Source organism: Nonomuraea sp. NPDC003804, from assembly GCF_040610675.1.
GTDB lineage: Bacteria > Actinomycetota > Actinomycetes > Streptosporangiales > Streptosporangiaceae > Nonomuraea.
Genome location: NZ_JBEXMT010000016.1, coordinates 166749 through 212748 on the forward strand (window position 1 = coordinate 166749; position 46000 = coordinate 212748).

Annotated in this window: 35 protein-coding genes, 3 tRNA genes and 3 pseudogenes (1 of these 41 running past the window's edge); 24 read left to right on the forward strand and 17 right to left on the reverse strand. The window is 72.9% G+C overall.

The annotated features are described in order from the left end of the window. On the reverse strand, positions 1-1610 hold the 5' portion of the coding sequence (locus ABZX22_RS22965) for a TRAP transporter fused permease subunit (protein WP_354912431.1). The gene continues 277 nt to the left of window position 1, outside the view; 1610 of the gene's 1887 nt are visible here — the first part of the coding sequence; the start codon lies at positions 1608-1610; the stop codon falls past the left edge of the window. Positions 1611-1677: 67 nt separating this feature from the next. Further along, complete coding sequence (dusB, locus tag ABZX22_RS22970) at positions 1678-2787, reverse strand: tRNA dihydrouridine synthase DusB (protein WP_354912433.1); 1110 nt, start codon at positions 2785-2787, stop codon at positions 1678-1680. 134 nt (positions 2788-2921) lie between these two features. Between dusB and ABZX22_RS22975 the strand changes: the two genes are divergently transcribed. From ABZX22_RS22975 to ABZX22_RS23000, 6 genes and pseudogenes are all read left to right on the forward strand, one after another. Further along, positions 2922-3575, forward strand: coding sequence for an ACT domain-containing protein (locus tag ABZX22_RS22975; RefSeq protein ID WP_354912435.1), 654 nt, complete (start codon positions 2922-2924; stop codon positions 3573-3575). A 56-nt stretch (positions 3576-3631) separates the two neighbouring features. After that, positions 3632-3703, forward strand: a tRNA-Gly gene (locus tag ABZX22_RS22980). Between the two features lie 29 nt (positions 3704-3732). Beyond that, positions 3733-3803: transfer RNA gene (locus ABZX22_RS22985), tRNA-Cys, on the forward strand. A 1-nt stretch (position 3804) separates the two neighbouring features. Then, positions 3805-3879 (forward strand) — tRNA-Val (locus tag ABZX22_RS22990). A 248-nt stretch (positions 3880-4127) separates the two neighbouring features. Beyond that, positions 4128-5531 carry an NAD(P)/FAD-dependent oxidoreductase gene (locus ABZX22_RS22995; RefSeq protein ID WP_354912437.1) on the forward strand — a complete coding sequence of 468 codons (1404 nt, stop codon included), beginning with the start codon at positions 4128-4130 and terminating at the stop codon, positions 5529-5531. Between the two features lie 30 nt (positions 5532-5561). After that, positions 5562-6068 (forward strand): annotated as a pseudogene (locus ABZX22_RS23000) (O-acetyl-ADP-ribose deacetylase); the annotation flags it as partial. 311 nt (positions 6069-6379) lie between these two features. Here the strand turns inward: ABZX22_RS23000 and ABZX22_RS23005 are convergent. Next, entirely contained in the window at positions 6380-6628 is a 249-nt protein-coding gene (locus ABZX22_RS23005; protein ID WP_354912439.1) for a hypothetical protein, read from the reverse strand. Positions 6629-6766: 138 nt separating this feature from the next. Between ABZX22_RS23005 and ABZX22_RS23010 the strand changes: the two genes are divergently transcribed. Together ABZX22_RS23010 and ABZX22_RS23015 are read left to right on the forward strand one after the other, a co-directional pair. Continuing rightward, complete coding sequence (locus tag ABZX22_RS23010; RefSeq protein WP_354912441.1) at positions 6767-7531, forward strand: VOC family protein; 765 nt, start codon at positions 6767-6769, stop codon at positions 7529-7531. A 251-nt stretch (positions 7532-7782) separates the two neighbouring features. Beyond that, positions 7783-8754, forward strand: coding sequence for an alpha/beta hydrolase (locus ABZX22_RS23015; protein ID WP_354912443.1), 972 nt, complete (start codon positions 7783-7785; stop codon positions 8752-8754). A gap of 8 nt (positions 8755-8762) precedes the next feature. Here the strand turns inward: ABZX22_RS23015 and ABZX22_RS23020 are convergent, their stop codons facing one another. Further along, a complete protein-coding gene (locus ABZX22_RS23020; RefSeq protein ID WP_354912445.1) occupies positions 8763-10196 on the reverse strand; it encodes a helix-turn-helix domain-containing protein in 1434 nt (477 codons plus the stop codon). 86 nt (positions 10197-10282) lie between these two features. On the opposite strand from ABZX22_RS23020, the gene ABZX22_RS23025 reads away from it, so the two are divergent. Together ABZX22_RS23025 and ABZX22_RS23030 are read left to right on the forward strand one after the other, a co-directional pair. Next, positions 10283-10774: a hypothetical protein gene (locus ABZX22_RS23025; RefSeq protein WP_354912447.1), complete on the forward strand. Its 492-nt coding sequence runs from the start codon at positions 10283-10285 to the stop codon at positions 10772-10774. A 74-nt stretch (positions 10775-10848) separates the two neighbouring features. Then, a pseudogene (locus ABZX22_RS23030) lies at positions 10849-11310 on the forward strand (MFS transporter); the annotation flags it as partial. Here the strand turns inward: ABZX22_RS23030 and ABZX22_RS23035 are convergent. Next, positions 11205-11462, reverse strand: a complete 258-nt coding sequence (locus ABZX22_RS23035; RefSeq protein ID WP_354912448.1) for a hypothetical protein — start codon at positions 11460-11462, stop codon at positions 11205-11207. The pseudogene ABZX22_RS23030 and the gene ABZX22_RS23035 overlap by 106 nt on opposite strands. Positions 11463-11500: 38 nt before the next feature. On the opposite strand from ABZX22_RS23035, the pseudogene ABZX22_RS23040 reads away from it, so the two are divergent. Further along, positions 11501-12157, forward strand: a pseudogene (locus tag ABZX22_RS23040) (MFS transporter); the annotation flags it as partial. A gap of 102 nt (positions 12158-12259) precedes the next feature. Here the strand turns inward: ABZX22_RS23040 and ABZX22_RS23045 are convergent. Together ABZX22_RS23045 and ABZX22_RS23050 are read right to left on the reverse strand one after the other, a co-directional pair. Next, a complete protein-coding gene (locus ABZX22_RS23045; protein ID WP_354912450.1) occupies positions 12260-13633 on the reverse strand; it encodes a hypothetical protein in 1374 nt (457 codons plus the stop codon). A 272-nt stretch (positions 13634-13905) separates the two neighbouring features. Then, complete coding sequence (locus tag ABZX22_RS23050; RefSeq protein ID WP_354912452.1) at positions 13906-14535, reverse strand: TetR/AcrR family transcriptional regulator; 630 nt, start codon at positions 14533-14535, stop codon at positions 13906-13908. A 266-nt stretch (positions 14536-14801) separates the two neighbouring features. On the opposite strand from ABZX22_RS23050, the gene ABZX22_RS23055 reads away from it, so the two are divergent. From ABZX22_RS23055 to ABZX22_RS23085, 7 genes are all read left to right on the forward strand, one after another. Further along, positions 14802-16139 (forward strand): extracellular solute-binding protein, encoded by a 1338-nt coding sequence (locus tag ABZX22_RS23055; RefSeq protein WP_354912454.1) that lies wholly within the window; start codon positions 14802-14804, stop codon positions 16137-16139. Between the two features lie 86 nt (positions 16140-16225). Then, entirely contained in the window at positions 16226-17182 is a 957-nt protein-coding gene (locus tag ABZX22_RS23060) for a sugar ABC transporter permease (RefSeq protein WP_354912456.1), read from the forward strand. Then, on the forward strand, positions 17179-18021 hold the full coding sequence (locus ABZX22_RS23065; protein WP_354912458.1) for a carbohydrate ABC transporter permease: 843 nt from the start codon (positions 17179-17181) through the stop codon (positions 18019-18021). Before ABZX22_RS23060 ends, ABZX22_RS23065 begins: the two co-directional genes overlap by 4 nt. Next, a complete protein-coding gene (locus tag ABZX22_RS23070; RefSeq protein ID WP_354912460.1) occupies positions 18018-19418 on the forward strand; it encodes a GH1 family beta-glucosidase in 1401 nt (466 codons plus the stop codon). The genes ABZX22_RS23065 and ABZX22_RS23070 overlap by 4 nt, the downstream gene beginning before the upstream one ends. A 6-nt stretch (positions 19419-19424) precedes the next feature. Beyond that, positions 19425-20423 (forward strand): LacI family DNA-binding transcriptional regulator, encoded by a 999-nt coding sequence (locus tag ABZX22_RS23075; protein ID WP_354912504.1) that lies wholly within the window; start codon positions 19425-19427, stop codon positions 20421-20423. Between the two features lie 47 nt (positions 20424-20470). Then, positions 20471-21298 (forward strand): aldose 1-epimerase family protein, encoded by an 828-nt coding sequence (locus tag ABZX22_RS23080; protein WP_354912462.1) that lies wholly within the window; start codon positions 20471-20473, stop codon positions 21296-21298. Then, positions 21298-22275 (forward strand): aminoglycoside phosphotransferase family protein, encoded by a 978-nt coding sequence (locus tag ABZX22_RS23085; RefSeq protein WP_354912464.1) that lies wholly within the window; start codon positions 21298-21300, stop codon positions 22273-22275. The genes ABZX22_RS23080 and ABZX22_RS23085 overlap by 1 nt, the downstream gene beginning before the upstream one ends. Here ABZX22_RS23085 and ABZX22_RS23090 read toward each other — a convergent pair. Then, positions 22272-24536 carry a M64 family metallopeptidase gene (locus ABZX22_RS23090; RefSeq protein ID WP_354912465.1) on the reverse strand — a complete coding sequence of 755 codons (2265 nt, stop codon included), beginning with the start codon at positions 24534-24536 and terminating at the stop codon, positions 22272-22274. The two genes, ABZX22_RS23085 and ABZX22_RS23090, sit on opposite strands and share 4 nt — an antisense overlap. A 75-nt stretch (positions 24537-24611) precedes the next feature. Between ABZX22_RS23090 and ABZX22_RS23095 the strand changes: the two genes are divergently transcribed. From ABZX22_RS23095 to ABZX22_RS23110, 4 genes are all read left to right on the forward strand, one after another. Then, positions 24612-25559 (forward strand): LysR family transcriptional regulator, encoded by a 948-nt coding sequence (locus tag ABZX22_RS23095; protein ID WP_354912467.1) that lies wholly within the window; start codon positions 24612-24614, stop codon positions 25557-25559. 45 nt (positions 25560-25604) lie between these two features. Beyond that, complete coding sequence (locus ABZX22_RS23100; RefSeq protein ID WP_354912469.1) at positions 25605-26771, forward strand: FAD-dependent oxidoreductase; 1167 nt, start codon at positions 25605-25607, stop codon at positions 26769-26771. 138 nt (positions 26772-26909) lie between these two features. Beyond that, positions 26910-28238 (forward strand): class II 3-deoxy-7-phosphoheptulonate synthase, encoded by a 1329-nt coding sequence (locus ABZX22_RS23105; RefSeq protein ID WP_354912471.1) that lies wholly within the window; start codon positions 26910-26912, stop codon positions 28236-28238. Between the two features lie 218 nt (positions 28239-28456). Continuing rightward, positions 28457-29233, forward strand: coding sequence for an SAM-dependent methyltransferase (locus tag ABZX22_RS23110; protein WP_354912472.1), 777 nt, complete (start codon positions 28457-28459; stop codon positions 29231-29233). A gap of 47 nt (positions 29234-29280) precedes the next feature. Here the strand turns inward: ABZX22_RS23110 and ABZX22_RS23115 are convergent, their stop codons facing one another. The 7 genes from ABZX22_RS23115 to ABZX22_RS23145 all read right to left on the reverse strand — a co-directional run bounded on the left by ABZX22_RS23115 (position 29281) and on the right by ABZX22_RS23145 (position 41248). Then, a complete protein-coding gene (locus ABZX22_RS23115; protein ID WP_354912474.1) occupies positions 29281-29658 on the reverse strand; it encodes a thioredoxin domain-containing protein in 378 nt (125 codons plus the stop codon). A gap of 59 nt (positions 29659-29717) precedes the next feature. Then, positions 29718-32447 carry an FtsX-like permease family protein gene (locus ABZX22_RS23120; protein WP_354912476.1) on the reverse strand — a complete coding sequence of 910 codons (2730 nt, stop codon included), beginning with the start codon at positions 32445-32447 and terminating at the stop codon, positions 29718-29720. Beyond that, entirely contained in the window at positions 32444-35620 is a 3177-nt protein-coding gene (locus ABZX22_RS23125; RefSeq protein ID WP_354912478.1) for an FtsX-like permease family protein, read from the reverse strand. The genes ABZX22_RS23120 and ABZX22_RS23125 overlap by 4 nt, the downstream gene beginning before the upstream one ends. Positions 35621-35711: 91 nt before the next feature. Next, entirely contained in the window at positions 35712-37517 is a 1806-nt protein-coding gene (gene cydC / locus ABZX22_RS23130; RefSeq protein ID WP_354912480.1) for a thiol reductant ABC exporter subunit CydC, read from the reverse strand. Next, entirely contained in the window at positions 37514-39313 is a 1800-nt protein-coding gene (cydD, locus tag ABZX22_RS23135; protein WP_354912482.1) for a thiol reductant ABC exporter subunit CydD, read from the reverse strand. Before cydD ends, cydC begins: the two co-directional genes overlap by 4 nt. Before the next feature lie 32 nt (positions 39314-39345). Continuing rightward, complete coding sequence (locus ABZX22_RS23140; protein ID WP_354912484.1) at positions 39346-40074, reverse strand: cytochrome d ubiquinol oxidase subunit II; 729 nt, start codon at positions 40072-40074, stop codon at positions 39346-39348. Position 40075: 1 nt separating this feature from the next. Next, the gene (locus ABZX22_RS23145; protein ID WP_354912486.1) at positions 40076-41248 is read right to left on the reverse strand and encodes a cytochrome ubiquinol oxidase subunit I; all 1173 of its coding nucleotides are present in this window, start codon (positions 41246-41248) and stop codon (positions 40076-40078) included. A 90-nt stretch (positions 41249-41338) separates the two neighbouring features. On the opposite strand from ABZX22_RS23145, the gene ABZX22_RS23150 reads away from it, so the two are divergent. Next, entirely contained in the window at positions 41339-41683 is a 345-nt protein-coding gene (locus tag ABZX22_RS23150) for a helix-turn-helix transcriptional regulator (RefSeq protein ID WP_354912488.1), read from the forward strand. Between the two features lie 7 nt (positions 41684-41690). On the opposite strand, the gene ABZX22_RS23155 is transcribed toward ABZX22_RS23150, so the two are convergent. Together ABZX22_RS23155 and ABZX22_RS23160 are read right to left on the reverse strand one after the other, a co-directional pair. After that, positions 41691-42359, reverse strand: coding sequence for a permease prefix domain 1-containing protein (locus ABZX22_RS23155; RefSeq protein ID WP_354912490.1), 669 nt, complete (start codon positions 42357-42359; stop codon positions 41691-41693). A 68-nt stretch (positions 42360-42427) separates the two neighbouring features. After that, complete coding sequence (locus ABZX22_RS23160; RefSeq protein ID WP_354912492.1) at positions 42428-43813, reverse strand: pentapeptide repeat-containing protein; 1386 nt, start codon at positions 43811-43813, stop codon at positions 42428-42430. Between the two features lie 124 nt (positions 43814-43937). Between ABZX22_RS23160 and ABZX22_RS23165 the strand changes: the two genes are divergently transcribed. Continuing rightward, on the forward strand, positions 43938-46000 hold a 2063-nt coding region (locus ABZX22_RS23165; RefSeq protein WP_354912494.1), incomplete at its 3' end, for an ExeM/NucH family extracellular endonuclease.

Consider the following 46000-nt stretch of genomic DNA (forward strand, 5'->3'; position numbering starts at 1 on the left):
GGCAGGGAGTACTTCCACGTGGCGAGCATGGTGTGGTAGGCGTTGCCGCCGGTCAGGGCGGAGGCGGCGAAGGCCGACAACGCGGTCGGCGGGCTCACCTCCGACAGCACCGCGTAGTAGAAGATGAACATGTACGCCTCGGGGAAGCTCACCCCGAGCTTGGTCAGCGCGGGCCCGATGATGACGGCGGCGATCACGAACGACGCCGTCACGGGCACGGCCAGGCCGAGCAGCAGCACCGCCACCGCGCACAGCACGGCGGTGGCGACCAGGTTGCCGCCCGACAGCCCGACGATGAGCGAGCTGACCTTCAGCCCGAGCCCGGTCAGCGTGACGACCGCGACGATCGTGCCGGCCGCGGCGCAGGTGGCCGCCACCGGCAGCACGCCCTTGACGCCCGCGGCCAGCGCCTCGGCGGCCCTGCGCGGCGTGAGCCGGTGCTCGGGGTCGAGGAACGACAGCGCGAAGGCCAGCAGCGTCGCGTAGACGACCGCGCGGAAGGGCGACTGGCCGGCCGCCATCAGGATGATGATCACGAAGAGCGAGCTGAAGTGGTAGCCGTACCGCTTGATCAGGTGTCCCGCCCCGGGGGCGTCGACGGCGACCGCGTGCGTGCCGTACCTCCTGGCGTCCATCTCGATCGCCAGGAAGATGCCCAGGTAGTAGAGCACCGTCGGGATGGTGGCGTAGAGCAGCACCTGCAGGTAGCTGACCCTGAGGTACTCGGCGATGATGAACGCCGCGGCGCCCAGCGTGGGCGGCGACAGGATCGCGCCGATGCCGGAGGCGGCCAGCACGCCGCCGGCCTGCTCTCGCGGATACCCGGCGCGCCTGAGGACCGGCCAGGCCACGCTGCCGACGCTGACGGTGGTGGCCACGCCCGAGCCGCTGACCGTGCCGAGCAGGAAGCCCGCCATGGCCACCGTACGGCCGGGCGCCGAGCGTGACCGGCGGAAGGCGGCCAGCGAGACGTCGACGAAGAACTTGCCGGCGCCGGAGTGGTCGAGGACCGCGCCGTAGATCGTGAACAGGATGATGTAGGTGGCCGCCACGTCGAGCGGGACGCCGTAGATGCCCTCGGTGCCCATCGTGAAGGCGACGACGATGCGGTCGACGTCGTAGCCGCGATGGCCGATCGCCCAGCCGATCGGGATCCAGCCGCCCCAGTAGGCGTAGGCGATGAAGACCAGGCAGACGGCCGGCAGGATCCAGCCGACGGTCCTGCGCGCCGCCTCGAGCACCAGCGTGGTGATCGCCAGGCCCGTGACGACGTCGAGCGTGGCCGGGTCGAAGGCGCGCCTGATGAACTCGTCGAAGGTCACCAGCGGGTAGAGGCAGGCCACCAGCGACAGGCCCGCCAGGGTCCAGTCGAGGAGCGAGGGGCGTTCCTTGTCGCGGCCGTAGCAGATGAACACCAGCGGCAGCACGACCGCCAGGAACCCGATCCGGTACGGCTGGAGCGCGCCGGGGAAGAAGGTCCACCACAGCACGTAGAGCGCCAGCCCGAGCGAGACGATCGTCACCAGGGCCGCGGGGCGCCCGCTGAGCCTGCGGACGGGCCGCTCGGCGTCGTAGGCGGCGATCAGGTCCTCGGTGGAAGAGGCGCTCACGCTGGGCACGTTACCCAGGTGCACCGACAGATAGTCAAGAGATCATGTGGTGCCGGTCAAGAGCCGGTCAGCCACCCGAGACGTCCGACTCCGCCTCTTCGGGGACGACGCTGTCGTAGGGGTCGTCGAGCCAGCCGTCGGGCAGGTGCACCCGGTCGCGCTCGCCCGACTTGCCGCGCGGGGTGTCGGTGTTGGGCGGCCACGGCTGGTCGCGGTCGAGCTTGGCCAGGCCCGCCCTGAGCCCGTCGAGCGACTCGGCGGTGGCCAGCTCGCGCCGCAGGTCGGCGCCGACGGAGAAGCCCTTGAGGTACCAGCCGACGTGCTTGCGGAAGTCGGCGACGGCGTAGCGCTCGATGTCGAAGCACGCGGTGAGCCCCTCGGCGTGCCTGGCCATGGTGTCGGCGACCTCGCCGAGGGTCGGCCTGGCCCGCTCCGCGCCGCCGTTGAAGGCGTTGTCCAGGTCCTTGAACAGCCAGGGCCGCCCGAGGCAGCCGCGCCCCACGACCACGCCGTCGCAGCCGGTCTCGGCCACCATGCGCAGGGCGTCGTCGGCGCTCCAGATGTCGCCGTTGCCGAGGACGGGGATCTCGGTGACGGCCTCCTTCAGCCGCCTGATCGCGCTCCAGTCGGCGACGCCGCCGTAGTGCTGCCTGGCCGTACGGCCGTGCAGGGCGATGGCGGCCACGCCCTCCTCGACCGCGATCCGGCCGGCGTCGAGGTAGGTGAGGTGGTCGTCGTCGATGCCTTTGCGCATCTTCATCGTCACGGGGAGGGCGCCGGCGTTGCTCACCGCGGCGCGCAGGATCCGCCGCAGCAGGTTCCTCTTGTACGGCAGTGCCGACCCGCCGCCCCTGCGGGTGACCTTGGGCACGGGACAGCCGAAGTTGAGGTCGATGTGGTCGGCCAGGTCCTCCTCGGCGATCATCTTGGCCGCCCTGCCGACGATCTCGGGGTCGACGCCGTAGAGCTGGATGCTCCTGGGCCGCTCCGTGTCGGCGAACCTGATCATCCGCAGGGTCTTGGCGTTGCGCTCGACCAGGGCCCTGGTGGTGATCATCTCGCACACGAACAACCCGGCGCCCTGCTCGCGGCAGAGCACCCTGAAGGGCGCGTTGGTGATGCCCGCCATGGGCGCGAGCACCACCGGTGGCCACACCTCGAGGGGCCCGATCTTCATGGCGGAACGCCGCCCTCGCTTCCTGTGACTGCTTCGGCTTGCGGTTCGTTAAGTTCTAGCGCACCAGCGGCCGTGAGCGTTATTCGCGGATAGGGTGTGACCTGGGATCGATCTGCGACCTCGGGAGGCCATGGATGCTTCTGCGACTGCGCGTCGCGTTGCCCGACCGGCCCGGCGCCCTTGGCCGGATCACCCACGTCCTCGGTACGGCGGGAGCCGACATCACCCAGGTCACCGTACTTGAGCGGGGCGCGGGCAGGGCGCTCGACGACCTCACGATCTTCTGTCCCGACGGCGTCTCGAAGGAGGCCCTGGCCAAGAGCCTGGCCGGGGTGCCGGGCGTCACGGTGGAAGGCTTCTGGACCACGCGCGAGGCCCCCGGCACCTATCCCGAGCTGGAGATCCTCAAGTACATCGCCACCGCGGGCGACAGGGGGCTGTCCACGCTGATCGACTCGATGCCGGTGCTGTTCAGCGCCGACTGGGCGGCGGCGGCCAGCGACGGCGATCCGCGCATCCCCGTCTACTCCAGCTGGCGCGCCCCGCGGGAGGTGCCCATGCTCGACCTCACCCCGCCACGGCCGCTGGCCGCCAGCCTGGAGTCTGGTCTGCACGTCATCGCCGCTCCGCTGCCCCCGCTGGCGCTTGTGCTGATGCTGGCGCGTTCGGAGGGTCCCGCCTTCCATCGCATCGAGGTCCACCGGCTGACCAGGATCCTGGAGATCTTCCTGAGCCTGCCGTCGACGGAGCGGAGTGTCGCCAGGCAGCTACGCAGGAGCGATGGATGACGCATGTGCTCGGAAACTCCGCTAGAGTTTCCTTGTCGCCGCGAACGAGCGGCAACGCGGAAGTGGCTCAGTGGTAGAGCATCACCTTGCCAAGGTGAGGGTCGCGGGTTCGAATCCCGTCTTCCGCTCGGAGAGGCCATAGCTGAAGGCCTCCCTCGGTGGAGTGGCCGAGAGGCGAGGCAGCGGCCTGCAAAGCCGTCCACACGGGTTCAAATCCCGTCTCCACCTCGGACGATTAGCTCAGCGGGAGAGCGCTTCCCTGACACGGAAGAGGTCACTGGTTCAATCCCAGTATCGTCCACCACTGCCCCAGGCCCTCGGGCCTGGGGCTTCGTGTTTCTCCGGCCATGACCCACACGGTCCGATCTTGTCCGGAGATCGTGCGCCCGCGACGACGAGCGGGTGACCGCGGAGACCTTCTCCCGCGACCCGTGCCCCGTCTGCGCCGAGGCCCGCCGGCGGCGTGGGGCCGGCCTACCTGCCACCGCTCCCCCGAGGCGGTTCGCCTGACCTGGTGACGGTCTTCCGTCCCGCAGGCCGTACCGTCGGAACATGACGATGCAGAGCACCGACGTGGACGTGGTCGTGATCGGCGCGGGTCCCGCAGGAGAGAACGTGGCAGGGCGGGTGGTGCGCGGCGGCCTGTCCTGCGCCGTGGTCGAGGATCACCTCACCGGAGGCGAGTGCTCCTTCTACGCGTGCGTTCCCAGCAAGGCGCTGCTGCGGCCGATGGAGCTGGCGGCCGAGGTGGCCATGGTCCCCGGCCTGACGCTGGACGGGCCCATCGACGTGGCGGCAGTGCTCAACTCCAGGGACAAGGCGGTCGGCAACCTCGACGACAGCGGCCAGGCGGAGTGGGTCACCTCGCTGCCCGCGACGCTCCTGCGCGGCAGGGGGCGCCTGGCGGGCGAGCGTCTGGTGGAGGTGACGGGCAAGGACGGCACGGTCACCACCCTCCGCGCCCGGCACGCGGTGGTGCTGGCCACCGGCAGCGTCCCCGTCGTCCCGCCGGTGCCGGGGCTGGCCGAGGCCAGGCCGTGGTTCAGCAGGGACGCCACCACGGTCCGCGACGTGCCCGGTCGCCTGATCGTCCTCGGCGGCGGGGTGGTGGCCTGCGAGATGGCGCAGGCGCTGCACTCCCTGGGCGCCGCCGAGACGACGGTGCTGGTGCGCGGCGGCGGCCTGCTCGGGCGGATGGAGCCGTACGCCGGGCGGATGCTGGTCGACGCGATGCGCGAGGCGGGGATCGACGTACGGCTCGGCGCCAAGGTGACCCGCGTCGAGCGGGACGGCGACGGCGGCCCCGTCACCGTCCACCTGGAGGGCGGCGACAGCGTGGTGGCCGACGAACTGCTGGTGGCCACCGGCCGCCGGCCCGCCACCGACGGGATCGGGCTCGATCTGAACGGCCCCGTCGAGGTGGACGACAGCATGCGGGTACCCGGATCGGACTGGCTGTACGCGGTGGGCGACGTCAACGGCCGCAACCTGCTCACCCACATGGCCAAGTACCAGGCCAGGGTGTGCGGCGACGTCATCGCCGCCCGCGCCGACGGCAGGTCCGACGACGCCCCCTCGCTGCGCGACAGCGCCGACGGCCGGGGCGCCCCCCAGGTGGTGTTCACCCACCCGCAGGTCTGCTCGGTCGGCCGTACCGAGCGGGCGGCCCGCGACGAGGGCTTCGACGTGCGCGTGGTCGAGTACGACATGGGCAGCGTCGCGGGCGCGTCGCTGCTCGGCGAGGGATACACCGGGCGGGTCAAGGCGGTCGTCGACGAGCGGCGCAGGGTGCTGCTGGGCGTCACGTTCGTGGGGCCCGCCGTGGCCGAGATGCTGCACGCCGCCACGGTCGCGGTCACGGCCGAGGTGCCGCTCGAGACGCTGTGGCACGCCGTACCGGCGTTTCCGACGGTCAGCGAGGTGTGGCTGCGGCTGCTGGAGGAGTACGGGCTCTGACAGCCGCGCATCCGGGGGTAGGACCTTCACATGAGGCTCACGCTGGTTCAGGGCGACATCACCGAGCAGCAGGTCGACGCCGTCGTCAACGCCGCCAACTCCTCTCTCATGGGCGGCGGCGGGGTGGACGGCGCCATCCACCGGCGCGGCGGTCCGGCGATCCTGGAGGAGTGCCGGAAACTGCGCGCCTCTCGGTACGGCCGCGGCCTGCCGACCGGCCAGGCCGCCGCCACCACGGCGGGCCGGCTCCCGGCCCGCTGGGTGATCCACACGGTCGGCCCCGTCCACTCCGCCGAGCAGGACCGCGCCGCGCTGCTGGCCTCCTGTTACCGCGAGTCGCTGAAGGTCGCCGACTCGCTGGGCGCGGCCAGCGTGGCCTTCCCCGCCGTCTCCGCCGGCATCTACGGCTGGCCGCTCGACGACGCCGCCCGCATCGCCGTGTGCGCCGTCACCGCCGCGCACACCGACGTGGAGGACGTGCGGTTCGTGCTGTTCGGGCCCGACGCCTACGCCGCCTTCGAGCAGGCGGCGGCCGGCGCCGGGCCGACCGACGACGAGATCATGGCCGTGCTGGCGGCACAGGCGGGCGACCACTGGCGCGCGGCGTTCGAGACCGGCGACGTGGGGGTGCTCCACGAGCTCGGCGCGGCCGTGGACCTCGACTGGCCGCTCTGGCGGCGCATCACGACCGTCGACGTGGCCGAGGCCCACGTCAGCGACGCCGTACGGCTGGCCGCCTCGATCGCCGGCGACGCCCGGTCCGGCGGACCCGCGGCCGACCCGGACGCGCTGCGGGCGGTCCTCGACCGGCTGCGCCGCTGGTACGAGAACGAGTGGTGACCCCGCCCCTACGAGCCCAGGTCGCGGACCACGTTGTCGAGCCGGTGCGCGAGCGTCTCCAGCTGCTGCTCGGTGGCGTGCTCGCCGGCGACGAACTCCCTCAGGTCGGCACGCCTGGCGATGACCAGGCCGCGGTGCGCCTCGTCGATCTGGTCACCCGGCATCACCACGCAGTCGCCCCGCACGTACACCAGGGTCGCGTCGGGGTCGCCTGACTCCAGCAGCTTCCGAACGCATTCGGTGTCGATGAGCGGCATCGTCGGCCTCCCCGCTCGCTGGGACATGACGGCGATCAGCTACCCGGTTTCGGAGGGAAAACGCGCCCCCGCACGCGCGACCCGCTGCGCCCGTCGGCGTTCCCGGTTTTCGCCGGTGGCGGGTGTCAAGCTGGCTGCATGCTGACCACCCAGTTCCTTCCAGGCGCGCCCGACTGGATCGACCTCGGCGTTCCCGACGTCGAGGCGGCCGCCGCCTTCTACCGTGGCGTCTTCGGCTGGGCCTTCCAGTCGGCGGGGCCCGACGCCGGCGGTTACGGCTTCTTCCAGCAGGACGGCAGGACCGTCGCGGCTCTCGGGCCGCTCATGGAAGAGGGGGCCACCGCGGCGTGGACCACCTACTTCGCCACCCCCGACGCCGACGCGACGGCCAAGCTGGTCGTGCAGCACGGCGGCCGTGTCCGCGCCGAGCCGTTCGACGTCTTCACCGCGGGGCGCATGGCGCACTTCACCGATCCGGCCGGCGCCCGCTTCGCCGTCTGGCAGGGCGGCGACACCAAGGGCCTCGACCTCGTCACCGAACAGGGCTCGCTGGCCTGGGCCGAGCTCCACGTGTCCGATCCCGCCGCCGTCCAGCCGTTCTACCAGGCCGTCTTCGGATGGAGGGTCGAGACGGTGCCGATGGGCCCCGTGGACTACATCGTGATCTCGACCGCCGAGGGCGACGACGCGAGTTTCGGCGGCCTCGCGCCGCTCGGGGAGGGTGACGCGCCGCACTGGCTGCCCTACTTCGAGGTCGCCGACTGCGACGCCACGCTCGCCCGCGCGCAGGAGCTCGGCGCCACCGTCGTCATGCCGGCGGAGTCGGTGGAGGGAGTGGGCCGTTTCGCGGCCGTCGACGACCCGTTCGGCGCACGCTGCGCGATCATCACCAGCTCCTCCTGAGCACGCACTGCCCGCCGGCCGCCGGCGCCAGATGACAGCTCACCGCGGGCCGGTCACCGGCGCCTGAACACCGCCCACCGCGGGCCGGTCACCGGCGCCTGAACACCGCCCGATGCGGGCCGCTCGCCGGTGCCGCCGGGGACCGCCATCCGGCGGTGGGATCGGCGCGCATGCCCGCCGCCTTGCGGTTGTGCGGGGCGCGCACCGCCACGCACCATCGAGATGCACGCCCGTCGACCGGAAGGTTCCGCATGATGCCCCACCACCCGCACCTCGCACGCGAACTCGCCGCCGCGCTCGACCTGCTCGACATGTCCTTCCCCGACATCTCGACGCTGACGTTCGACGACCTGCCCGCGCTGCGGGCGCAGGCGGCCGCCATGCGCGCGGCGACCGTGGTCGAGGACCCGCTCGTCTCGGTCGAGGAGCGGTGGGTGCAGGGCCCGGAGGGCGCTCCCGACGTACGGCTGCGCATCAGCCGTCCCGCGCGGCCCGCGCCCGGCCCGCTGCCGTGCCTCTACTGGGTGCACGGCGGCGGCATGGTGGTCGGCTCGGCCGACGGCGACGACGCGTTGGCCGCGCGGTTCGTCAAGGAGGTCGGGTGCGTGGTCGTCGCCGTCGACTACCGCCTGGCGCCCGAGCACCCCGACCCCGCGCCGGTCGAAGACTGCTACGCGGGCCTGCTGTGGACCGCGAAGAACGCCGCCGAGCTGGGCGTCGACCCCGCACGCCTGGCGGTGGGCGGGGCGAGCGCCGGTGGCGGGCTCGCGGCGGGCACGGTGCTGCTGGCCAGGGACAGGGGTGGTCCCGCCGTCGCCTACCAGCTGCTGATCTGCCCGATGCTCGACGACCGCGACGCCACGCCGTCCACGCTGGAGTTCGAGGAGGCGGTGGTCTGGAACCGCGCGGCCAATGTCTTCGGCTGGAGCGCGCTGCTCGGCGACCGCAGGGGCACCGCCGACGTCTCGCCGTACGCGGCTCCGGCCAGGGCGGACGACCTGACGGGGCTGCCGCCCGCGTTCATCGACGTGGGCGCTCTGGAGGTGTTCCGCGACGAGTGCCTCACCTACGCGCAGCGGCTCGCGCAGGCGGGGGTGTCCACCGAGTTCCACCTCTACGCGGGGACCTTCCACGGCTTCGACATGATCATCCCGGACGTGGAGGTGAGCCGCCAGGCGGGGGCGGCGCGCATCAGCGCCCTGCGACGGGCCCTCCTGCCCTGACAGCGAGGTCAGGTGACCAGGCGGGCCAGTGACAGTGCGAGGTGAGCTCGCAGCCGGCCCGCCGGCGCGGCCAGCGGGAAGCCCAGCGCCACCTCCGCCCTGGCGATACGGGCGGCCATCGAACTGTGGTGGAGGTGCGCGGCCGCGGCGGCCCGCCGTACCGAGCCCTCCTCGCACAGCGCCCGCACCGCGGCGGCCACCTCGGGCGGCAGCGAGCGCACCGCCCGCACGTCGGGCAGCGCGGCGACGGCCGCGTCGGGCACGTGAGCGGCCAGCAGCGCGAGCGCGCCCAGATCGGCCCAGCGCACCACCCGGTCCCGTGCCCCGTCGCCGGTGAAGCGCAGCGCCAGGCGGGCCGCCTCCCACGACTCGACGAGTTTGGCCGGGCTCACCGGCGGTCCCACCCCGGCCCGTACGGCCGGCGGCAGGTCGGCGACCTCGGCCGTCACGATCACCACGGCCAGCTCGCCGACCGCGGCGCTCCTGGCGTGCAGGCCGTCCGCGCGCAGACCCGCCATGAGCGCGGACCGGCAGGCGGCGGGCGCGGCGAGCACCTGCAGCGGAACGCCCGCGTCGAAGCCGAGCAGGCGCAGGGCCCTGGCGTTTTCAGGTTCGCCGGTGTCGGCCGACAGGGCCAGCTCGACCAGGGCGGGATCGGCCGCCGGGGCAGCGCGTTCGAGCGTCACCTCGGCCGCGACGGCCAACCTCTCGAGCACGATCTCGTCGAGGCCGTGCGGGTCGCCTTCACGTTCCATCCAGACCGTGCCGAGCCCCGCGCCGAGCTCCCTGGTGAGCGGCCCGGCGCCGGTCTGCCTTCCGGGTTCGGGCCCGCCGCGGAACGTGGGCGCGAGGTCCGGTCCCCGACCGCTGCCGGTCCCTGGTGAGGAACCGGACTCCGGCGCGTCAACGGGTCCTGGCGAGCGTCCGGCCCCTTCGACCTCGACGAGCCCCTTCGGGGGGACGTCGACGGCTCCTCTCGAGTGCCCGGCACCCTCGACCTCGACGAGCCCTTTCGAAGGACCGGCACCCTCGACCTCGACGAGCCCTTTCGAAGGACCGGCCGCCTGGACGTCGACGGGTCCTCGCGAATGGCCGGCATCCCGGACCTCGACGAGCCCCTTCGAAGGACCGGCACCCTGGATGTCGACGGCCCCTGGCGAAGGGCTGGAGACCTGCGCGTGGGCGGATCCGCGCGCGGCGGCGGGCCCCTGGGCGGCGGACTCGCGCTCGGCGGTGGCCCGCCGCCCGGGAATGGCGCGCCATCGCCGTCCGGTCGAGGCGTCGAACAGCCCCACCGGGCACTGCGCCAGCGTCGCCGTCGCCTGCAGCAGGGTCGCCACCCCGACGTGGTCACGCACCAGCGAGTCGAAGTACGCGATCACCCGCACCGCGCTCTCGGCGCCCGTGTCGAGCGCGGACAGGCGCAGCAACAGTCCCTGCACACGGTCAGGGTAGCCAGGATTCCTGCTGCGCCGACGGTGCCCGGCATAGGGTTGTGGGACGAACCCGTCTCGTCCCTGGGGGCGTTTTGTCCGACCAGCAGCCATATTATTCGTACGGCTCGTCCGACCCGTACGGCCCGCAGTATTCGTCAGGCTCCTACGACGTGCCGTCGACCGCGCCGACTTCGTACAGCCCGCGGTACCCGTCAGGCTCCTACGACGTGCCGTCGACCGCGCCGATCCCGTACGGCCAGCAGATCCCGGGACCTTTCGGCCACCCCGCCGTGCCGTACAGGCAGGGCCCGCCCGTCCCCCGGCCGCCGCGCAAGGAGCCGGCGATCTCGCTGCTGCTGTCGTTCCTCCTGCCGGGGGTGGGGTCGATCGTCAACGGCGACACCGGCAAGGGGGTCGGCATTCTCCTCGGGTCGTACATGACGATGTTCCTCGGGTTCATCCTGGCGTTCGTCGTCGTCGGCCTGCTGATCCTGCCGGTCTCCTTCGGCCTGTGGGTGTGGGGCCTGATCGACGCCTACCAGGGCGCCGTACGAGCCAACCAGCGCAACGGCTACGCGGGGTAGAGCGGCTCTTGTAGCGTTCGCGAGCGATGAGACGTTACCTGGCCGCCGTGGTGGCCGCCCGGACCGGTGACGAGATGTCCGCGCCCGCGCTCCTGCTGCTGGGGCTGGCGGCCACAGGCTCTCCTTCGTTGGCGTCATGGCTGCTGGCGGGGCTGACGGTCGCCGCCGCCGGGGGCGGCCCGGTGCTCGGCGCCGCGCTCGACCGAACCCGCAGGCCGGGACGGCTCCTCGCCGCCCTTCTGGCCGGGTACGCGGCAGGTCTGGTCATCATCCTCGCGCTGGTCGGCAGGACGCCCGATCCGGTGGTGATCGGGGTGGCCGTGCTGGCAGGGCTGCTCGGCCCGGCCCTGTCCGGCGGATGGACCGCGCAGCTTCCCCTCCTGGTCCCGCCCGACCGGCTGCCGCGCGCCAACGCCCTCGACTCCATCGCCTACAACCTCGCCGGGCTGGCGGGCCCGGCCCTCGCGGGGCTGGTCGCCGCCGCCGGGGGTGCCTGGTCCGCCGTCGTCGCCTCGGCCGCGCTGATCGCCGCCGCCCTGCCCGCCGCCTGGTTCCTGCCCGCCCGGCCCGCAGCCGCCGTACCGGCACCCACGGCCTCGCCCTCACCGGAGGCCGGCACCCGCCCCCGCCGTACCGGCACCGAAGGCCGGCACCGCACCCGCACCGGCACCAGCCGCCACGGACCCACCCGAATCGCACCCGTCGCAGGCCGCCTCCCACCCCGCCCCGGCGGCGGGGGAGCCGCAGCCCGGTATGCGCCGCGAGCTGATCGACGGGTTCGCCGCTCTCGCGCGGAACGGAAGCCTCCGGCGCGCCACCCTGGCCTCGATGATCTCCTACGCGGGTCTCGCGATGCTGGTGGTCTCCGCCCCGCTGCTCGGCGCGAACCTGCTCGGCGATCCCGGGTACGGCGCGCTGCTGCTGTCCGTGCTGGCCGCCGCCGCCCTGGTGGCGAACGCGGTGCTCGCCAGGTTCCCCGCCACCCGTCCCGACATCGTCGTACCGGTGAGCGCCCTGGTCATCGGAGCGGGCCTGGCGCTGGCCGCCTTCGCGGGGACGTTCGCGTGGGCGGTGCTGGCCGTGGCGCTCGTGGGGGTGGGCGAGGGGCCGCAACTCACCGCCCTCTTCGCGGTACGGCACCGCGAGGCACCGTCCCGCCTGCGCACCCAGGTGTTCACCACCGGGGCCAGCCTGAAGATCACCTCGTTCGCGCTCGGTTCGGCGGCGGCGGGACCGCTGGCCGGCCACTCCCCCACGGCCGCGCTCCTGGTGGGCGCCGCCGTCCAGCTCACCGCCGCCGCGGCCTTCGTCCTCTCGTACCGCCCGGCCAGGCGGGTGGACGGCCCAGGCTCGCCGTCCGCTGTCGTGAGACAGTCGTCCTAGGGCACGACGCCCAGGTCACCGTACGGGCCGAGCAGCAGCGCACCGCGGCGGAGGGGAGCTCACCGTGATGCCGTCATCTCGTGGCGGGGCCAGGTCGCGGGGTCACGGCGTGGTCAGCGGGATGACCCTGCGGAACTTGCCGCCGGGCGACCGCTCGGGCGGCTCCTCAGAGCGTTCGAGCGTGACGTGGCCGGCCTTGTGCGCGGTCAGCAGCTGAGTGATCTCGTCGTGCACCGTCCGCCACACACGCTCCGGGTCGGCGCCGTCCGCGGATCTCAGGCGCACACGCAGCGCGGTGGGCGCGGTCTGGACGAGCTGGAACTGCTGGATGCCGGGAACCCGGTCCAGCAGGGTGCCGAAGGCCATGGGAGAGATGCCGACGGGCTCGCCCCGTTCGGTGGGGAAGGCGAGCATCTCAGCCGCGCGGCCCCGCACCTGGACGGCGGGTAGCGGGCTGCCGCACGGGCAGGCGTCGGGACGCACCAGGACGTTGTCGCCCAGGTTGTAGCGCAGGATGGGCTGGACCTGATTGGCGAGGTTGCTCAGCAGGACGGTCTGCGACGGCTGACCTGGCGGGACGGGCCGAAGGTCGGCGTCGACCGGCTCCAGCAGGGCCCAGTCGCTGTTGACGTGCAGCCAGTTGTGCGCGCAGCCGTACGCGAGGAAGCCGCACTCGGTGGCGGCGTAGGCGGAGCGGACCTGGGCGTGGAAGGCGCCGGCGATGCGGGCGCGGTTCTCCGCCGTCAGCGCCTCACCGCCGGCGATGACCATCCCTGGGTGGATGCGCAGGCGGCCGGCTTCCTGTTCTCCGGCCAGCAGTCCGAGCATGCTCGAGAAGCCGGTGAGGGAGCTCGGGTTGTACCGGTTGAGCTGCGCGGCCAGTTCAGGCAGCGGCTGGTGGATCGAGAACTCCCGCACCAGCCAGCTGAGCCGTGGGTGGTCCCGGCGGAACCGTGCCGCTCCGGCGACGGTGGCGAAGTGCCCGCCGGGCGCGGAGACGATCGCGGTACGGCCGGCGCCGCGCAGGAGGCGGATGACGTCGCCGATTCCCAGCCCGGTGCGGGCGCGCTGTCCGACGGCGTTGCCCACGGCCAGGCTCCGCTCGTCCTGGAGGAAGATGCCGCGCAGGCCGCTGGTGCCGGACGTGGTGGCCACGAGATAGCGCCCCTCGAACCGCTCGCCCACGAGCGTGGGGTCGGCCACGAACGCCTGGGCCTTCTCTAGGGTCACCGTGCGGTCGGTGACCCAGTCGTCGAAGCGGTCCATCAGCGTCTTCTTGTCGGTGACCGGGAGCAACGCCGGGTCGTCCACCTCCTCCGGCAGGTCCCGGTACACCTCGCGGAAGTAGGGTGAGTGAGCGCGAGCGTAGGTCACGATCTCGGCCAACCGGGCGCGTTGCCGCCGGGCGATGGCCGCTGGGCCTTCCCGCAGGGCACGGCGTGCGTCGCGGGTGAAGTGCCGCTGGTTTTCCGTCATGCCGGGCTGTTCCTTCCTCCGATGGGCGGACGCCGGCCAGCCTCAGGGCTGGGTCGCGCCCCCGTCGATGACTCGATCGATGGGTCGCCGAACGCGCTCGTGAGAACACGCTCGTAACAGCGGGCTCGCCGAACGCGCCCGCGAGCACGCTCGTGACAACGCGCTCGCCGGACGCGCCCGCGAGCACGCTCGTGACAACGCGCTTGCCACAGACGCACCTGACAGCGGGCGTCGCCGGACGCGCTCGTCATGAGCGCGTGTGGCCGCGCGCGTCACGCGCCGCCGGGGTCCGGCCGTACCGACAGCAGGCCGCGCATGGCGATGTCGAGGCCGTGCCGCGCGGCCTCCCACAGCTCGCCCTGCGACCGGCCGAGCTCGACGCTCGCCAGACTCGCCTGCTGGATGGCGCCGATCAGGGATCCGGTCATCGCCGCAGCGGTGATCGGATCCAACCGGCCGGGAAACGCCTTCAACAGCTCGCCGGCGATGCGCCGCTGCAGATCCACCATCAGGTACAGCCCCTTGGCCTGCAGCGCCGGCGTCGTCATCAGCAGGCGGGAGGCCGCCGACAGCTCCTCCGGTTCCTTGTGCGGCACGACGGGCCGGCGGAGGGCGGCGTACTCCTGGACCATCCTGGCCAGCAGTTCGCCGGGCCCCTCCTGCGGGCGCCGTTCCGCGAGCACCCCGAGCAGCAGGTCGGCGATGTGCTCCGTGTCGGCGAAGACCACCTCGTCCTTGCTGCGGAAGTAGTTGAAGAACGTCTTGGGGTCGACATCCGCCGCCAGGGCGATCTGCGCCACCGTGGTCTGCTCGTACCCCTGCTCGGCGAACAGTCTCATGGCCGCGGTGACGATCCGCTGCCTGGTCAGCCGCTTCTTGCGGTCGCGACGCGACTCCTCCATGGATCGAACATACACCCTCTAGAATTTTCCACAAACTGGAAATTTATGCTCGGTGCGATGGGAGCGCTCCCAAAGATCTCTATGGACCTTTCATAGCCGATCATCCGGTTTCACCAGGCCACATCCCCATGCCGGTAACGGTTCTGTTTCGCCGTATTGACGTTCCAGCCCCGCTCGGCCACCCTTCGTGGGAGCGCTCCCACAGATGCCCGTCGCGGTTCCACCGGTCGGGGACGAGGCCGCGACCACCCGAGAAGGGGTCCAGAATGATGACCATCCAGCGCCGCGCCAGCCTGGCCGCCGCCCTGACCGCGACCGCCCTGGCGCTCGCCGCCTGCGGCTCGGGCGCGACCGACACCCCGGCCTCCGGCGCCCCCGCCGCCTCAGGAGCGGCCGCTCCCGTCACCGTCAGGGTCCAGGTGTTCGGCGGCGGCGAGAACTTCGGCTACAAGAACGCCGTCGCCGCGTGGAACGCCGAGCACAAGGACGTCCAGATCAAGCTGGAGGTCCTCACCGACCAGTTCGAGCAGGTCTACTGGCCGCAGATGATCCAGTGGCTGCAGGCAGGCAAGGGCGCGGGCGACGTCGTCGGCATCGACGAGGGCGGCATGGGCCTGGCCAAGGCGCACCCCGAGTGGTGGGCCGACCTGGGCGAGCAGGGCCTGTCGGGCCGCCAGGCCGACTACCCGGCGTGGAAGTGGCAGAACGGTGTCACCGCCGACGGCAAGGTGTTCGCTCTCGGCACCGACATCGGCGGCATGAGCATCTGCTACAACAGGACGCTGTTCGAGAAGGCGGGCCTGCCCACCGAGCGCGACAAGGTGAGCGCCCTGTGGCCGACGTGGGACGACTTCCTCAAGGTCGGCCAGCGGTTCCAGGCCAAGGTGAAGGACGCCAGGTTCACCGACGGCACCAACACCCTCTACAACGTGGTGCTGGTCCAGGAGGCGGCCAAGAACGGCAACGTCTCCTACTTCGACACCTCCAACGCGCTCGTCGTCGACAAGAACCCCGCGGTGAAGACCGCCTTCGAGTTCGCCCAGAAGATGACCGCCCTCGGCCTGACCGCCAAGCTGCGCAACTTCACCGAGGAGTGGGCGACCGGCACCAAGAAGAACGCCTTCGCCACCGTCGGCTGCCCGTCGTGGATGCTGGGCGTCGTCAGCGGCAACGCCGGCGAGCAGGCCAAGGGCCAGTGGGACGTCGCGGCCGTGCCGGGCGGTGGCGGCAACTGGGGCGGCTCGTGGCTGGCCGTACCGAAGCAGTCGGCGCATCCGAAGGAGGCGGCGCGGGTCGCCGACTACCTGACCAGCGCCAAGGTGCAGGCGAGCGTCTTCGCCGACTTCGGCAACATGCCGAGCAACACCAAGGCCCAGCAGGACCCGGCGGTGACCGGCGCCAGGAACGCCTTCTTCAGCGACGCCCCGATCGGCGACATCTTCGCCAAGTCGGCGGCCTCGCTGCAGCCGGTGTTCCTCGGGGTGAAGCACACGCAGGTGAAGAACGCCATCGAGTCGGTGGTGCAGGGCATGGACGACGGCTCGGTCGCCCGGGACAAGGCCTGGCAGCAGCTCGTGGACGACGCGGTGAAGGCCGCGGGCTGAGCCCCCAGCACCCCCCACAGCGCCGGCCCGCCGCCGCGCGATGTCGCCGGCGGGCCGGCCGCCCGTCCCCGACGCGAGAGGTCTCCATGAGCCTTCACCTGGAAAAGGCGCCCCTGGTGGTCGCCGCGCCACCGCCGCCGCGGGGCGGCCGGCGGTGGCGCTCGGTCCTGGACATCAGGGCCATGCCGTACGTCCTGATCTCCCCCTACTTCGTGCTCTTCGCGGTCTTCGGACTGTTCCCGCTGGCGTTCACGCTGTGGTACTCGCTCTACGACTACGACCTGGCGGGCACCACCGCGTGGGCGGGCCTGGGCAACTACGCCCAGCTGCTGGCCGACGAGGACTTCTGGAACGCGGTCGGCAACACCGTCGGGATCTTCCTGCTGGCCACGATCCCGCAGCTGCTGCTCGCGCTGCTGCTGGCCAACGCGCTCAACAAGCGGCTGCGGCTGCGGCTGGCGATCAGGATGAGCGTGCTGCTGCCGCTGGTCACCTCGGTGGTGGCGGTCGCCGTGGTGTTCACCCAGCTGTACGCCAGGGACTGGGGCCTGGTGAACTGGGCGCTGAGCTGGTTCGGCGTCGAGCCGGTCAACTGGCGCGCCGAGCGGCTGCCGTCCTGGCTGGCGATCGCCACCATGGTCGACTGGCGCTGGACCGGCTACAACGCGATCATCTTCCTGGCCGGCATGCAGACCATCCCGCGCGATCTGTACGAGGCGGCGGCGATCGACGGGGCCTCGCGACGCAGGCAGTTCTGGCAGATCACGCTGCCGATGCTGCGCCCGACGCTGATCTTCGTCGTGCTGAACTCGACGATCGGCGGTCTCACCCTGTTCGCCGAGCCCACCACCTTCTACAACGGAAACGTGGACGGCGGCTCGCAGGGGCAGTTCCAGACGGTGGCGATGTTCATCGTCAAGCAGGGCTTCAGGGAGTTCGACTACGGCTACGCCGCCGCGGCGGCCTGGCTGCTGTTCCTGCTCATCCTGCTCGGCGCCCTGGTCAACTTCCTGTTCGTCCGCCGGATCGGAGGGACCGGATGACCGGCTCGGCGACGATGTGGAAGGCCACCGTCATGACCAGGGTCATGCTGGCCGTGGCGATCACGCTGTCGGCCTTCCCGCTCTACTGGATGCTCGTCATCGCCTCGCGGACCAACGACGACGCCGTGGACGTCCCGCCGCCGTTCCTGCCAGGCGGCAACCTGGGCGAGAACATCGCGGCGGTGCTGGCCAACGAGGACGCCCACTTCCTGACGGGGTTGGCCAACTCCTTCGTCGTGGCCTCGGTCGTGACGGTGTCGGTGGTGCTGATCTCGACGCTGGCCGGCTTCTCGTTCTCGCGGCTGCGTTTCCGCGGCAGGCGGCTGCTGCTGCTGACGATCCTGCTGACGATGATGGTGCCGCTGCAGCAGATGGGCGTCGTGCCGCTCTACCGGCTCATGGTGGAGCTGGAGTGGACGGGCACGCTGACGGCGGTGATCCTGCCGTACCTGCTCAACGGCTTCGGCGTGTTCCTGATGACGCAGTACACCGAGCAGGCGGTGCCCCACGAGCTGGTCGAGGCGGCCAGGGTGGACGGCGCCTCGACGATGCGGATCTGGTGGAACGTCGTGCTGCCCGCCGTACGGCCGGGCATGGCCGTGCTCGGCATCAACACCTTCATGCTGCTGTGGAACGACTACATGTGGCCGATGATCGTGCTGACGCCGGACAACCCGACCGTGCAGATCGCCATCCAGGCGCTCAACGAGCGGTTCTCGACGAACTATGTGCTGATCTTCGCGGGTACCGCGCTGTCCGTCATTCCGCTCATCATCGTGTTCATCGCGTTCGGCCGGCAGATCGTCGGCGGCATCATGGAAGGTGCGGTCAAGGCGTGACAACCCGACAGGACCGGCTCGACGACCGGCTGCTGTTCCCCACCGGCTTCGCGTGGGGCGCGGCGACCTCGGCGTACCAGATCGAGGGGGCGGTCGGCGAGGACGGGCGCGGCCAGTCCATCTGGGACGTGTTCACCAGGAAGCCCGGCCGGGTGCTCGGCGGCGACGACGCCGACGTGGCCGTCGACCACTACCACCGCTACCGCGGCGACGTGGCGCTGATGGCGGAGCTGGGGCTGCGCGCCTACCGCTTCTCGGTCTCGTGGCCGCGGGTGCGGCCCGACGGGACGGGCCCGATCAACCAGCGGGGGCTCGACTTCTACCGGCGCCTGGTGGACGAGTTGCTCGGCCACGGCATCGACCCGTGGGTGACGCTCTACCACTGGGACCTGCCGCAGCCGCTGGAGGACAGGGGCGGCTGGCCGCAGCGGGACACCGCCTACCGTTTCGCCGAGTACGCCGCGGCCGTCCACGAGGCGCTGGGCGACCGTGTGCGCCACTGGGCGACGGTCAACGAGCCGTGGTGCGCGGCCTTCCTCGGGTACGCCTCGGGCGAGCACGCGCCCGGACGGCGTGAGCCGGTCAGCGCGGTCCGGGCCGCGCACCACCTGAACCTGGCGCACGGCCTGGCGGCGCGGCTGCTCAGGACCGCGGGCAACAGGGTGGGCGGGTGCGTGAACCTGTACGCGGTCTCGCCCGCCACCGACAGCGCGGCCGACCTCGACGCGGCGCGCCGCGTCGACGGGCTGCAGAACAGGTTCTTCCTCGACGCGCTGCTGAAGGGCGGCTACCCGGCCGACGTGCTGGCGGACCTGGAGCCCGTCACCGACATGGCCTTCGTGCAGGACGGCGACGCGCGGACCGTCGCCGCCCCGATCGACATGCTGCTGGTCAACTACTACAGCCGCTTCACCGTCTCCGGCGCCCCCGGTGGTCCCGCCTCGGCCGCGGCGGCGCCGACCGGGACGGCCTCCCCCTGGGTGGGGAGCGAGCACGTCTCGTTCGTCAGCGGGGGCCGCCCCGTCACGGCGATGGGCTGGGAGATCGACGACGGCGGCCTGAGGGAGGTCCTGGCGCGGGTGGCGGCCGACTACCCCCGCCTGCCGCTGGTCGTCTCGGAGAACGGCGCGGCCTTCGACGACGTGCTGTCGGGCGGCCGGGTCCGCGACGGCGACCGGGTCGCCTTCCTCGAGGCCCACCTGCGCGCCTGCAGGGCGGCGATCGACGAGGGGGTGCCGCTGGAGGGCTACTTCGCCTGGTCGCTGATGGACAACTTCGAGTGGGCCTGGGGGTACGGCAAGCGCTTCGGGCTGCTGCACGTCGACTTCGCCACCCAGCGCAGAACCCCCAAGGACAGCGCGCTGTGGTACGCCGAGACCATCCGGCACAATAGCTGAATGGCCATGAACCGACCGACGCTCGAAGCGGTCGCCGCGCGCGCCGGGGTCGGCAGGGGCACCGTGTCCCGCGTCGTCAACGGTTCACCGAAGGTGAGCACGAAGGCCAGGGACGCGGTGCTGAAGGCCATCGAGGAGCTCGGTTACGTGCCCAACAGGGCGGCCAGGGCGCTGGTCACGCGGCGCACCGACACGGTGGCGCTGGTGGTGTCGGAGTCCGAGCAGCGGATCTTCGACGAGCCGTACTTCGCGGGCATCATCCGCGGCATCGGCTCGGCGCTGGCCGAGACGGGGCTGCAGCTCATCCTGGCGATGGCGCAGTCGCCGGAGGAGCACGAGCGTCTGGAGCACTACCTGACGGGGCAGCACGTCGACGGCGTGCTGCTGCTGTCGCTGCACGGCGAGGACCCGCTGCCGGGCAGGCTGGAGGCGATGGGAGTGCCGACCGTCCTCGGCGGGCGGCCGGTCGGGCTGGACGCCTTCAGCTACGTCGACGTCGACAACAGGGCGGGGGCGCGGCAGGCGGTCAAGCACCTGCTGGCCGCCGGCCGGTCCAGGGTCGCCACGATCGCGGGCCCGCAGGACATGGGCGTGGGCGTCGACCGGCTCGCCGGCTACCGCGACGCCCTGCTGGCCTCGGGCATGGGCGAGCTGGTCGCCTTCGGCGACTTCTCCGAGGAGAGCGGCGAGCAGGCGATGCGCGAGCTGCTGGCCGCCCATCCCGGGCTCGACGCGGTGTTCGCCGCCTCCGACCTGATGGCGACGGGCGCGATGCGGGCGCTGAAGGCCGCGGGCCGCTCGATCCCCGGCGACGTGGCCGTGGTCGGGTTCGAGGACTCCAAGGTGGCGCTGCACACCGACCCGCCGTTGACCACCGTCCACCAGCCGACGGAGCTGATGGGCCGGCAGATGGCGCACCTGCTGGTGGCCAGGATCAACGGCGAGGAACTGCGCCGGCCCGTGCTCATCCTCGACACCCATCTGGTGCTGCGCGGCAGCGCCTGAGCGCCGGACCGCTCCTCTGTATCCTTTGCCGGTCGAAAGGATCCCCCGTGCCCATATTGTCCGGTGCCGGCTACACCGCCGAGATCAGCACCCTCGGCGCCGCCGTTCGCGGCCTGCGTCTCGGCGCGCGCGAGTTGCTCACCAGCTGGCCCGAAGGCGGGCCCGTCCCCTACTACGCGGGCACGCTGCTGGCGCCGTGGCCCAACAGGGTGGGCGGCGCCACCTACACGTTCGCGGGCACCCGCTACGAGCTTCCGGTGAACGAACCCGAGCGCGGCCACGCGCTGCACGGCCTGGTCCACGCGGCCGAGTGGCGGGTGACGGAGCAGGGGTCGTCGTCGGTGCGGCTGGCGTACACGCTCGAGCCCTCGCCCGGCTATCCCTTCACCCTGTCCTTCGAGGTCGTCCACGCGCTCGGCGACGACGGCCTGACGACGACGGTGACCTGCGAGAACACCGGTGAGCGCGCCGCGCCCTACGGCTGCGGCCCGCACCCGTGGCTGCTCGGCGAGCGGCTGCGGGTGCCCGCCGCGAAGGTGCTGCTGGCCGACGAGCGGCTGCTCCCCCGCTCGCTGGAGGACGTGGCCGGCACGCCGTACGACTTCAGGCAGGCTCGCGACCTCGGCGGCACCCGCGTCGACCACACCTTCACCGGGCTGTCGGCAGGTGAGGTCCTGGTCGATGACATCAGGGTGAGCTGGGACCCGGCGGTGCTGCCGTGGGTGCAGGTCTGCACCGGCAGGCACCTCGACTACGTCGGCGTGGCGGTCGAGCCGATGACCTGCCCGCCCGACGCGTTCGGCTCCGGCAGCGACCTCGTCGTGCTGGAGCCGGGCGGCCGGCACGAGGCCGCGTGGACGATCGGGGTCCTCTGATGGAGAGCAGGACCAAGCGCAGGTTGACCGCGCGGGAGCTGTCCCTGCTCGCCCACCGGGCGGTCGGCGCGCACGTGAGCGAGGCGGTGGAGCTGGCCGACGGCTTCGCCAACGCGGTGTGGCGGCTGCGGCTCGACGACGGCCGCCACGTCGTGCTGAAGCTGTCGCCGTCGCCCGAGCTGGAGCAGCTCACCTACGAGCGCGACCTGCTGCGCATGGAGGCGGCCGCCTACCCGCTGGCGGCGTCGGCGGGCGTGCCGGTGGCGGCGCTGCTGCAGGCGGGTTTCGACGATCCGGTGCTCGGCGGCGACTACCTGGTGCTGTCCGCGCTCGACGGCACGCCGTGGAACCAGGTCGCCCTCGACGGGCAGGCCACCGCCGCGCTCCGTCACGAGCTGGGCGGTCACCTGGCGCGGCTCAACTCCGTCACGGGCGAGGTGTTCGGCTACCCGCACAGCGGGCTGACCGGCTCGACATGGCGCGAGGCGTACCTGCGGATGGCCGGGGCGCTGCTGGACGACGCGCTGCGCTATCCGGCCACCCCGCTCCCCCGTCCGGTCGCCGAGCTGCGGGCGCTGCTGGAGGGCGCGTCGGACGTGCTCGACGAGGTGGCCACGCCGCACCTGGTGCACTTCGACGTGTGGACCGGCAACGTCTTCCTCGACCTGTCCGGGCGGCCGCGCATCCAGGCGATCATCGACCACGAGCGCGCCTTCTGGGGCGACCCGCTGGCCGAGCTCATCACGCCGACGCTCTTCGGCGAGATCGACGAGGACGATCCACTGCTGGCCGGCTACCGCGCGGTGCGCCCGCTGGAGCTGTCGGCGGGGGCGCACCGGCGGCTCGACCTCTATCGCGCCTACCTCTACCTGATCCTGCTGGTGGAGAACGGCCCCCGGCAGTACCCGGAGGCCGACTACGCTCACTTGCGCGATTTGGCGACGGCCTCGCTGATCAGGGTCCTCGACCGGCTCTAGTGCCGGTGGCCCTCCTCGCCGCGCTCGGGCTCGGCGGAGTTGGCCACCGCCTCGTAGCCCTGGCCGGTCCCGGCGGTCAGCGCCTTCGCCCTGGCCGCCTGCTCGGCGAACCGGCAGGTGGAGGCGCCGGTGACGGTGTTGGGCGCGCCGAGGTCGTCGGGCCCGGCCGCCGCGCAGGTCAGCACACCTCTGACCGTGGTGCCCGCCATGATCGCGCCGGTGGTGCCGTTCAGGACGGCGGCGCCGCGGACGGTGGCGCCCACGACGGTGAGCGCGCCGCCCGTGACGGTGAGCGCGCCGTCGACCTCGCCGTCCAGGACGTGGACCTCGGCGGCGTTCGAGGCGGTGAGGGCGCCGTCGACCGTGCCGCCCCTCATCACCAGCGAGGCGCCCTGCCGTACGGTCACCGGGCCGGTGACGTCGGCGCCGGTGAGGCAGGTCACGCCCTCGCGCACGGTCAGCGGTCCCCTGTGGGTGCCGGTGACGGTGGTCGTGCAGGCGGGCGGCGGGGCGATCGTGGTCACGGTGAACGCGCGCTCCCGGCCGTGGTTGCCGGCGGCGTCGATCGAGCGGTACTCGATCGTGTGGCGGCCGCGGGGCAGCTTGCCGTACACGAGATGGTCGATGGTGGTGCCGGTCTCGGTGAAGGTCCACGGCAGCTCGGAGGAGGTCGGCCAGCCGAAGTAGTTGAACCAGCCGTCGCGGTCCACGCGCGACTCCGAGACGATGTGGCCGCCGTTGTCGTCGGCGCCGGTCAGCTTCATGGAGAAGGGTCCATTGAAGATGTAGGTGTCCTTGTCCGGCTTCAGCAGCGGCTGCGACAGCTCGTAGCCGGTGGTGGGGGCGACGGCGTCGACCTTCCAGGTGAGGGTCTGGCCGCCGAGGGTGGCGGTGAGCGTGTGGGTGCCCGTGGTCAGGCCCTTGAGCGCCACCTCCGTGCCGGTGGCGACCTGCCTGCCGTCCAGTGCCCAGGTCACGGCCGGGACGGCGGTCGCGGGATGGGTGGTCTCGACGCGGACGACGTCGCCGCCGCCGACGGGCCGGTCGGTGGGGGTGGAGGAGACGATGGCGGGCGTGACGCCGTCGGGCGGGGTGGTGATCGCGGTGTCGACCGTCCAGGTGCGGGTGCCGGTCATGGCGGCGCGGATCGCCGGGTCCCTGACGAAGTCAGTCGGGTCGGTGACGGTGGCCTTCACGGTGTGCGTGCCGGCGGTGAGGCCGAGCGTGCGCAGGTCGAGGCTGTCGACGTCGCCCGGCAGGTCCTTGCCGTCGACGTTCCACGTGGTGACCAGGCCGTGGCTGACGGGGTGCATCGGCTCGACCCACAGCACCCGGTCGGCGCCGACGGGGGCGGCCGTGGGGGTGGAGTCCTGGACGAGGTCGGTCTTGGCGGTGATGCGCCGGACCATGACCTCGCGGCTGACCTGGTCGAAGTAGTAGCCGAGGGTCTTCATCATGGAGTGCCTGCTGGGCCGCCACACGCCCGTGGTCGCGTACAGGCCGCCCTCGTAGCGGCCGATCGGGCCGCCGGACTCGCTGTCGTCGCCCAGCCAGCGCCACCACTTGCGCCGCTGGTCCTTCATCTGCTGCTCGGTGAGCAGGGTGTGGTGGGCGCTGCCCGGCTCGCCGCCGGTGTAGGCGCCGCCGGGGACGCCGCGCTGGTAGTAGTCGTACTCGTCCTGCAGGCCGCCCAGCGAGTGGCCCAGCTCGTGCGGGCTGATCAGCGCGGACATCGCGTTGCTGCCGGAGGCGGTGGCGTAGGCGCCGCCCGCGCCGCCGTAGGTGCCGCTGTTGGCCAGCGCCATGATCTGCCGGTTGGCGGAGGTGGTGCCGGTGACCAGGTCGGCGTAGCGGGTGGCGGCGGCGTTGTTCATCGTGATGAGGCGTTGCACGCTCGCGGGGTTGCAGCCGCCCCAGAAGCCCATGCTCAGCGGCGTGTTCTTCCTCGGGGAGGACAGGTCGGGGTCGCAGCTGACGCCCGAGTCGCCCGAGACGATGTCCACGCGGTAGACGTTGATGTAGGTCCGGTAGGACTTGAACGGTTCGATGGACCACATCACGTTGAGGTGCCGGTCGACGTCGGTCCTGAAGGCCGCCTGCTCGCTCGCGGTGTAGCCGTCACCCATGATGATCAGGTTGAACCGCTTGGCGGGCGGGCCCGTCACCTGGACCGGCGTGACCGTGGCGCTGCCTGGCTCGGCAAGGGCAGGAAGCGGGACCAGCCACACGAGAGCCAGCACCGCTGCAACGAATATCCGCATGCCCCGAAATATCAGCCCACACCGGGGTCACCGGGACATCCCATATCTGGATAACTCCAGTGTTATGGTCCGGAAATGCAGTTGGAGCTGAGGCATCTGAGGGTGCTGCGGGCCATCGCCGACCAGGGCAGCGTCACCAGGGCCGCGGCGTCGCTCGGGGTCTCGCAGCCGGCGCTGACCGCCCAGCTGCGCCGCATCGAGCAGGCGCTCGGCGGCCCGGTCTTCGAACGCGACCACACCGGCGTCTCGCTGACCGCCTTCGGGGAGTTCGTGCTGGCCAGGGCGCGCTCCGTCATCGCCGGCATGGACGACCTGCTGCAGGCGCGCCCGCCCGCGCATCCGGTGGTGCGCGTCGGCAGCTTCGAGAACCCGATCGTCGTCACCCTGCTGGAGAGCCTGTCGAGGACGCTGCCGGACTCGCGCATCACGCTGCAGACCGAGCACTTCGTCAGGGTGCTGGTGGACATGGTGGCCAACGACCGGCTGGACGTGGCGCTCGTGGCCGACTACCCGGGGCACACGCTGCGGGCGCACGCCTCGCTGGGGCTCGGCGTGGTCGCGGTCGAACCGGTCTTCGTCGCGCTGTCGTCGGGCCATCCGCTGGCCGGCCGTACCGAGGTGGACCTGGCGGAGCTGGCGGGCGAGCAGTGGGTGCTGCCGCCCTCGGACGGGATGGGCTGGCCCGAGCACCTGCTGGAGGCGTGCACGACGGCGGGGTTCTCGCCGCGGGCGCGCTACCAGATGGTCGAGGCGGGGGTGCGGCGGGAGCTGGTCGGCGCGGGACACGCGGTCTCGGCCTGCCAGGCGCTCTACGACGCCGGGCCCGCGGTGACCGTGCTGCCGCTGAGGGGCAACCCGCTGTGGATGCGGCACGTGCTGCTGTGGCGCAGCGCGGGTCCCGTCGCCGCGCAGTCGGCGAGCGTGCTGGCCGCGGCCGTGGCGGCGCATCGCGCCGTGGCCGCGCGCAGCGTGCCGTACCGGGCGTGGACCACCCGGTACGGCACGCCGCCCGACTTCCCCTGACCGGCCGCTCTTGCGCCCGGACAGATTTCAACGCATGCTGAATTCATGCGCTGTGTGATAGCAGGCGGCGGCCCCGCGGGCGCGATGCTCGCCCTGCTGCTCGCCCGAGCCGGCGTCGAGGTGACGCTGCTGGAGAAACACGCCGACTTCCTGCGCGACTTCCGGGGGGACACCATCCACCCGTCGACGCTGCGGGTGCTGGACGAGATCGGCCTGGCCGAGGCCTTCCACCGGATACCGCACCGCAAGGCGTACGGGCTGACGCTGGTGACCGACACGGGAGCCAGCCGGCTGGCCGACCTGCGCGGGCTGCGCGGGGGCTACGACTACATCGCCTTCGTCCCGCAGTGGGACTTCCTCAACCTCCTCACCGCCGAGGCCGCGAAGTACCCCTCGTTCCGGCTGCTCATGAACGCCGAGGCGAACGGCCTGATCCGCGACGGCGGCACGGTCCGCGGCCTGCGCTACCACGACAAGGACGGCGAGCACGAGCTGCGCGCCGACCTGACGGTGGCCGCCGACGGGCGCGGCTCGACCCTGCGTGTGGCGGCCGGGCTGGCGCCGGTGGAGATGGGCGCGCCCATGGACGTCGTCTGGTTCAGGATGCCGCGCGAGGACGGCGACCCGGGCGAGACGTTCCTGCGCGTCTCGACGGGCCGGCTCCTGGTCGCGATCAACAGGGAGACCTACTGGCAGCTCGGCTACGTCATCCCCAAGGGAGGGGCCGAGCGGCTGCGCGCCGCGGGCATCGAGGAGCTGCGCCACCACGTCGGCCGGCTGCTGCCGTTCCTGGCCGAGCGGGTCACGCTGCTGGGAAGCTTCGACGACGTCAGCGTGCTCACCGTCGCGCTGAACCGGCTGCGCCGGTGGTACCGGCCGGGCTTCCTGTGCATCGGCGACGCGGCGCACGCGATGTCGCCGGTGTTCGGCGTGGGGATCAACCTGGCGGTGCAGGACGCGGTCGCCACGGCCAACCTCGTCCTGAAACACGGCCCGTCCGCGGTGGCCGCGGTGCAGCGACGCCGCATGTTCCCGACCGTGGTGACGCAGTTCGCCCAGCGGGTGGCGCAGAAGCGGCTCATCGCGCCCGCGCTGGAGGGATCGCTGCGGCTGACCCGGGTGCCCGAGCTGGCGCGGATCCCGGTGATCAACAGGTTGACCAGGACCTTCATCGGTAACGGCGTCCGTCCCGAACATGTGGCCTCCAGGTGACATGACACGCCGCACGCGCGCAGGTCCCTGCCGGCGGGCGTTCGCGGCGTCGGCCACGGGGAACCGGCGTCGCCGCGTTCTCACAACGTGGACGCCGAGCTCGGCGTGCGGGGGGCAGGTGGAATACCCTCATATGCCGTGAGCAACCTTGACGCCTGGCGCACTCTGACCGCGGCCCAGCAGCCCGACTGGCCCGACCGCAGCGAGCTCGAGAAGGTGGTCGCCGAGCTCGGCGGACTGCCTCCGCTCGTCTTCGCCGGCGAGTGCGACCAGCTGAAGGCCCAGCTGGCGGCCGTCGCCAGGGGCGAGGCGTTCGTCCTGCAGGGCGGCGACTGCGCCGAGACCTTCGCCGGGGCGACCGCCGACAACGTGCGCAACAAGCTCAAGACGCTGCTCCAGATGGCGATCGTGCTCACCTACGCCGCCAAGGTCCCCGTGGTCAAGATCGGCCGCCTGGCCGGGCAGTTCGCCAAGCCCCGTTCCAAGGGCACCGAGACCCGCGACGGCGTGGAGCTGCCCGCCTACCGCGGCGACATGGTCAACGGGTTCGAGTTCACCGCCGAGTCGCGCGAGCCCGACCCGTGGCGGCTGCTGCGCGCCTACCACTCCTCCGCCGTCACGCTCAACCTGGCCCGCGCCTTCACCAAGGGCGGTTACGCCGACCTGCGCCAGGTCCACGCCTGGAACCAGGACTTCGTGGCCGAGTCGCCCGCGGGACGCCGCTACGAGCAGCTGGCCCGCGAGATCGACCAGGCGCTGGCGTTCATGCGGGCCTGCGGGGCCGACCCCGAGGAGTTCCACACGGTGGAGTTCTACTCCTCGCACGAGGCGCTCATCCTCGACTACGACAGGGCGCTCACCCGGGTCGACTCGCGCACCGGCCTGCCGTACGACGTGTCGGCGCACATGGTCTGGATCGGCGAGCGCACCCGCCAGCTCGACGGGGCGCACGTGGAGTTCTTCTCCCGCATCCGCAACCCCATCGGGGTGAAGCTGGGGCCGACGACGACGCCCGAGGAGGCGCTCGCCCTCATCGACAAGCTCAACCCGAAGAACGAGGCGGGCCGGCTGACGTTCATCACCCGGATGGGCGCCTCCAAGATCCGTGAGCACCTGCCGCTGCTGGTGGAGAAGGTGAACGCGTCGGGCGCGCAGGTGGCGTGGCTCTGCGACCCGATGCACGGCAACACCTTCGAGGCCCCGAGCGGTCACAAGACGCGGCGGCTCGACGACGTGCTGGACGAGGTGGCCGGCTTCTTCGAGGTGCACCGGGCGCTGGGCACCCACCCGGGCGGCATCCACATCGAGTTCACCGGCGACGACGTCACCGAGTGCGTGGGCGGCGGGCAGGAGATCGTCGAGGACGATCTGGCCCTGCGGTACGAGACGGCGTGCGACCCCCGCCTCAACCGGAGCCAGTCGCTGGACCTGGCCTTCCGCGTGGCGGAGCTGTACCGGTCGGTCTGACCCGCCTCGACGCGCGACGCCCGCCTCCTTCCGGGGGCGGGCGTTCGGCGTCTCGCGGGTCCGTCCGGTGGACCTCTGGGACCTTCGTGTCGCTCGGCTCTCCCGACCCCCTTCGCCGGGAGCGCCGGGGCGGCCCGGCAAGTGGCGGGTACGGCGGACGTGAAACCGAATCGTCTTCTATGATCGCCTGGAAATCATCGGATATCTCGGGAGACATCGTGGATGGTCAGCCGGCGCCTGAGGGAGTGGACCCCAACGTCCCCAACGTCGCGCGGATGTACGACTACTACCTCGGCGGCAAGAACAACTTCGCCGCCGACCGGGCGGCCGCCGACCAGATCCTTCAGCTGTTCCCCGACACCAGGCAGTCGGCCAGGGAGAACCGCGCCTTCCTCGGCCGGGCCGTCCGCCATCTGGTCGCCCAGGGCGTCGACCAGATCGTCGACCTCGGCTCGGGCCTGCCCACCCAGGGCAACACCCACGAGAGCGCGCCCGGCGCGACGGTCGTCTACGTCGACTACGACCCCGTCGTGTGCGCGCACGGCAGGGCGCTGCTGGCCGACGGCGCGAACGTGACCATGCTCCACGGGGACGTGCGGGAGCCGGACAAGCTGCTCGTCGAGCTCGGCGACCTGATCGACTTCACCCGCCCGGTGGCCTTCCTCATGCTCGCCGTCCTGCACTTCCTGCCGGACGCCGAGGCCCACCCTCTCGTCGGCGCCCTGCGCGAGGCCAGTGTGCCGGGCAGTCACCTGGTCATCAGCCACGCCATCGACGCCAAGCCGGACACCACGCCCGAGGCGCTGGAGGTCTACAAGCGGGCCACCGCCGCGCTCAACCTGCGTACCAGGGAGCAGATCGGACGGTTCTTCGACGGCTACGAGTTGGTCGAGCCCGGCCTGGTCTTCCCCACCGACTGGCGCCCCGAGCACCCGCCGCTGGTCGGTGACAGCGCCGGGTCGGTCGGGTACGCGGGCGTCGGCGTGCTGCGCTGACACGAGTGAGCCCCCTGCTCGGGCAGGGGGCTCAGGGGCGTCCGGCGTCAGTTCTGCTCGGGAGCGGCGCCCATCTCCTGCGCCAGCTCGGCCCTGATGGCGTCCATGTCAAGCGCCTTGACCTGCCCGATGAGGTCTTCGAGGGCCGGCGCGGGAAGGGCGCCCGGCTGGGCGAAGACGACGATGCCATCACGGATCGCCATGATCGTCGGGATGGAGGTGATCTCGAACCCCTCCGACAGCCCCTGCTGCGCCTCGGTGTCGATCTTGCCGAACGTCACGTCGGCGTGCCGCTCCGAAGCCTGCTCGAAGATCGGCCCGAAGGTACGGCACGGCCCGCACCATGCCGCCCAGAAGTCGAGCAGCACGATCCCCTTGTCGGCGATGTCGTTGAAGTTCTGGTCGGTTACTTCGATGGTCGCCACAAGTGGCTCCTCATATCGTCGTCATGCTTGCATCCGTTAGAACCTCAAGCATTACACGCTCATTCCCCCACCCGCAGCGCCACACCGACGCGGCGCCGGCCCGACACCGCGACGTGCGCGACGGCCCCGAGCAGCGCGACGGCGGTGATCCCTGCGCCCAGCAGCAGCGGGGTCGTCCAGGTGACGGCGTGCCCCACGGGCAGGCCGCCGGCGTATCCGCTCAGGTCCACGCCCGCGCCGAACAGGGCAGGGAAGGCGGTGCCGAGCAGGATCCCCGCCGGCGCGGCCGTGACCACGAGGGGTGCGACCTCGCCGAGCGTCACCGCTCGCGCCTGCCCGGCGGACATGCCCATCGTGGACAGGTAGGACAGGCCGCGCCGCCGTTCGGCGCCGCCCGCCACGACGGTGACCCAGACGGCCAGCAGCGAGTAGAGGGCCAGCACGAGGGCCGACAGCCGGAAGGCCAGGGTGATCGTCCTGGTGAGCGGGGTCGACACGATCGCGGCCAGGTCGGCCTCGCGGGTGCCGGCCACCGCCCAGGCGCCGAGCGCCTTCTCCAGCGCGGCGGCCCGGATCCCCTCGCCGAAGACGAACAGCTGGTTGGGGCGCAGCGCCGCCTTCGCCTCCGGCAGCACCGAGGTGGGCAGCACGAGCAGCTCACCGGCGGGATCCACGCCGGGGAAGCGCTCGAGGAAGCCGACGTGGTCGACGACGACGGGCGCGGTGTCGTTGCCCGACAGCACGACAGGTCTGGCGCGTGCCGTGCCCAGGCCCCTGGTGACCAGGACGGGCGCGCCGGTGCCCGCCTTGGAGCCGGCGGCGCGGTCGGCGGCGACGACGGGCGCCGACACGGCGGGCGGGGCCGCGCCGAGGCGCCGGGCGTAGGCGGCGGTGTCCATGCGCAGGTAGGTGAAGGCGAGCGTGCCGCCGGACAGGCGCCCCGCGCGCAGCTCGACGGGGATGACCTCACGCACGCCCGGCAGCCTGCGCACCTGCTCGACCTGCCGGGGCGTGATGGTGCCGTCGCCGACCGACACCTTGGCGTCGGCGCCGGTCCGCTGCCAGGCCGCGGCGCTCTGCCCCGCGGCCAGCGCGTCCAGGGTGAGCGCGCCGTAGACCGACATGGTGAGCGCGGGCACCAGGATCAGCGCGGGCAGCGTGGCGGCGGTCCTGGACCTGGCGGCCGCGGCGACCGCCAGGAACAGCACCGCGCGCCTGCTCCTGGCGGCGGCCATGGACAGCAGACGCAGCAGGAACGGGTAACCCCACAGCAGGACGAGCGCGCAGGCGACCGCGACCGCGGTGGGCGCGGCCACCAGGAGCGGGTCGCCGCCCGCTCCTGGCCGGGCGGCCGTCACGCCCCGGCTGATCGCCAGGTAGCCGGCCGCCGCGGCCAGGACGACGACGAGGGCGTCGACGACGAGCCTGCGCGGCGTGAACGGCCTGGCGGCGAGGTCGGCGCGGTGCTCGGCGAGCGGGCCGCGGTGGGCCGGCAGCAGGCGGCCGGTGCCGTACAGGACGGCGGCCAGCGCCAGCAGCGGCGCCGGCAGCAGGGACATCGCGCTGTCCAGGCCCGGCACCAGCCGCGACAGCCCGAAGCCGAGGAGCGCGCCGGGGACGACGGCCAGCAGGATCACCGTCGCGCCGATGGCCGTGAACTGGGCCGCCGAGGCGGCCCTGGCCCTGGCGGCCACCAGACTGGCGGCGACGCGGTCGAGCAGCAGGCCGAGCACCAGCGCCACCACCCCGAAGGCGACCGCGAACAGCCCCACGAGCTGCAGCCCCATGAGCGTCTGGGTGGTGCCGAGCTTGCCGAGGAACTCGTCGGTCACCTGGGGCAGCCGGCTGTTCACCCGGTACGGCATGACCGGCGTCGACATACGGCGGGCGGCCGCCGTGAAGGCGTCGAGGCCGGGCCTGATCAGCGGAGCGCCCTCGATGGTGAAGGCCGACGGCCGCGCCGGGAACGCCCAGCGATAGTTCATCCGCTCCCTGACCTGGCTGAGCACCGCGACCACCTGCCGGTCGGCCAGGCCCGTGACGACGAAGGAGGCCGCGTTCGCGCCGGGGTTGGGGATGTAGACGCGGCCCATCGAGGGGAACGCCGACCAGAACGGGTCGGCCGGGTCGATCGGCTCGTACAGCCCGGTGACCTCGATGAGGACCTCTCCCGCCGAGACGATCAGGGAGCCGACGTCGAGGCCCATCAGTTCGGTGACGTCCTTGGGCAGGCCGACCTCGACGGTGGTGACCCGGGGCCGGTCCAGCATGACGGCCACGGCCGGGTCCTGGCGCGGGTTGGGCGTCGAGCCGGCGGTCAGCGGGTTGGGCCCGGTGGCCACCTTCGACGGCGGGACGCCCTTGACGTAGCGGACCCGCTGGGCGGCGCCGCTGTTCCACGCCAGGTCGACGAAGTTGTCGGCGCGTGGCTCGTGCCCGGCGTGGCCGGCGAGCCTGAGCCGGTTGGTGCTCACGCCGTAGGTGACCTCGCCGACGAGCGAGGCGAGCGCGGGCGGCATGGCCTTGCGGAGGGCGTCCGTACGCGCGGCCAGCGCCGCCGCGTCGGCGGGCCGTCCGCCGAGCGCGACCGACTGCGCGTCGACGCCGATCTCCAGCAGCTCGGGTCTGGTCTGGCCGACGGCCTGGTGCAGCGAGCGCTCGTAGGAGGCCTCGAACACCCTGGGCAGCGCGCCGCCCAGCAGCGTCATGCTGAGCACCAGCGCGCCGAGCAGCGCGGCGATCCCCCGGTGCAGCAGCGCCAGGCGCGCCGCCAGCCCGATGACGGTCATGCGTCCTCCCCGACGTGCCGGGCCCGCACCAGGCCACGGCGGCGCAGCGAGCCGGCGAGCGCGGCCACGATCGCGAACAGCGCCGCCGCGATGATCGCGAGCAGGAGCGCGGTGGCCGCCCACGGGATGTCCAGCCGTACCGGCGGGGTCACCGCCGTGACCTGCCCGGACAGCACCAGGTGCGGCACCACGACGGCCGCCGTGCCGCCGGCCAGCAGGGTGCCGCCCGCCAGGCCGAGCCCGATCAGGAACGTCTGCTCGACGGCCAGCAGCCCGAGCACCTGGCGGAAGCTGACCCCGAGCGCGTGCAGCAGTCCGAGCTCGGCCGCGCGTTCGCGGGCGGCGACGGCCGCGCTGACCGCGAAGCCGAGCCCCGCGAAGATCACCGCGGCGCCGAAACCGATCAGCAGGGCCCCCTGCAGGCCGCCCGCCAGCGGATCGTCGCGCAGCTCGGCGAAGACCGCCTGCCTGTCGACGACGTGGGAGCTCCAGCCGGGGTGGGCGGCCAGCGCCGCGACGGCGGCGCTGGGATCGCCGTCGCGGGTCGCCGCCCACCACTCGGTGACCCTGGGCGGGGCGGTGACGGTGAGCAGGTTCCTGTCGGCGAGGGTGGGCAGGTCCACGAGGACGCCCGCCTGGCCGACGGCCATGCCGGGCAGGCTGTCGACGACGGCCACCACGACGAGCCCCGAGGTGGTGGCGTCGAACGGCAGGAACAGCCGCATGCCGGGCGCTAGCTTCTCCTCGGCCGCCAGTTCGTCGGTGACGACGACGGGCAGCGGCTGGGGCAGCGTGGCCCTGCCGCCGACGGTGGCGCCGAAGACCCGCTCCGGCGGCAGGTCACGCGGTACGGCCAGCACCACCGCCCTGCCGCGTTCCGGCACGGCGTCGAGCCCGAACAGCGTCCCCTGCTCGGCGCGGACCGGCTTGGCGCTCCCCTCGCCGACGCCGCCGCCCTGGACCCGGCCGACCTGCTCGAACCCGGACCAGGCCAGGTCGCCGGGCAGCCGGACGTCGGCCTGGCCCGCGCGGAGGGCGCCGACCACGACGGGGGCGGGCGTCCGGCCGAAGGCGAATCCGCGCAGGGCCAGCGGGTAGGCGATCCTGCCCGAGCGGCCCGCGAGGGCGGCCAGGTCGGCCACCAGCGTCCGCTCGCCGCCCGTTCCCCTGTCGGCCAGCTCCAGCCGCCAGCGGACGCCGTCGGCGTCACTGACCAGGATCTCGGCCTCCAGCGGGGCGGGCGCCTCGGTGCGGACGAGCACGGACAGCTCGGCCGGCGTGCCGGGGATCGGCACCGAACCGAGCGCGGGCCGCCCGGCCTTGAGCGCCTTGGCGATGTCGGTCAGCGAGGTGGCCGACAGGTCCGCGCGCAGGTTCATGACGCGGTCGAGCCGGTCGGCATCGAGCGCGAGCAGCTCGGCCGAGCCTGAACCGATCGCCACCGAGTCGCGGACGGCCGGGCTGACGGCGCGCACGCCGGGCAGCGCGGCGTACAGCCGGCCCGTGCCGGGCCCGCCCACCTCGCCCTGCCCTGCGGCCGGGGAGATCCGCAGGTCGGCGCCCACCCGGTGGGCGGCCTGGTCGCGTTGCGACGACTCCCACGTGGTCGTGGTGATGATCGACAGCACCCCGATGGCCACGGCCATGGTCAGCAGCAGGGCGGGGCCGGCGTAGCGCAGGGGGCGGCGGCTGACCTGCCAGGCTCCGAGGGCGGGGGCCAGCGTGGCGCGCCGCGCGGTGAACGCCGCGACGAGCCTGGAGGTCCACGGCACCAGGCGCATGCCGAGCATGCCGCCGCTGAGCAGCGCCAGCGCGGGCCCGGTGACGAGCATCGGGTCGATGCCGAGCGCGCCCTGAGCGGTGGCGGTGACGGGCGAGCCGTATCTGGTCAGCTGCCAGACGGCCAGGCCCGCCACCACGAGCAGGGCGACGTCGCCGCCCGCCCTGGCCAGCACGCCCCTGCGCTCGCCGCGCCCGCGCGCCGCCTGCTCCTCGACGTAGGTACGGCGGGCGCTGCGCACCGCCGCGGCCGCCAGCAGCGCCGCTCCGGCCAGCGCCGCGGCCGCCGCGATCGCGAACGTGCCGGGTCCGGGAGCCGCCGGCACCCGGACGGCACCCGCCTGGGCCCACAGCAGTCCGCTGACGCCGTTGAGCACGTGGGGCGCGGCGAAGGGGGCGATCACCACGCTCGGCAGCGCGATGAGCAGCGCCTCGGTCAGGCTCAGCGCCATCAGCCCGCCCATGCCCGCGCCGCGGGCGCGCAGCAGCGCCACCTCCATCCGGCGACGCTCGGCCAGCATCCTGGCGGTGAGCATCAGCGAGTACCCCGCCAGGATCAGCAACTGCAGCACCGGCACCAGCATCGTCGACTGGCCGACCAGGGCGCTGCGGTCGAGCTGGGCGAGGTAGCCCGACAGTTCCTCGCGCACCGTGCAGTCGGCGCACGCGGGCCTGGCCTTGAGCCGGTCGGGCAGCCGCGCGGCCGCCGCCGCGAGCGGGCCCAGGTCGGCGGTGGAGACCCCGGTCAGGTCGGGCGTGACGTGCCAGTAGCCGAGCACCTGGTCGGCGAACCGGTCCAGGAACGTCGTCCGGGGGACCATGAGGGCCTCGCCAAGGCGGGGATACGGCTCGCCCCGTACGGTGAACACGCCGGTGACCAACACCTTCAGCGGCGGGTCCGTCTCGCGGCGCCGTAGCGTCAGCTCCTGGCCCGCCTCGACGCCCAGCCGCTGTGCCGTCTCCTGGGAGAGCGTCGCCCGCAGCGGCTCACCCGGTGCGGCCCACGCGCCGTCCACCAGCGTGGCGACGCTCTCGAGGTCGGAGCGGGTGCCGAACGCCAGCCGCTCGCCGTCCTCCCGCTCGTACGGGCCGGAGGTGATGGACGAGACCACGTGCGGGGCGAACCGGGGGAAGGACTCCGCCGCCTGGGCGCGCACGGCGGCGTCGGACTGGGGGAAGCTCGCGCGCCTGATCCACTGGGTGACCTCCGCCGAGGTGCCGGCCCGCTCGGCCCTTGTCACGCTCCATCGGACGCCGACGTCGACCACGGCGGAGATGGAGATCGACAGCGCCACCAGCGTCGTCGTGGCCAGCAGGATGGCCGCGAACGCCGTCAGCGGGAGCAGGGGCTCGCTGACCGCACGCTTGAGCACCCATGCCGTCCGGCCGCGCATCCGGCTTCCCCCTCGCATCCGTTCGGGAGAACATTCGCGGGACGAAACTCACGTGCGCAAGAAATGCCCGGATTTCAACACAGAGTTGAGATCATCCCGAGATCAGCGCCTCCGACTGCCACAGGTCCCGGTAGTAGCCCGGTTCGCGGACGAGGTCGTCGTGGTGACCCCGCTGAACGATCCTGCCCTGCTCCAGCACCACGATCTCGTCCACCTGTTCCAGCCCCTTGAGCCGGTGGGTGACCAGCAGCGTCGTACGGCCGTGCGTCACGTCGAGCAGATCGCGCATCAGCTCGTCGGCGGTCACCTCGTCGAGCGCCTCGGCCGGCTCGTCCAGGAGCAGCACGGGCGGATCGTACAGCAGGGCCCTGGCCAGGGCCAGGCGCTGCAGCTGGCCGCCCGAGACGGTCCTGCCGTCCTCGCCGAGCTCGGCGTCCCAGCCGACGCGCGCCACCCAGCGCTCCAGCCGGGCCCTGCGGACGGCCCGCTCCCGCTCCTCCTCGCTGCTGCCGGGCCCCGCCAGCCGGAGGTTGTCGCGCAGCGTGGTCTGGAAGATGTAGGGGTCCTGGGTGAGCCCGGTCATCAGCGTCCTGACGTCGTCGGAGTCGAGGGCGGTGATGTCGACGCCGTTGACCCTGATCGTCCCCGACTCGGGCTCGACCAAGCGCATCAGCGCGGCGAGCAGGGTGCTCTTGCCGGCGCCGCTGGGGCCGACGAGGGCGACCCGCCTGCCCGGCGTCAGCGTCAGGCTCACCCCGTCGACCGCCGCCGCCCCGTTCGCCGAGCCGGCGCCGCGCCCGGCCGCGTGAGCCTCGGCATCGGCCGGGTGCGCCGGCGCCCCTGCAACCTGCGGCGCGAGGCGGGTGTGCCGGACGACCAGGTCGTCGATCTCGACCGTCAGCGGCCCGTCCGGCACGGGAGCGGGCGCCGCGGGCTCGGTGACGGCGGCCGGAACCGCCTCGACCTCCTTCAACCGGCGCAGCGCGGCCGCGATCCCGGCGTACCTCTCCCCCGCGGCGGCCAGCGGCAGCACCGGTTCGAAGGAGACCAGCGCCGTCAGCGCCAGGACGGCCGTCGCGACGGTGTCGGCCCCCGTGTTCTGGGCCAGCAGCACGATGGCGGCCACCGTCAGCCCCTGCACCAGCACGCCGGCGGCCAGCGCCGCCGCGTGGACGCGGGCCTGGCGGCGTTCGAGCGTGGACAGGTCGGCGTCGGCGGCCCCGGCGTCGGCCAGGGCCCGGTCCTCGGCGCCGTAGGCGGCCAGGTCGGCCGAGCCGTGCACCAGGTCGGCCACCCGGGCGGCGAGCGCGGCCCTCGCCGGGGCGATGCGCGCCGACCAGCGGCGGGCGGCCGCGACCGTCGCCGCGGGAAGCAGCACGCCGGCGACCGCCAGCCCCGCCAGCAGCACCAGCGCGGCGGCCGGGTGGACGGCGAGCGCGATGGCGAAGGCGGCCAGCGCGGTGATGAGCGCGGCCGTCGCGGGCAGCAGGCAGCGCACCAGCAGGTCCTGCACGGCGTCGGTGTCGTCGACCATCCGGCTGAGCAGGTCGGCGCCGCCGTGCGCCGGCCGCTTGGGCGGGATGAGCGACTGGTAGAGGCGTTCGCGCGTGGCGGCCTGGGCGCGCAGCGCGACGTCGTGCCCGGTGAGGCGCTCGGCGTAGCGGAAGACGCCCTTGCTGGTGGCGAAGGCCCTTACCGCCACGATCGCCACGCTCAGCGCGGCCAGCGGCGGCTGCTCGGCGGCCCTGGTGATCATCCAGGCGGCCGAGGCGGTCAGCCCGATGCCGGCCAGCTCGGCGGCCGCGCCGGCGAGCACGGCCCAGAGCAGGCGGGGGCCCATCCGCCCGCCCTCGCCGGGTGCGGCGACCCGCGGGTCCCGCTGCCGCGTGGTGCTCATCGCTCGTCTCCCGCCTGTGCCGTCCTGTCGTCCCTCGTGCCGCCCTCGGGTGGACGGCGCCCGCCGGGATCCCGCGCCCCGTGGGCGGAGGCGGCCGTGGCTGAGGGAGCCGGGGCACAGGAGAGGGCGGGCGCACCGACGGCGGCGGGAGGCCGAGGGGCCGCGGTGTCGGAGACGACGCGGCCCTCCTGGATGCGGATCACCCGGTCGGCCAGCTCGATCATCGCAGGGCGGTGGGCGACGATCACGGCGGTGCGCTGCTCGCTCAGCTCGGCGGTGGCGGCCACCACGGCGGCCTCGCTGCGCCCGTCCAGCCGGGCGGTGGGCTCGTCGAGCAGCAGCACCGCGGTCTGCGGACGGCAGAACGCGCGGGCGAGGGCGAGCCGCTGCCGCTGGCCCGCGGACAGGTTCGCGCCGCGCTCACCGACCTGCGTGTCGTAGCCGGCGGGCAGGGCGCTGACGAACTCGTCGGCGTGCGCGGCCCTGGCGGCCTGCCGTACCTGGTCGGGGGTGGCCGAGGGGGCGCCCAGGCGGATGTTGTCGGCGACGGAGGTGGCGAACAGGTGCGGCCGCTGGGGCACGAACGCCAGCCGGTCGCGCCACGCGGCCAGGTCGAGATCGCGCAGGTCGGTCCCGTCGACGAGCACGCGGCCCGCGGTGGGGCGAACGAAGCCGAGCAGGAGGTGGAGCAGCGTGCTCTTGCCGCCGCCGCTCTCGCCGACCAGCGCCACGCGCTCGCCGGGGGTGATGACGAGGGAGACGTCCTCCAGCGCGGGGTCGTCGCGGCCGGGATAGCGGACGGTGACGTTCTCCAGGCGGATCTCCGGAGGCTCGCCACCGGTCCGCGCGGCGGCGGAGGCCGCCGGCGACGCGGGTGCCGCCTGGTCGGCGCTGTCGTCCAGGACGGCGAAGGCGGCGTCGGCCGCCGCGACGCCCTCCATCGAGGCGTGGAAGCGCGTCCCCATCATCCGCAGCGGCAGGTACGCCTCCGGCGCCAGCAGCAGCACCAGCAGCGCCGTCGTCAGGTCGAGGGAGCCGCCGAGCAGGCGCAGCCCGATCGGCACCGCGACCAGCGCCAGCGAGAGCGAGGCGCACAGCTCGAGCACCAGCGACGACAGGAAGGCCACCCGCAGCGTCCGCATGGTCGCCGACCGGTGCGCGTCGGCCACCTGCCGGATGACGCCTGCCTGGTGGCGGGCCCTGCCGAAGGCGCGCAGGGTGGGCAGGCCGCGCACCACGTCGAGGAAGTGGCCGCCGAGCCTGGACAGCGCCCGCCACTGCCGCTCGGTGACGGCCTTGGTGTGCATGCCGACCAGCGCTCCGAAGATCGGGATGAGCGGCAGCGTGATCAGCACGATGATCGCGCTGGCGAGGTCGGCGGCGAAGAGCCTGATGAGGACGGCGACGGGCACCACGCCCGCGACCGCCATGGCGGGCAGGTAGCCGGTCAGGTAGGGGTCGAGCGCGTCGAGTCCGCGCCCGGTGAGCGTGACCAGCTCGCCCGAGCGGTGGCCGGTCAGGCGGGCGGGGCCGAGCTCCTGGAGCCTGGCCAGCAGCCGGTGGCGCAGCGCGGACTTCACTCCCGTGGCCGTCCGCGCCGCGAAGATGCCCTGCGTCCAGCCCAGCAGGCCGCGCAGCCCCACCACCGCCGCCAGCCCCAGCAACGCCACGGCGGCGAACCTGCCGGACAGCACCCCGGCCAGCAGTTCGGCCTGGACCAGGACGAGCAGACCCGCGAGCACGGCGGCGGCCATGGTGACGGTCAGGTGCGTGCGCACCGCGCGCTCGGCTCGCATGAGCCGCAGTAGGTCCTTGTGCAACGGGTCCTCTAGAAGAACGACGGAATGCGGTCGACGCCCTTGACTGGCCGGAAGGTGCGCCACACCCATACTTGCGCGCCGACCATGACCGGCGCGAACGGGACCAGCATGAGACTGAGCACATTCAGTGTCGCGGCGGGCGCCGCGTTGTCCAGCAGGTGGGGGGCGGCGGCCGTCAGGAGCACGACGACGGGCGCGGCGGCGGCCAGCGCCGACAGCGCCAGGCCGCGACCCGTCCCCCTGGACTCCCGCCACGCCAGGAAGGTCCTGCCGTGGAAGGCGAACAGCGCGGTGGTGAGCGCCCCGAGGCCGAGCCCCGCGATCCACGGCAGGCCCGCGAGCCGGCCGATGGCCATCCCCCAGCCGGCGGCCAGCACCAGCGAGCCCAGCGAGATCATCAGGTCCCACCAGGCGCGCCATGCCCGGCCCTCGATCCTGCGGCGGAACCACAGACCCGCGTCGCGCAGGACCCAGCCCAGCAGCATGGCCACGACGAAGGGGTAGAGGGCGAAGATCACCTCCCCTTCCAGCAGCGGGAAGGCGCCGAACAGGACACCCGCGACCGCCACCAGCCACACCTCGTTGGCCAGCACGAACGGCGCCATGGCGGCGACCGTGCGGTCCCTGCGCTCCTGGGAGCGGCCCACCAGCAGCAGTCCCGCTCCGAGGTCGAAGCCCTCCAGGGCGAAGTAGCCCACGAGCAGCGCGGCGAAGACGACGAGCCAGACGACGTCCATGTCAGACCTCCAGGCGGACGGGCGCGGCAGCGGTGGTGGCGGGCCAGGCGCCGAGCGCCAGGTCGCTGGGCCCGCGCCGGACGACGCGGGCGATCAGGACGTAGTCGACGACCGCGAGCAGGCCGAGGACGGCGGTGAAGCCGATCAGCGACGCGGTGACCATGCCCGGGGTCAGGCCAGGAGACAGGGCGTCGGCGACGCTGAGGCGCTCCCAGATCATCCAGGGCTGGCGGCCGATCTCCCTGGCCATCCAGCCGAAGACGGCCGCCAGGAACGGCAGCGGCGTCATGATCATCAGGATCGGGTGGGTCCACCGCCAGCGCGGCAGCCAGTAGATGACGGGCAACAGCAGGAACGGCACGACCAGCTGCAGCAGCTCGCCGATCAGGGTCATGAAGCCCAGCCCCACCGCCGCGCCGGTGTTGCCCTGGAACTTGCCGTCCTGGACGACGCCGAACTGCGCGTAGCCGGTGCCGACGGCCACCAGGACCCCGATGGCCGCCACCACGACGCCCGTGCGCAGGGACCTGGTGAAGAACTCCGCGTGGCCGGTACGGCGGAACAGCTGGTAGGCGCTGGCGCCCATCACCACGAACCCGCCCGCCGTCAGGCCCGCCCCGATGACGTGCGGGAAGGACAGGACCAGCATCTTGTTCGTCAGCAGCGCGCCGAAGTCAGCCAGCCGCAGGCGGTCGCCGTCGGCCACGGCGCCGGCCGGGTTCTGCAGGAAGGAGTTGGCGACCATGATGAAGAAGGCGCTGCCGTAGGCGGTCAGGGTGACGATCCAGATGCAGGCCAGGTGCAGGCCCTTGCGCAGCCGGTGCCAGCCGAAGATCCACAGGCCCAGGAAGGTCGACTCCAGGAAGAAGGCGATCAGCGTCTCCATGGCCAGCGGCGCGCCGAAGACGTCGCCCGCGTCGTGCGAAAGGCCGCTCCAGCTCAGCCCGAACTGGAACTCCATCACCAGGCCGGTGACGATGCCGAGCGCGTAGTTGATCACGTAGATCTGGCCCCAGAAGCGGGTCATGTGCTCGTGCAGGGGGTTGCCCGAGCGCACCCAGCGCGTGTGCATGATCGCCACGAGGGGGGCCAGGCCCAGCGTGAGCACCACGAAGAGGAAGTGCAGGCTGCCGGTCAGCGCGAACTGCAGCCGGGCCAGGTCGAGGACGTCCATAGCATCATCTCCGAGCATTGTGTCTGCCTACATATAGAGAGCCTACATGTAGACTGGCTACATGAAGCACGCGGACCTAGGATGGGCGATGTGAATCCCGACGCGCTTCGCGGGCACATGGACGCCCTGCTGCTCTCCGTGCTGGAGGACGAACCGCTGCACGGCTACGCCATCATCGAGGCGTTGACCGCGCGCAGCGGCGGGGCGCTGACCGTGCCGACGGGCACCGTCTATCCCGCGCTGCGCCGGCTGGAGCGCGTCGGCTACCTGGCCAGCGAGTGGGCGACGGTCGGCGGGCGCAAGCGGCGCACCTACCGGCTGACCTCCTCGGGCACCAGGCAACTGGCGGGCGAGCGGTCGGCATGGCGGGAGTTCACCGGCGTGATCGGCAGCGTGCTCGAACCGGACGCCAGGCGGCCCGAGGCCGCCGGGTAGGCAGGCGTCAGGCCGGGCGGGTCCGGCGGGTCAGGCGCAGGCAGTGGGCCGCGCCGTAGAGCTGCAGGCCGTTCAGGACCGGCGTGGTCAGCGACAGGATCACGCCGGGCAGGAAGGCGGAGAACCCGGCCGGGCCGCGCGAGCCGTACTGCAGGGCGGCGCTCAGCAGCAGCGTGACGGGCAGCATCGCCCACACCCACAGCGCGAGGATCCTGGTCACCCGCTCGGGCCCGCGGACCCAGCGCGCGCCCCGGGTCAGCGCGAGCAGCGCCAGCCCGCCGAGCACGCCGGTGGCCAGGTGGAAGACGTCGAGCGTCCGGGCCACGGTCAGGAACCACGCGGGCCGGTTGGCCCAGTCGGCGGCGTGCACCGGGAAGAACGCCCAGACCAGGCTCCACATCAGCGTGGTCAGCGGCACGCTGACGAACAGCAGCGCGCCGAGCCTGCGCCCGGCCGTCGCGGTCAGCTCCCGCTGGTAGCCGGGCGCCACCTCCCGCAGCTCGCCGAACTCGGCCACCGCCAGCCGCTCGGCCTCCGGCCGGGCCAGCCCACCGGCCTCGTAGGCCTCGGCGGTGTCGACAAGGCTGTCGCGCGCCTCGAGGACCAGGTCGCGCTTGGCTCCGGAGGGGCCGGCGAGGGCCCGGTGCAGCGCGGCCACGTAGTCGTCGATGAGCACGGTCTCCAGTCTACGAAGAGGCGCGCAGGGCCGTCATCGGGGAAAGCCCTGATTCCCGCCGCTCCTGGTCAGTGGTGCACGGATGGCGCGGGGACGGCGGGGCGCGGCGTGGAGGCGCGCCTGGCGGCGTGGGAGGTGCTGGACCACAGCACCGCGCCCGCCGTCACCGCCAGCAGCAGGGCGCTCCAGGCCACCGCCCGGCCGGTGCGCAGGCCGTAGCCGCACAGCAGCCAGTACATCGACAGCCACCAGCGGCGGTTGGCGTGCCGGCGCATCTCCATCGCGCCGAAGGCGAAGTCGGCGGCGATGCCGTGATCGTCGGGCGAGTGGCGCAGCTCGTCGTACAGGGTGGCCAGGCCGTCGGGTGTCGGCGGGTCGCCGGGGTCCTGGGACCAGCCACGCCAGCCGTGCTCGTCGGCCAGCGCCCTGCGCCTGGAGAACCAGCGCAGCGGCGGCCAGCGCAGGCTGAAGCGCACCCCGCGGGGGGTGAAGGCGAAGGTGCAGCCCGTCAGCCGCAGCCCCGAAGGGTGCGCGAGGCCCGCGAAGCGGCAGCTCGACAGGTCGAGCTCGAACAGTGACAGATCGGGCGCGACCGCCCCCCGCAGCGAGCTGATCGTGCAGAAGCCCCGCCCGCTCACCGTCGCCGGCCCCCGCAGGACCGCCGCCTCCAGATCGGCGTGGGCGCGCGACAGCCGGACCGCGGTCGTCCCCCTGACCTCGACCTTGCGCAGGTCGACCGAGCAGTCGTGGACGGCCAGGTCGAGCGCGCCGTCCACGCGCGCCCCCGTCGCGGCCAGCCGCCCGGTCGCCGACAGGTAGGCGCCGGAGGCGAAGTGGACCGACTCGAACCCCGCCCGCCCGCGCACCTTCCTGAACGACAGCGTGCGGCCGAACCTGGCGCCCCTGAAGGTGGCCCGCTCGCCGAACTCGGCCCCGTCGAAGGTGGCGAACCCGTCGAACCTGGCGCGCTCGGCCGACAGCCCGCGCGCGAACACCGCCTGGCCGAACAGGGCGTCGCCGGCCACCACCGACCGGTCGAACCCGGCGTGACCGCGCACCCGGGCACCGTGGAAGGTCAGGCGGCGGGCGAACCGTGCCCCGGTGAACGACACGTTGCCGGCGAAGGCGGCGTTGAAGAAGGAGGCGAGCCGGTCGAACCTGGCGCCGTCCAGGGACACGTCGCCCTGGAAGCTCACCTCGGCGAAGCGCGCCTCGCCGGTGAAGCGGGCCAGGTCCATCCGAGCCCTGCCCGGCCTTCCCCCGGCGGCGGCGAGCACCTTGGCCAGCAGCTCGCCGTCGATCGTGGTGCCTCGCAGGTCGAGCAGCCCTCCTGGGCGGATGGCTGCGAGGGCGTCGGCCAGCTGCTCCGGCGACAGGTGGGCCAAGCAGCTGCCGTACGGCTGGCGCGCGACTCCCGTGCACGACGGGGAGCGGGAACACGTGACCCAGTCCATGGCGTGGTCATACCCGGGTTGCTAGGTCATGAGACGACATGGCGCCAGGCACCGTCTGTCAAGGGTCGATGATTTCATCGTTTGGTGGCGGTACGTTACGTTTTCTCCATCTAAAGTGCGGGTCATGCGAGCCTTATCCGCCCTTGTCGCCCTCGGTGTCGCCGCCGCGGGCGTGGCGACCCTCTCGATCGCCCCCGCGTCCGCGGCGCCAGGCCCCGTCGTCATCAGCCAGGTCTACGGTGGCGGGGGCAACTCAGGAGCGACGCTGGCCAACGACTTCGTGGAGCTGTTCAACAGAAGCTCCGCGCCCGTGGCCCTCGACGGCTGGTCGGTGCAGTACACCAGCGCCACCGGCTCCGGCCACTTCGCCGCCAACGTGGCCCCGCTGTCGGGCACGCTGGGCCCTGGCCGGTACTACCTCGTGCAGCTCGCCGCCGGCAGCAACCCGGGGGCGGCACTGCCCACCCCCGACGCCACCGCCACCATCAACGTCGGCTCCGGCGCCGGCAAGGTCGCGCTGGTCCGCTCGGCCACGGGCCTGGCCTGCAACGGCACCCCCACCGCGTGCACGCCCGAGCAGACCGCGCAGATCGCCGACCTGGTCGGCTTCGGCAACGCCAACTTCTTCGAGGGCACGGCCGCCGCGCCCGGCCTGACGAACACCACCGCCGCCCTCCGCAAGACGCACGGCTGCGCCGACACCGACGACAACGCCGCGGACCTGGAGGCCGGCGTACCCGCCCCGCGCAACACCGCGACGGCCGCCGCGCCCTGCGACGGCGGCCAGGAGCCCACGCCGTCGCCGACCCCGACGCCCACACCCACCCCGACGCCCTCTCCCACGGTCGCGCCCTGCGACACGGCCGCGACCCACCAGATCGCCGCCGTCCAGGGCGCGGGCGACGCCAGCCCCCTGGCGGGACAGACCGTGCGGGTCGAAGGCGTCGTGACCGGCGACTTCCAGAAGTCCACCGAGCTGAGCGGCTTCTTCCTGCAGGACCCCACGCCTGACGACGATCCGAAGACCTCCGAGGGCCTGTTCGCCTTCGCCCGCGACACGGTCAAGGACGTCAAGGTCGGCGACAGGGTGCTCGTCACCGGCAAGGTGACCGAGTTCAACGGGTGGACCGAGCTGTCGCCCGTCACCGCGGTCGACGTGTGCGGCACCGGGACGGTTCCCGCGCAGCAGTACCGGCTGCCGAGGGCCGAGGGCGCCACCTTCGAGCCGGTCGAGGACATGCTCGTCACCTTCCCCGAGCCGCTGACCGTCTCCGAGCACTACAACCTCGGCCGCTTCGGCGAGGTCACCGTCTCCTCCGAGGGACGCCTGTACCAGCCGACCGACCGGCCCGGCGTGGACGCGGCGCTCGACGCCCGCCGTACGCTGCTCATCGACGACGGCTCCTCCCGGGAGAACCCGGCCACGATCCCCTACACCAGCCCGCGCGTGGTGCGCACCGGTGACACCGCGATCGGCGTGACCGGCGTGCTCGGCTACGGGTTCGGCTCCTACCGTCTCCAGCCCACCAAGCCGATCAGCTTCCTGCGGACCAACCCGCGCCTGCCCAAGCCGCTGCCGGTCGGCGGCAACGTCAAGGTGGCCAGCCTCAACACGCTGAACTGGTTCACCACGCTGGGCTCGCGCGGCGCGACCACCGCCGAGGAGCAGAAGCGCCAGCTCGACAAGCTGGTGGCCACGCTCCAGGGCCTCGACGCCGACGTGGTCGGCCTCATGGAGGTCGAGAACAACGGCCAGACGGCCCTGCAGGCGCTGGTCGACGCGCTGAACGCCAAGGTGGGCGCCGGCACCTACGCCGCGCTCGCGCACCCGTTCCCCGGGACGGACCTGATCCACGTGGCGATGATCTACAAGCCGGCGCGCGTGGCGCCCGTCGGGGCGGCGCTGTCGTCGCAGGATCCCGTCTTCAGCAGGCCGCCGCTGATCCAGACCTTCCGCCGCGCCGGGGGCGGCCAGCCGTTCACCATGGTCGTCAACCACCTCAAGTCGAAGGGCTCCTGCCCGCCGAGCGGTCCGGACAGCGACCAGGGCGACGGCCAGGGCTGCTGGAACCCGCTGCGGATCAAGCAGGCCGAGGCGGTGCTGGGGCTGCTCTCCTCGCTCGACCTGCCCAACCCGCTGGTGCTGGGCGACCTCAACGCCTACGGCGAGGAGGACCCGATCGACAC

Coding starts and splice junctions, on each gene's coding strand:
- dusB (WP_354912433.1), bottom strand. CDS start 2,787: ATGAAGATCGGGCCCCTCGAGGTGTGGCCACCGGTGGTGCTCGCGCCC.
- ABZX22_RS22975 (WP_354912435.1), top strand. CDS start 2,922: ATGCTTCTGCGACTGCGCGTCGCGTTGCCCGACCGGCCCGGCGCCCTT.
- ABZX22_RS22995 (WP_354912437.1), top strand. CDS start 4,128: ATGACGATGCAGAGCACCGACGTGGACGTGGTCGTGATCGGCGCGGGT.
- ABZX22_RS23005 (WP_354912439.1), bottom strand. CDS start 6,628: ATGCCGCTCATCGACACCGAATGCGTTCGGAAGCTGCTGGAGTCAGGC.
- ABZX22_RS23010 (WP_354912441.1), top strand. CDS start 6,767: ATGCTGACCACCCAGTTCCTTCCAGGCGCGCCCGACTGGATCGACCTC.
- ABZX22_RS23015 (WP_354912443.1), top strand. CDS start 7,783: ATGATGCCCCACCACCCGCACCTCGCACGCGAACTCGCCGCCGCGCTC.
- ABZX22_RS23045 (WP_354912450.1), bottom strand. CDS start 13,633: ATGACGGAAAACCAGCGGCACTTCACCCGCGACGCACGCCGTGCCCTG.
- ABZX22_RS23050 (WP_354912452.1), bottom strand. CDS start 14,535: ATGGAGGAGTCGCGTCGCGACCGCAAGAAGCGGCTGACCAGGCAGCGG.
- ABZX22_RS23055 (WP_354912454.1), top strand. CDS start 14,802: ATGATGACCATCCAGCGCCGCGCCAGCCTGGCCGCCGCCCTGACCGCG.
- ABZX22_RS23060 (WP_354912456.1), top strand. CDS start 16,226: ATGAGCCTTCACCTGGAAAAGGCGCCCCTGGTGGTCGCCGCGCCACCG.
- ABZX22_RS23065 (WP_354912458.1), top strand. CDS start 17,179: ATGACCGGCTCGGCGACGATGTGGAAGGCCACCGTCATGACCAGGGTC.
- ABZX22_RS23075 (WP_354912504.1), top strand. CDS start 19,425: ATGAACCGACCGACGCTCGAAGCGGTCGCCGCGCGCGCCGGGGTCGGC.
- ABZX22_RS23085 (WP_354912464.1), top strand. CDS start 21,298: ATGGAGAGCAGGACCAAGCGCAGGTTGACCGCGCGGGAGCTGTCCCTG.
- ABZX22_RS23090 (WP_354912465.1), bottom strand. CDS start 24,536: ATGCGGATATTCGTTGCAGCGGTGCTGGCTCTCGTGTGGCTGGTCCCG.
- ABZX22_RS23095 (WP_354912467.1), top strand. CDS start 24,612: ATGCAGTTGGAGCTGAGGCATCTGAGGGTGCTGCGGGCCATCGCCGAC.
- ABZX22_RS23100 (WP_354912469.1), top strand. CDS start 25,605: ATGCGCTGTGTGATAGCAGGCGGCGGCCCCGCGGGCGCGATGCTCGCC.
- ABZX22_RS23120 (WP_354912476.1), bottom strand. CDS start 32,447: ATGACCGTCATCGGGCTGGCGGCGCGCCTGGCGCTGCTGCACCGGGGG.
- ABZX22_RS23125 (WP_354912478.1), bottom strand. CDS start 35,620: ATGCGCGGCCGGACGGCATGGGTGCTCAAGCGTGCGGTCAGCGAGCCC.
- cydC (WP_354912480.1), bottom strand. CDS start 37,517: ATGAGCACCACGCGGCAGCGGGACCCGCGGGTCGCCGCACCCGGCGAG.
- cydD (WP_354912482.1), bottom strand. CDS start 39,313: ATGCGAGCCGAGCGCGCGGTGCGCACGCACCTGACCGTCACCATGGCC.
- ABZX22_RS23140 (WP_354912484.1), bottom strand. CDS start 40,074: ATGGACGTCGTCTGGCTCGTCGTCTTCGCCGCGCTGCTCGTGGGCTAC.
- ABZX22_RS23145 (WP_354912486.1), bottom strand. CDS start 41,248: ATGGACGTCCTCGACCTGGCCCGGCTGCAGTTCGCGCTGACCGGCAGC.
- ABZX22_RS23160 (WP_354912492.1), bottom strand. CDS start 43,813: ATGGACTGGGTCACGTGTTCCCGCTCCCCGTCGTGCACGGGAGTCGCG.